Annotated in this window: 43 protein-coding genes (1 of these 43 running past the window's edge); 26 read left to right on the top strand and 17 right to left on the bottom strand. The window is 63.9% G+C overall.

Annotated elements, in window-relative coordinates; all coding sequences use genetic code 11:
* Both K8R92_07870 and K8R92_07865 read left to right on the top strand, forming a co-directional pair.
* A protein-coding gene (locus K8R92_07870; protein MCE9619813.1) for a hypothetical protein crosses the window boundary here: on the top strand, positions 1-1,493 show its 3' portion. 490 nt of this gene lie to the left of the window's left edge; the window shows 1,493 of its 1,983 coding nt (coding positions 491-1,983); its start codon lies off the left edge, out of view; its stop codon occupies positions 1,491-1,493.
* A 72-nt stretch (positions 1,494-1,565) separates the two neighbouring features.
* On the top strand, positions 1,566-3,422 hold the full coding sequence (locus tag K8R92_07865; protein ID MCE9619812.1) for a hypothetical protein: 1,857 nt from the start codon (positions 1,566-1,568) through the stop codon (positions 3,420-3,422).
* 183 nt (positions 3,423-3,605) lie between these two features.
* On the opposite strand, the gene cysS is transcribed toward K8R92_07865, so the two are convergent.
* On the bottom strand, positions 3,606-5,144 hold the full coding sequence (cysS, locus tag K8R92_07860; GenBank protein ID MCE9619811.1) for a cysteine--tRNA ligase: 1,539 nt from the start codon (positions 5,142-5,144) through the stop codon (positions 3,606-3,608).
* Positions 5,145-5,196: 52 nt separating this feature from the next.
* Between cysS and K8R92_07855 the strand changes: the two genes are divergently transcribed.
* Positions 5,197-6,018, top strand: a complete 822-nt coding sequence (locus K8R92_07855) for a glycosyltransferase family 2 protein (protein MCE9619810.1) — start codon at positions 5,197-5,199, stop codon at positions 6,016-6,018.
* A 51-nt stretch (positions 6,019-6,069) separates the two neighbouring features.
* On the opposite strand, the gene K8R92_07850 is transcribed toward K8R92_07855, so the two are convergent.
* The 5 genes from K8R92_07850 to K8R92_07830 all read right to left on the bottom strand — a co-directional run bounded on the left by K8R92_07850 (position 6,070) and on the right by K8R92_07830 (position 14,427).
* Entirely contained in the window at positions 6,070-8,499 is a 2,430-nt protein-coding gene (locus K8R92_07850) for a glycosyltransferase family 4 protein (protein MCE9619809.1), read from the bottom strand.
* A 1-nt stretch (position 8,500) separates the two neighbouring features.
* Positions 8,501-10,126 (bottom strand): heparinase II/III family protein, encoded by a 1,626-nt coding sequence (locus K8R92_07845; protein ID MCE9619808.1) that lies wholly within the window; start codon positions 10,124-10,126, stop codon positions 8,501-8,503.
* Positions 10,127-10,132: 6 nt separating this feature from the next.
* A complete protein-coding gene (gene wecB / locus K8R92_07840) occupies positions 10,133-11,245 on the bottom strand; it encodes a UDP-N-acetylglucosamine 2-epimerase (non-hydrolyzing) (protein MCE9619807.1) in 1,113 nt (370 codons plus the stop codon).
* Entirely contained in the window at positions 11,242-13,350 is a 2,109-nt protein-coding gene (locus K8R92_07835) for a bi-domain-containing oxidoreductase (protein ID MCE9619806.1), read from the bottom strand. Before K8R92_07835 ends, wecB begins: the two co-directional genes overlap by 4 nt.
* Before the next feature lie 123 nt (positions 13,351-13,473).
* On the bottom strand, positions 13,474-14,427 hold the full coding sequence (locus tag K8R92_07830; protein MCE9619805.1) for a GDP-L-fucose synthase: 954 nt from the start codon (positions 14,425-14,427) through the stop codon (positions 13,474-13,476).
* A gap of 101 nt (positions 14,428-14,528) precedes the next feature.
* Between K8R92_07830 and gmd the strand changes: the two genes are divergently transcribed.
* The 6 genes from gmd to K8R92_07800 all read left to right on the top strand — a co-directional run bounded on the left by gmd (position 14,529) and on the right by K8R92_07800 (position 20,023).
* Positions 14,529-15,578 (top strand): GDP-mannose 4,6-dehydratase, encoded by a 1,050-nt coding sequence (gmd, locus tag K8R92_07825; protein MCE9619804.1) that lies wholly within the window; start codon positions 14,529-14,531, stop codon positions 15,576-15,578.
* Positions 15,575-16,687 (top strand): acyltransferase, encoded by a 1,113-nt coding sequence (locus tag K8R92_07820; GenBank protein ID MCE9619803.1) that lies wholly within the window; start codon positions 15,575-15,577, stop codon positions 16,685-16,687. Before gmd ends, K8R92_07820 begins: the two co-directional genes overlap by 4 nt.
* Before the next feature lie 70 nt (positions 16,688-16,757).
* Positions 16,758-17,897 carry an N-acetyl sugar amidotransferase gene (locus K8R92_07815; GenBank protein ID MCE9619802.1) on the top strand — a complete coding sequence of 380 codons (1,140 nt, stop codon included), beginning with the start codon at positions 16,758-16,760 and terminating at the stop codon, positions 17,895-17,897.
* Between the two features lie 13 nt (positions 17,898-17,910).
* Positions 17,911-18,525: an imidazole glycerol phosphate synthase subunit HisH gene (gene hisH / locus K8R92_07810; GenBank protein ID MCE9619801.1), complete on the top strand. Its 615-nt coding sequence runs from the start codon at positions 17,911-17,913 to the stop codon at positions 18,523-18,525.
* Between the two features lie 2 nt (positions 18,526-18,527).
* Entirely contained in the window at positions 18,528-19,307 is a 780-nt protein-coding gene (locus K8R92_07805) for an AglZ/HisF2 family acetamidino modification protein (protein ID MCE9619800.1), read from the top strand.
* The gene (locus K8R92_07800; GenBank protein MCE9619799.1) at positions 19,304-20,023 is read left to right on the top strand and encodes a class I SAM-dependent methyltransferase; all 720 of its coding nucleotides are present in this window, start codon (positions 19,304-19,306) and stop codon (positions 20,021-20,023) included. The genes K8R92_07805 and K8R92_07800 overlap by 4 nt, the downstream gene beginning before the upstream one ends.
* 33 nt (positions 20,024-20,056) lie before the next feature.
* Here K8R92_07800 and K8R92_07795 read toward each other — a convergent pair whose 3' ends face one another.
* Entirely contained in the window at positions 20,057-21,403 is a 1,347-nt protein-coding gene (locus K8R92_07795; GenBank protein ID MCE9619798.1) for a hypothetical protein, read from the bottom strand.
* An 85-nt stretch (positions 21,404-21,488) separates the two neighbouring features.
* Between K8R92_07795 and K8R92_07790 the strand changes: the two genes are divergently transcribed.
* A complete protein-coding gene (locus K8R92_07790) occupies positions 21,489-22,646 on the top strand; it encodes a glycosyltransferase (GenBank protein MCE9619797.1) in 1,158 nt (385 codons plus the stop codon).
* 179 nt (positions 22,647-22,825) lie between these two features.
* Entirely contained in the window at positions 22,826-23,836 is a 1,011-nt protein-coding gene (locus K8R92_07785) for a hypothetical protein (protein ID MCE9619796.1), read from the top strand.
* A 27-nt stretch (positions 23,837-23,863) separates the two neighbouring features.
* Here K8R92_07785 and asnB read toward each other — a convergent pair whose 3' ends face one another.
* Complete coding sequence (gene asnB, locus K8R92_07780) at positions 23,864-25,750, bottom strand: asparagine synthase (glutamine-hydrolyzing) (GenBank protein MCE9619795.1); 1,887 nt, start codon at positions 25,748-25,750, stop codon at positions 23,864-23,866.
* A gap of 144 nt (positions 25,751-25,894) precedes the next feature.
* Here asnB and K8R92_07775 point away from each other — a divergent pair, with 144 nt between their 5' ends.
* Positions 25,895-27,469, top strand: coding sequence for an oligosaccharide flippase family protein (locus tag K8R92_07775; protein MCE9619794.1), 1,575 nt, complete (start codon positions 25,895-25,897; stop codon positions 27,467-27,469).
* 52 nt (positions 27,470-27,521) lie between these two features.
* Here K8R92_07775 and K8R92_07770 read toward each other — a convergent pair whose 3' ends face one another.
* Complete coding sequence (locus K8R92_07770) at positions 27,522-28,700, bottom strand: glycosyltransferase (GenBank protein ID MCE9619793.1); 1,179 nt, start codon at positions 28,698-28,700, stop codon at positions 27,522-27,524.
* 124 nt (positions 28,701-28,824) lie between these two features.
* On the opposite strand from K8R92_07770, the gene K8R92_07765 reads away from it, so the two are divergent.
* The 3 genes from K8R92_07765 to K8R92_07755 all read left to right on the top strand — a co-directional run bounded on the left by K8R92_07765 (position 28,825) and on the right by K8R92_07755 (position 35,961).
* Entirely contained in the window at positions 28,825-29,805 is a 981-nt protein-coding gene (locus K8R92_07765) for an NAD-dependent epimerase/dehydratase family protein (GenBank protein ID MCE9619792.1), read from the top strand.
* A gap of 94 nt (positions 29,806-29,899) precedes the next feature.
* The gene (locus tag K8R92_07760; GenBank protein MCE9619791.1) at positions 29,900-32,626 is read left to right on the top strand and encodes a hypothetical protein; all 2,727 of its coding nucleotides are present in this window, start codon (positions 29,900-29,902) and stop codon (positions 32,624-32,626) included.
* Positions 32,623-35,961: a HEAT repeat domain-containing protein gene (locus K8R92_07755; protein MCE9619790.1), complete on the top strand. Its 3,339-nt coding sequence runs from the start codon at positions 32,623-32,625 to the stop codon at positions 35,959-35,961. Before K8R92_07760 ends, K8R92_07755 begins: the two co-directional genes overlap by 4 nt.
* Before the next feature lie 8 nt (positions 35,962-35,969).
* Here the strand turns inward: K8R92_07755 and K8R92_07750 are convergent, their stop codons facing one another.
* The 3 genes from K8R92_07750 to K8R92_07740 all read right to left on the bottom strand — a co-directional run bounded on the left by K8R92_07750 (position 35,970) and on the right by K8R92_07740 (position 38,688).
* A complete protein-coding gene (locus K8R92_07750; GenBank protein ID MCE9619789.1) occupies positions 35,970-36,674 on the bottom strand; it encodes a hypothetical protein in 705 nt (234 codons plus the stop codon).
* Positions 36,675-36,942: 268 nt separating this feature from the next.
* Positions 36,943-37,665 carry a hypothetical protein gene (locus K8R92_07745; protein MCE9619788.1) on the bottom strand — a complete coding sequence of 241 codons (723 nt, stop codon included), beginning with the start codon at positions 37,663-37,665 and terminating at the stop codon, positions 36,943-36,945.
* Positions 37,666-37,890: 225 nt separating this feature from the next.
* Positions 37,891-38,688, bottom strand: coding sequence for an SDR family oxidoreductase (locus K8R92_07740; protein ID MCE9619787.1), 798 nt, complete (start codon positions 38,686-38,688; stop codon positions 37,891-37,893).
* Positions 38,689-38,726: 38 nt separating this feature from the next.
* Here K8R92_07740 and K8R92_07735 point away from each other — a divergent pair, with 38 nt between their 5' ends.
* Both K8R92_07735 and K8R92_07730 read left to right on the top strand, forming a co-directional pair.
* Positions 38,727-40,538 (top strand): serine/threonine protein kinase, encoded by a 1,812-nt coding sequence (locus K8R92_07735; GenBank protein MCE9619786.1) that lies wholly within the window; start codon positions 38,727-38,729, stop codon positions 40,536-40,538.
* Between the two features lie 81 nt (positions 40,539-40,619).
* Positions 40,620-41,585 carry a sigma-70 family RNA polymerase sigma factor gene (locus tag K8R92_07730; protein MCE9619785.1) on the top strand — a complete coding sequence of 322 codons (966 nt, stop codon included), beginning with the start codon at positions 40,620-40,622 and terminating at the stop codon, positions 41,583-41,585.
* 39 nt (positions 41,586-41,624) lie between these two features.
* Here the strand turns inward: K8R92_07730 and K8R92_07725 are convergent, their stop codons facing one another.
* On the bottom strand, positions 41,625-42,197 hold the full coding sequence (locus K8R92_07725) for a copper resistance protein NlpE (GenBank protein MCE9619784.1): 573 nt from the start codon (positions 42,195-42,197) through the stop codon (positions 41,625-41,627).
* A 121-nt stretch (positions 42,198-42,318) separates the two neighbouring features.
* Between K8R92_07725 and K8R92_07720 the strand changes: the two genes are divergently transcribed.
* Genes K8R92_07720 through K8R92_07705 form a run of 4 tightly spaced genes read left to right on the top strand, consistent with a single transcriptional unit; the run spans position 42,319 to position 47,554 of the window.
* Positions 42,319-44,967 carry a glucosidase gene (locus tag K8R92_07720; GenBank protein MCE9619783.1) on the top strand — a complete coding sequence of 883 codons (2,649 nt, stop codon included), beginning with the start codon at positions 42,319-42,321 and terminating at the stop codon, positions 44,965-44,967.
* Between the two features lie 60 nt (positions 44,968-45,027).
* Positions 45,028-45,843, top strand: a complete 816-nt coding sequence (locus K8R92_07715; protein MCE9619782.1) for a DUF1579 family protein — start codon at positions 45,028-45,030, stop codon at positions 45,841-45,843.
* A gap of 32 nt (positions 45,844-45,875) precedes the next feature.
* Positions 45,876-46,526: a uracil phosphoribosyltransferase gene (gene upp / locus K8R92_07710; protein MCE9619781.1), complete on the top strand. Its 651-nt coding sequence runs from the start codon at positions 45,876-45,878 to the stop codon at positions 46,524-46,526.
* 2 nt (positions 46,527-46,528) lie between these two features.
* Positions 46,529-47,554, top strand: a complete 1,026-nt coding sequence (locus tag K8R92_07705; GenBank protein ID MCE9619780.1) for a hypothetical protein — start codon at positions 46,529-46,531, stop codon at positions 47,552-47,554.
* A 121-nt stretch (positions 47,555-47,675) separates the two neighbouring features.
* Here the strand turns inward: K8R92_07705 and K8R92_07700 are convergent, their stop codons facing one another.
* Complete coding sequence (locus K8R92_07700) at positions 47,676-48,251, bottom strand: cob(I)yrinic acid a,c-diamide adenosyltransferase (protein ID MCE9619779.1); 576 nt, start codon at positions 48,249-48,251, stop codon at positions 47,676-47,678.
* Positions 48,252-48,542: 291 nt separating this feature from the next.
* On the opposite strand from K8R92_07700, the gene K8R92_07695 reads away from it, so the two are divergent.
* From K8R92_07695 to K8R92_07685, 3 genes are all read left to right on the top strand, one after another.
* Complete coding sequence (locus K8R92_07695) at positions 48,543-49,718, top strand: prepilin-type N-terminal cleavage/methylation domain-containing protein (protein MCE9619778.1); 1,176 nt, start codon at positions 48,543-48,545, stop codon at positions 49,716-49,718.
* A 58-nt stretch (positions 49,719-49,776) separates the two neighbouring features.
* A complete protein-coding gene (locus tag K8R92_07690; protein MCE9619777.1) occupies positions 49,777-50,982 on the top strand; it encodes a prepilin-type N-terminal cleavage/methylation domain-containing protein in 1,206 nt (401 codons plus the stop codon).
* Positions 50,983-51,231: 249 nt separating this feature from the next.
* Positions 51,232-52,431, top strand: coding sequence for a prepilin-type N-terminal cleavage/methylation domain-containing protein (locus tag K8R92_07685; GenBank protein ID MCE9619776.1), 1,200 nt, complete (start codon positions 51,232-51,234; stop codon positions 52,429-52,431).
* A gap of 156 nt (positions 52,432-52,587) precedes the next feature.
* On the opposite strand, the gene groL is transcribed toward K8R92_07685, so the two are convergent.
* From groL to K8R92_07670, 3 genes are read right to left on the bottom strand one after another with little or no spacing between them, the layout of a single operon-like run.
* A complete protein-coding gene (gene groL, locus K8R92_07680; GenBank protein ID MCE9619775.1) occupies positions 52,588-54,249 on the bottom strand; it encodes a chaperonin GroEL in 1,662 nt (553 codons plus the stop codon).
* A 57-nt stretch (positions 54,250-54,306) separates the two neighbouring features.
* Complete coding sequence (locus K8R92_07675; GenBank protein MCE9619774.1) at positions 54,307-54,597, bottom strand: co-chaperone GroES; 291 nt, start codon at positions 54,595-54,597, stop codon at positions 54,307-54,309.
* 32 nt (positions 54,598-54,629) lie between these two features.
* Entirely contained in the window at positions 54,630-55,154 is a 525-nt protein-coding gene (locus K8R92_07670; protein ID MCE9619773.1) for a hypothetical protein, read from the bottom strand.
* Positions 55,155-55,369: 215 nt separating this feature from the next.
* On the opposite strand from K8R92_07670, the gene asnS reads away from it, so the two are divergent.
* The gene (gene asnS / locus K8R92_07665) at positions 55,370-56,782 is read left to right on the top strand and encodes an asparagine--tRNA ligase (protein MCE9619772.1); all 1,413 of its coding nucleotides are present in this window, start codon (positions 55,370-55,372) and stop codon (positions 56,780-56,782) included.
* Entirely contained in the window at positions 56,782-57,441 is a 660-nt protein-coding gene (locus K8R92_07660; protein ID MCE9619771.1) for a hypothetical protein, read from the top strand. Before asnS ends, K8R92_07660 begins: the two co-directional genes overlap by 1 nt.
* Positions 57,442-57,671 lie beyond the last annotated feature (230 nt).

Genomic DNA, 57,671 nt, shown 5'->3' with positions numbered 1-57,671 from the left:
ACGGCGACGGCCAGTGCACGGTGCCCGCGACGCTTGGCGCCTGCAAGGCGATCGCGGCGGGATACCTGCATTCCGTCGCACTAAAACTCGACGGCACAGTTGTGGCCTGGGGTCGAAACTTGGAGCTTGAGGCCACGGTGCCCCCGACGCTTGGCGCATGCAAGGCGGTCGCGGCTGGCGCCTATCACACTGTGGCGATCAAGGAAAATGGAACGGTCGCGGCCTGGGGCGACAATCTTTATGGCGAAACCAACGTGCCCGCGGATCTTGGATCGTGCAAATCAATCGTTGCCGGATATGGAAGCACATTTGCCATGAGGGTGAATGGAACCATTGTGGCATGGGGCAACAACGGCAATGGTCAATGCGTGGTGTCCGAGGCTGTCGGCGCATGCACGACCATGTCGGCCGGCGACTACCACACCGTTGCCGTGCAAGAGAATGGAACAATTCTTTCCTGGGGTTCCAACTTCTATGGACAATCCGAAGTGCCAATTTCCCTGCAAGACTGCAGGGCGATTGCGGCTGGCTCCTACCACACCATGGCTCTGCAAAATAATGGCCTTGTAAAGGCGCAAGGTTGGAACAACTACGGCCAATGCGATGTGCCCTTGGATCTTGGAACATGCAAGACAATTGCTGCAGGCGGCTACCACTCAGTGGCAATTCTGGACAATGGCACAGTAGTGGGTTGGGGCTACAACACCAGAGGACAATGCAATACGCCTGCGACCCTTGGACCCTGCAAGGCAATTGCCGCGGGTGTTGAGCACACCGTGGCCCTACGTGAAGATGGCGCTGTAGTGGCGTGGGGATCCAACGGCTCGGGCCAATGCAATGTGCCCGTGACTCTCGGCGCCTGCAAAGCAATTGCTGCATGCGGTCACAGAACTGTTGCCCTCAAGGAAAATGGCACTGTTGTTGCTTGGGGCGATTCCTATCCGGGCGTGCCCGCGACTCTTGGAGCATGCAAAGCGGTCGCCGTGAGTGCCGAACACTACCTGGCCTTGCGTGAAGACGGCACCATTGTTGCATGGGGACGCAATGTTTACTTTCAATGCGGGGATGACAGTGAAAAATCCGGCACTGCATCATTCCCCTATTGGATCAAGACTGGCCTTGGCCCCTGCAAGGCGATTGCCGCGGGCGGATACCACTCCGTTGCGATTCTGGAATCCGGAACGGTGGTTGCCTGGGGCGAAGGAACTTTGAACTCGACGGGTTACTACGACCGAGGGCAATCCATCGTTCCGCCGGATTTGGGGCCTTGCATCGCAATTTCGGCGGGCTACTTGCACACCGTTGCAATCCAGGCTCTTGCGCCCTGCCCCACCGACCTGGACGGCTCCGGCGAAGTGGATGGCGGAGACATCGGCATGATCCTTCTTGACTTTGGTCCCTGCCCCGGGTGCTCCACTGACCTCGACGGCTCCGGCGAAGTGGACGGCGGCGACATCGGGATGGTGCTGCTTGAATTCGGGGCGTGCCCGTAGAAATGTGATCCGCAAATGATTCAACGCAACTTCAAAAACTTTTTCCAATGCCTTGCGATAGCGGCTGTCACCTTGGGATCGATTCCCTCGACTGTTGCGCTGGCCCAGGTCGCCGGCCGGGTCGCGGCCTGGGGCGCCAACGGCTCCGGTCAAACGACGATCCCGATGAATCTTTCCTCAAGCCAAACCGCCGTCGCCGGAGGCGGTTTTCACACACTTCTTCTGAAGGAGGACGGGAAAGTCTCAGCCTGGGGCAGCAATGATTTCGGCCAATCGACCGTCTCCGCAAGTGTCGGCACCTGCACCGCCATTGGCGCGGGCGAATACCACTCGGTGGCGCTGCGGAGCGACGGCATCGTCAAGGCCTGGGGGAACAACGACCATGGGCAGACCGCGGTTCCCGCGACGCTTGGAGCATGCACCGCCATTGCCGCGGGCGGCTATCACACGCTTGCGCTGAAGGTCGATGGAACCGTCGTTGCCTGGGGCTACAACGGCGAAGGGCAATGCAACGTGCCGATCTCGCTCGGCGCCTGCAAGGCGATCGCCGCGGGTTACCTGCACTCGGTGGCCCTCAAGGTCGATGGCACCGTGGTGGCCTGGGGCCGCGACACGGAGTTGCAATGCACCACGCCATTCCTGCTCAGCCCGTGCAAGGCGATCGCGGCCGGCGGCTATCACACGGTGGCGATTCGCGTCGACGGATCCGTCACGGCCTGGGGCTACGACGTCTACGGACAAGTCAGTGTGCCGGGAAATCTGGGCGAGTGCCAATCCATTTCGGCGGGCACCTATCACACCGTGGCGATACGGCTCGATGGATCGATCATGGGCTGGGGCAACAACGGCAACGGGCAGACCAGCGTGTCACTTCCATCCGTGAGCTACAAATCCATCGCCGCGGGCGACTACCACACCATCGCCATCCTGAAGAATGGCACGCTCGCGGCGTGGGGCTCCAACTTCAGCGGCCAATGCAATTTGCCCGTGACCCTGGGTCTGTGCAAGGCGGTGGCGGCGGGTCAAGTTCATACGGTGGTGCTGCAGGACGATGGAATGGTCAAGAGCTGGGGCGGCACCACCTACGGGGTGACCACTGTGCCGGCGGACTTGGGCGCATGCAAGGCGATTGCGTCGGGCAGCTACCACACGATGGTTTTGAAGGAGAGTGGAGTGGTTCAGGCATGGGGCTTGAACACCTCCGGTCAATGCAATGTGCCGGCGAGCCTGGAAGCATGCCAATCGATATCCGCGCGATCGACATTTTCGCTCGCGCTGCAGGACAATGGCCTGGTCAAGGCGTGGGGGCTCAACAGCCAGGGCCAGTGCAATGTGCCCGCGTCCCTGGATGCCTGCAAAGCGGTCGCCGCGGGCGGACAGCATTCGGTCGCGCTTCAGGAAAATGGAACCGTTGTGGCGTGGGGCTACAACTTCTACGGCCAATGCAATGTGCCAGCGGGTCTGGGCTCCTGCAAGGCCATTGCCGCGGGCAGCGCTCACACGGTCGCCTTGCAAGCCGATGGAACCGTCATGGTCTGGGGCAACAACGCGAATGGCCAGGCCAGCGTGCCCGCGGGACTGGGTCCCTGCAAGGCGATTGCGGCGGGCGACAACAACACCCTGGCGCTGACGCTTGATGGAACCGTGGTGGCATGGGGAAACAACGGCTCCGGTGCAAGCACGGTGCCGGCGACGATTGGGCCATGCATCGCCATCGCGGGGGGAACCCTGCATTGCGTGGCGATCAAGGCGCCAGTGGTTTGCCTCGCCGACTTGGACGGCTCCGGCGAAGTGGATGGCGGCGACATCGGCATGATCCTGCTTGACTTTGGCCCCTGCCCCGGCTGTCCCACCGATCTGGATGGTTCCGGCGAAGTCGATGGCGGCGACATCGGGATGGTGCTGCTGGACTTTGGTCCGTGCCCTTAGAAGAGATTGCCACTGGGCGCAGCGAGCAAAGTGCTATCACCAAGCGAGTTTAGCGCAGGGGCGAGTCTGCGAGCCCCGGAGCGTTGTCTGAGCGACTGATAGCACTTTGCTCGCGTAGCCGCGGTTGTCTGAGCCCCTGGGGCACCTCTCTATTTTGCGGCGCTGAATTCTCAGAGAGATTGACTAGCGAACCACGCGCGACCAAGTGGTGCCGCCGGCTCCATCTTTGATCTGCACGCCAAGCGCCTCAAGCTCGTTGCGGGCCTTGTCGCTGGCGGCGAAGTCCTTGTTGCGGCGGGCCGCGGCTCGCGCCTCGATGAGCGCGTTGACCTTGGCCTCGAAGTCCGCGTCGCCGCCTGAGGCCACCGGCTTGTTGCGTTCGAGCACGCCGAGCACCGAATCCATCTTCTGCAGCGCCGCACACTCGCGGTGCGGGCAGGCCGCGGCATCCTCGGCCGCGACCGCCTCATTGAGCGCGGCGATGGCACGGGCCATGTTCAGGTCCTCGCAGAGGGCCTGCGTGAAGCGCGGCATCGCCAGCTCAAAGGGACCCGCAGCCGCCTTGGGGTTGGGGCTTGCAGAATTCGTCTGCGCCATCTTTGCCTTGAGCGCCTCGGCGGCGCGGCTCCACCGGTCGATCATGCGCTGGCAGTCGGCCAGCCCCTGCATGGTGAAGTTGGCATTGGTGCGGTAGTGGGTGCGCGTGATCTCCAGCCGCAGCGCCGCGGGTGTGACGCCCTTCTGGAAAAGGTCGCGGGCGGTGAAGAAATTGCCCTTGCTCTTGGACATCTTCTCCCCCTCCACGATCAGGTGGCGGGTGTGGAACCACATCCGCGCGAAAGCCGGCTTGCCGTGGGCGCAGCGGCTCTGGGCGATCTCGCATTCGTGGTGCGGGAAAATATTGTCCTCGCCGCCGGAGTGCAGGTCGATCTCCGCGCCGAGCAGCCCCGCGGCCATGGCCGAGCACTCGATGTGCCAGCCCGGATAGCCGGCGCCGTAGGGCGAATCCCACTTGAGCACATGTTTCGGGTCGGGTTTCCACAGCATGAAGTCGCCGGGATTCTTCTTCAGGGCCTGGTGCTCGGCGCTGATGCGCCCGCCCTCGCCCTCGCGCAGATTGTCCAGCGTGTTGCCGGAGAGTCGGCCATAGTCGGGGAAGCTTTTCACATCGAAGTAGACGGCGCCATCCGCCGCGACATAGGCGTGGCCGCCATCGACGAGCTTCTTGATCATGTCGAGCATCTGCCCGATCCACTTGGTGGGCCGCGGCATGAGCGTGGGATCCCTTTCCGCCTCGATGGCCACCTTCAGACCCAGCAACCGCGCGTCTTCGAGGAAACGGCCGGCGTAGAAGTCGGCGATGGCCAGCGGATCGTTGGGATCGATGACCACGCCGGCGGGAATCTTGCCGGACTTCTTCGCTTCCGCCAGGCGCCGCCCCGCGACGGCCATCTTGTCCTCGCCGCCGCCATCAGCCAGAGTGTCATCGGTCATGTGCCCGACATCGGTGATGTTCATCACGTGCTTCACCGGCGTGCCGGTGAGCTCGATGGTGCGGCGCAGAATGTCGGCGTTGAGGAAGGATCGGAAGTTGCCGATGTGCGCGTCGTCGTAGACCGTCGGCCCGCAACTGTAGAAAGTGACGGGACCGCGCGACCCGGCGATGGGCTTCAATTCCTCCAGCTTGCCGGTGAGCGTGTTGTGGATCTGGACGACGGGCACGATTTGATCTTATTGCCGATACGATATCCGCGTGCCTTCCGCCGCTGCGAAATTGCCGGTGACCGTCGTCATTCCCGTGAAAAACGAAGAGCGGAACCTGCCCAAGTGCCTGGAGCGGCTGTCGCGGTTCGCCAAGATCGTGGTGGTGGATTCCGGCAGCACCGACCAGACCAAGTCGATCGCGACAAAGCACGGTTGCGACTTCGTGACCTTCCAGTGGGATGGCCACTACCCCAAGAAGCGCAATTGGTACTTGCTCAACCACAAGGTGGAGACGCCCTGGGTGCTCTTTCTGGACGCGGACGAGTATGTGCCCGACGACTTCGTGAACGAGCTGGAGCGCGCCATCGCCGCGGATCGTTACGTTGGCTACTGGATCTACTACTCAAACTATTTTCTCGGCCAGCCGCTTAAGCATGGCATTCCGCAGCGCAAGCTGCCGCTCTTCAAGGTGGGGGCGGGCCTTTACGAGCAGATCGACGAGGACGCGTGGAGCAGCCTCGACATGGAAGTGCACGAGCATCCGGTGCTCACCGGTCCGGTCGGCGAGCTGCGCTGCCAGATCGAGCACAACGACTACAAGGGCCTGCACGCCTACATCGCCAAGCACAATGAGTATTCCTCGTGGGAGGCGCGGCGCTACATGAAGCTGCAGGATTCGGGCAAGGGCACCGCGCATCTCACCCCGACGCAGCAGAGCAAGTACCAGCACATGACCAGCTGGTGGCTGGCCCCCGCCTACTTCGTCTACTCCTACATCTACAAGCGCGGATTCCTCGATGGCTTCGCGGGCATCGCCTACGCGTGGCTGAAGGCGATCTACTTCTTCCAGATCCGGATCAAGATCGCCGAGCTCAAGGAAGCTGTGCGCTGACCGGCCGTTTCGCCGCGCCTTGACGCGCGGGGGGCGCAGCCGCCCTTCAACTCATTTCGGCCGGACGATCTGGTGCAGCACATCCTGCCAGGCCTTGCAGGCATGGGCGGAGGAATACTTGGTCTCGTAGGCGACCTTGCCGCGCTGCCCCATCTCGGAAGCCTCGCCGCGGTGCGAGGCGAGATACTGGATTTCCCTGGCAAGCGTTTCCCCGTCACCCGGCTGGCTCTGATAGCCGCAGTTGTTCTCGTCCAGGATGGAGAAGCACTCGCTCCGCTCCGAGCCCACCCAGAGCACCGGCTTGCCCGCCGCCAGCACGCTGAAGAACTTGCTCGGCAGAATCAGGCCCTCCCAGCCCGGCAGCAGCGTGACCAGGTGCGTGTCGCCCACGTCGAGCACGTTGGCCAGCTGCTCGCGCGTCTGGTAGCCACCTACGAAGATGTTCTTGGCGCCGCAGTCGCTGATGCGCTTCTCCAGGTAGTTCTTGGCCTTGCCATCGCCGATGAAGAGCCAGCGGATGGAGTCGTCGTGCTTGAGCCGGTCCACGGCGCCGGCGATCGCCTCCATGTCGTGGCCGAGTCCGAAGTTGCCGACGTAAAGAACGGTGAAGCGGTCGCCGATGCCCCACTCCTTGCGCAGCGGATTCTCCTCGCGCGGACGCTTGGCGAAATTCTCGGCGCCGCTCCAGACGCAGATCTTGCTGACGCGCCCGGGGTCGGCCCCCTTCTCGATCACCCGCGCCAGCATGAAGTCGCCCAGAGCCACGACCTGGTCGCTCTGCCGCACGCAGAGCCGGTCGACCAGGCGGAGCACTTTCCAGATCAGGCTGCCGCGCTTGAGCACGCCGGCGGCGCCGGCCACCTCGGGATAGAGGTCCATGGTCCAGTAGACCAGGCGCGTGCCCTTAATCCACTTCAGCAGCACGCCGACCAGCGCGATGAAGGGCGGCGTGGTGAAGCAGACCACCACATCGTGCCGCGGCAGGATCAGGCAGCGCCACAGGGCGGCCAGATAGAAGAGCGTGAAGTCGAAGACGCGCGGCGTGATGCCGCGCTTGCCGAAAAGCTGCAGTCCCACGCGGTAGATCTTGATTCCCTCGCGCTCGCCGCGCTTGGGCAGGGTGGCGCCGCGCTCACCGTAGATGGCGCGGCTGGCCACCACCGAAACGTCGTCGCCGTGGGAGCGCAGGTAGCGGGCCAGGTCATCGGCGTGCTGTGCGGTGGCGACCACGTCGGGCCAGAAGGCCTGGTTCAGCAGCAGCACGCGGATCTTCCGCAGCGCCTTGAGCATGGTGAGGGCCAGCATGTTGCGGTCGTACTTCTTGGCCGCCAGCAGGCCGTTCTCGCGGTAGGTGTCGTAGAGCTTCTTGTCGGACTGAAGCTTTCGCATCGAGGCCAGCAGCGCCGCCGCGTCCTCCGGCGGGAAGGGAATGCCGACGCCCTCGCTCTCCACGATCTCGGCGGACTCGCCGGCCACGCCGTGGAGCACCGGAATGCCCATGCCCATGCACTCGAACAACTTGGAGGGAATGACGGTCTCGAAGAGCGGCGAGCGGCGCAGATGGATGATGGCCACATCGAGCAGGGCCCAGTAGCGCGGCACCTCGTCCTTGGCAACCGAGTCGACGAAGTGCACGTTCTTCAATCCCATCTGGGCGGACTTCGCCTTCAACTCGGCCTTCTTGGCGCCGTCGCCCAGCAGCACGAAGGCCAGCGACTGGTCGCCCTCGTCCTGGGCCATCTTGGCCGCATCCAGCACCGTCTCCAGCGCGTGGGCCAGTCCGTGCGTGCCGATGTAGCCGCCGACGAAACGCCCCTCCAAGCCGAGCTGCTTGGCCAATTCCTGGTCGCGCTTCTGCGGCATGAATCGCGAGCTGTCGACGCCGTTGGTGACCACCTTGATCTTGTCGCCGTTGATGCCGCGGCTGATCAGGTTGCGCTTGAAGGCGTGGGTGACCGAGATGATCCGGTCGGCGCGGCGGTAGAGGAAGAGCTCGAGCTTCTCCAGCATGTCCAGCGCGAAGGAATCCTTCATGGCCCCGACCACGCGGATCGACTCGGGCCAGAGGTCGCGAAGCTCGAAGACGAAGGGGCGGAACTTGTAGAGGCTGACCAGCCAGGCGCCGCAGGCCGTGAAGAACTGCGGCGAGGTGCCGATGACCACGTCCACTCTGCGCACGAAGAGCGCCGCCATCACGGCGCTGACCATGAAGCTGACGTAATCCAGGATGCGGCGCAGGAATCCCTCGTTGGCGGCGATGTAGGTCCAAACGCGAATGACCCGGATGCCCTCCATGTGCTCGGTTTGCCAGAGCTTGTTCTTGTAGCCGGCGAAGACCTTGCCCTTGGGGAAATTCGGCGCGGTGGTGATCACCGTCACCTGCTCACCCTGCCTCACCCATTCGCGGCAATGCTCAAAGGTGCGCGACGCCGGTGCGTTGACCTCGGGGGGGAAGTTGTCGGTCAGGAAGAGGATGTGCATGTCATTTCCACTGAAGTTCAAGCACCGATTCCGGCCCGGCGAGCGTGAGGACGAGGCACGCGTTGGCCACGTTCCTGCCGAACTCCGGATGCCACGCTCCGGGCTTCACGGCGACCGCCCCTCCGCGGGCGGAGTAGCGTATCCGCTGGCCTCCGGGCAGGGCGATCACCCCTTTCTCGACCACTTTCGCTTCGGGATGCAGATGAAAATAGGCGGCGGCGGATCGGCAGGATCCGGTGATTCGGTCTGTGACGGTCAGCGTGGAATCCGTGAGCCGCCATTCGCGCCGGTGGATCGGCCTGCCTGCGAGGCGCTTGTAGCCATCGTGCGACGCCGCGACGGTGCTTCCTTCGGCGTCGTCGCAGCAGAGGATGTCGAAGGGCCGCGCCCGCCGCGCCACTCGGAAGCCGCCCCACACTTCGCTGGAGTCGCAGCCATTAATCACCAGCGTGTTGTGCGCCGCGGTGCCGCGCTCAAGAGATCGCTGCGGGCCGGTGGCGTAGGTCGAGGTGCCGCTGTTGACGAAGACCCGCTGGCTGCCCAGGGAAAATTCAAAGGAAAGCGTGTCGGCATGGGCATGGCCGGGCTGCTCGTCGGGGCCGATGCGGGCGGCGTCGGCGATCAGCAGGGCGTTGCCGCGGAGCGCCCGCACGTAGCCCGATTCCCGCAGGTGGTGGACGCCCGCGGCGGTGGATCGCTCCGGCGCGTCCAGCTTGAGGCGCTTCACGTAGTCGCGCAGCTCGCTCTTGAGCGGCGCGATGCCGAAGGCGGCATCATTGAAGAAGGAAATGTCGCCGTCGGGATGGACCATGGACCCGAGCCAGTGCAGCATGCGCATCGCGGCGCGGCGAAGCAGGTCCGACTGACCCGGATCGAGTTTTCCCGGCCAGCGCAGATCCGCGTTGATCACGTCCAGGATGTCCTCGAGAATGAGGGCGTGGTACATGGGGCTCAATTCAAAGTGACCGCCGTCGGCGAGCACCTGCTTGGGAATTTCTCGATCAAGGATCCGCAGCGCCTCGCTGCGCCACGCCACCGCCTCGTCGCCGCGGAAGAAGAGGCCGGCGAAGAGCAGCGCCTTGGCGTTGACGAAGAGATGGTTGGCCAGCAGGTGGTGCTCGATCCGCTTCGACAGCCAGCGCGACTGCACCGCGAGGCTCTGCACCATCGCCGGCGAAAGCGGACTGCCCGCCTGCGCCCACTTGATCCAGTTCACGATCCGCAGCGAGGTCGGATAGGGCTCCCATCCGTTGCCCTCGCCGGGCGGATTGTCGTCGATCCACTTCTCGATCAGAAACTTGTGCCACTTCGCGCGGTCGCGCCATCCCACGGCGCAGAGGTCGTCGAAGTAGTGCAGGTTGTAGAGCCAGAGCTTGGCGCAGCGCGTGTCATTCCACGAGTCCTCGCCCTCGAGCGTGTGCTCGCTGTTGAGGAAGCGAAAAGTCACCGGCCCGAACTGAGATTGCCGCTTGGGCGCAGGCTCGACCCAGGGCCCCAGCCCAGGCCGCCGCGCCTGGGCGGGACTGATGTCAACTTTTGGCGTATGCCAGCGGAACCAGAGCCGCCCGTAGATCTGGACCGGCTTCAGGTGCCGGAGCGTGTGCCAGTATTTGAGGAGGCGTTGCAAGTCGGCTCACTTGGCCAGGATTTTTTCCAGATGCTGCACGATGCGCTCGCCGGTCTTGCCATCCCATTTCTCGGGGATCGAGCCGCGCTTCCACTTGCCGGCGAAAAGTTTGTCAAAGGCCGGCGCCAGCGCCGCCGGATTGGTGCCCAGCAATTCGTTGGTGCCCTGAGTGACCGTCTCCGGCCGCTCGGTCGAGTCGCGCAGCGTCATGCAGGGCACGCCCATCACGGTCGTCTCCTCGGTGATGCCGCCGGAATCCGTGATCACCGCCTTGGCATGCTTGACCAGGTAGTTGAACTCAAGATAGGGCTGCGGATCGACGAACTGCAAATTGCTCGGCAAGCCGGCGATGGCCTTGAGCGTCTTGGCGGTGCGCGGATGCACCGGGAAGATCACCGGAGAATTTTTCGCGCCCTTGCCGACCGCGGTCAGCATGGCGGCCAGCTTGCTCTCGCCGTCGACGTTGTTGGGCCGGTGCAGCGTCAGCACGAAGTACTGCCCCGCCGCCAGGCCGAGTTCCTTCCAGAAAGCCGGCGCCTGCAGGCGATCCATGTTGGCCAGCAGCGTGTCGATCATGGTGTTGCCGACGAAGTAGATGCGGTTGTCGGCCACGCCGGACTTGCGCAGGTTTCCGTTGGCCACCTCGCTGGTGGTGAAGAAGTAGTTGGTGATCGAGTCCGTCACCATGCGGTTGATCTCCTCGGGCATGGTCCAGTCGCCCGAGCGGATGCCGCCCTCGACATGGGCCACCGGCACGCAGAGCTTCTGCGCCGCGATGGCGCAGGCCATGGTCGAGGTCACATCGCCCACCACCAGGCAGAGGTCGCTTCGCGCCTCCAGCAGCAGCTTCTCGTAGCGGGTCATGATGTTGGAGGTCTGCTCGGCCTGCGTGCCGGAACCGACCTCCAGGTTGACGTCCGGCGCGGGAATGCCCAGCTGCGTGAAGAAATCGCCGGACATCTTGGCGTCATAGTGCTGGCCGGTGTGCACCAGCCGGTACTTGAGTTTTCCGCCCTTTGCCTGGCTCGCCTTGATCGCGCGGATGATCGGCGCGATCTTCATGAAGTTCGGTCGGGCGCCGGCGATGATGTCGACCAGCGGATGCGCTGCGCCGCTCATTGAAGGTCCTTCGCGATCTCGATGCTCACCCGCGCGATCTCAAGAATCTCATCAAGCGGAATCGGCGCGGGCCCGCCCTTGCGGACGGATTCCACGAAGGCCGCGGCGCAGGCGTGCTGCCCCTTGTCCTGCTTCCACAGGTTCATTTTGTTGAAGCCCTTCCAGCCGAAGCCGCGCAGCTTGCGGAAATTGTCCAGCTGCAGAACGGCGCCGCCGGAGAAAACCTCGAGGCGCTCCTTGGGGAAAGCCTTGTTGCCGTTGGCGAAGTAGTGCACCGAGCCCAGCGATCCGTCGGCGAATTTCAGGTTGATCGAAACTGTGTCGCCGGTGGCCGACTGCATGGCGGTCGCGCTGTGCGACTCGATCGGCGAGGCGGCGAGGAAGCGGATCAGATCGATGAAGTGGCAGCCCTCGCCGATGATGCGGCCCCCGCCCTGCTCCATGTCCTGCGCCCAGTGGTCGGCGGGAATGGCTCCGGCGTTGACGGTCATCACGAAGGACTTCGGTCCGGTCGCGGCCCGCAGCAATTGCTTCACCTTCTGCACCTGCGGCGAGAAGCGGCGGTTGAAGCCGACCATCAGCAGCTGCTTGCCGCCGGTCACGGCGGTTTCAATTTTCTTCAGCTCGGCCAGCGTCAGACAAAGGGGCTTCTCCACGAAGACATGCTTGCCGCCCGCGAGCGCCTTGAGCGTGAAATTGGCGTGGCTGTCGTGGCGGGTCGAGATGACGACGGCGTTGGTCTGTGCATCGGCAAAGACCGCATCCGCGTCGGTGGTGGTCTCCTCAAAGCCATACTTGCGCCCGGCATGCACGCCGCTGACTCCGGCGCTGGAGGCCACGCTGCGAAGCCGCGCGCCGCTTTCCTTAAAGGCCTTGATGAGCACGCCGGTGGCGTAGTTGCCGGCGCCGATGAAGCTGACCGAGGCGCGACCGTCGCCGGTGGCGGGCTTGGCGAACGCCACGGTGCGCTGCGTCAGGGCGGCGCCCGCGATTTCCGCGTCGGAATATTCCAGGAGAATCGCCAGCGATGGCTCGGAGCCGCCGACCACTTCATAGGCCTTCTCAGCCTCCTCGATCGCGAAGCGATGCGAGATGAGCGGCTTCACGTCGAGACGACCATCGCTCATCATGTCGAGCACCGCCTCTAGATTGCGCTGCTCGGTCCAGCGGACGAATCCCACCGGATAGTCCTGGCCCTTCTCCTCGTAGTTGGGGTCGTAGCGACCCGGCCCATAGGAGCAGGAGACCTGGAAGGTGAGTTCCTTCTTGAAGAAGTCGTCGCGCGAAAGCTCCAGACCCGTCACGCCCACCAGCACGATGCGGCCGCGCTTGCGGCTCATCAGTGCCGCCTGGTGCATGGGCTCGTTGCTCTTGGTGGCGGCGGTCACGATGACAGCATCCACGCCGCGTCCGCGGGAAAATGCCTCGGCGGCGGCGATCGGATCCTGCCCCATCGAGAGGTCCACGGTCTCGGCGCCGAACTCCTTCGCCATCGCCAATTTCTTGGAATCAAAATCGATGCCCAGCACGCGGCACCCATGGGCGCGGAGCAATTGCACCGTGATCAAACCGATCAGGCCCATGCCGGTCACCACCACCACTTCGCCCAGCGTCGGCTGGACCAGGCGCACGCCCTGCAGGGCGATCGCGCCGATCACGGTGAAGGCCGCGGCGTCGTCGGAGACATTGTCGGGGACTTTCGCGGAAAGATTCACCGGCACGCTGACGACTTGGGCGTGCTTGCCATTGCTGGCCACGCGGTCGCCAATGGCGAAACCGGTCACACCCGCGCCGACCTCCGCCACCGTGCCCACGTTGCAGTAGCCCATCGCCAGGGGCTGGTCGAGCTTGTTCATCACCGCCTCGATGGTCGGCATGAGTCCGTCGGTCTTGATCTTGCTCAGCACCTGCTTGACCTTGTCGGGCTGCTGTCGCGCCTTGTCCAGGAAGTTGGCCTTGCCAAAATCCACCATCATGCGCTCGGTGCCCGCGGAGATCAGCGTGCGCGACGAATGGATCAGCAGCGCGCCGCGGCCGACGTGCGGAACCGGGACTTCGGCGACTTCGGTGCGGCCATCTTTGATGTTCTGGAGGATCTGCTTCATGGGGTGCGCGGCGTGAGGAATAGACGGGCCGCTGAAAACGGCCGGGTGGGGAAGATAACGCCTTTCATTCGTCCAAACCCGACGGGGGCTTGAGCGCCGCCGCGAAAATGTCGCCGGAATGCGTCATCGCCCTTTCGAACGGTACCACTCGATGGTTCGCTTCAATCCCTCTTCAAACCCGACTTGCGCCCGCCATCCCAGCATCGAGGCGGCTTTGGAGACATCAAGGCAGCGCCGCGGCTGGCCGTCAGGCTTGGAAGCGTTCCAGCGGATCTCTCCTGCGAAGCCGCTGAGCCGGGCAATCAGCGCCACCAACTCTTTGATGGTGATTTCCTTGCCCGTTCCAAGATTGATGGGCTCCGGCGTGTCCAGCACTTCGGCGGCGCGGATCAATCCCTCGGCGGCGTCGTCGACGTAGAGAAACTCACGGCTGGCAGAGCCCGTGCCCCAGCATTCGATGTGCCCCGACTTCGCGTCGACCGCCTCCACGCATTTGCGGATCAGCGCCGGAATCACATGCGAAGTGTCCAGGTTGAAGTTGTCGCCGGGGCCGTAGAGATTGACCGGCAGGACATAGGTTGACTTCAGGCCGTACTGACGCTGATACGCATCGAGCATGACCATCGCCGCCTTCTTGGCGACGCCGTAGGGCGCGTTGGTTTCCTCGGGATAGCCATTCCAGAGATCGCTCTCCTTGAAGGGCACCGGCGTGAATTTCGGATAGGCGCAGATGGTGCCCACCTGCACGAACTTGCGGAGTTTCCGCTGCCGCGCCTGCTCGATCAGATGCAGCGCCATCGACATGTTGGCGAAGAAGTAGCGCCCCGGGTTCTGCATGTTGGCGCCGATGCCTCCCACCTCGGCGGCCAGGTGGAAAACCACGTCGGGCTTCAGGGCCTCGTACATCCGCTCCACCGAGGCCTCGCGGGTCAGGTCGAAGTCCTTGCGGCGCGGCACCAGGATCTCCGCGGCGCCTCGCGCCTTGAGTTTTTCCACCACCACCCGGCCGAGAAACCCCGCGCCGCCGGTCACCGCGATGCGCTGGCCGCGGAAGGATTGCTCGGTGGATTGCGTCATTTCAACAAAGGTACCCAATCGATCTGAACTCGACGAGTGAAGTGGCCGATACCCTATTCTTGCGACGAGTCCCCCGCGCCACGAGCAAAGGAGTTTACGAGTTGAAGAAGGCAATCATCACCGGCATCACCGGCCAGGACGGCAGCTACCTGACCGAGCTCCTGCTCTCCAAGGGCTACGAGGTTCACGGCATCATCCGGCGCAGCTCCAGCTTCAACACCGAGCGGCTCGACCACATCTACCAGGACCCCCACGAGAAGGGCGCGCGGCTGAAGCTGCACTACGGCGACCTCTCCGACGGCAACGGCCTGCTCGAGGTGCTGCGCAAGGTGCAGCCCGACGAGGTATACAACCTCGGGGCACAGAGCCATGTGCGCGTGAGCTTCGACCAGCCGATCTACACCGCGGACGTGGTGGCCACCGGCACGCTCCGCCTCCTTGAGGCCTGCCACACCTTTCAGGAGATTTCCGGCAAAGGCATCCGCTTCTATCAGGCGAGTTCCTCCGAGATGTTCGGCAAGGTGCAGGAGATCCCGCAGAAGGAGACCACTCCCTTCTATCCGCGCTCGCCCTACGGCTGCGCCAAGGTCTTCGCCCACTGGATCACCGTGAACTACCGCGAGAGCTACAACATGCACGCCAGCTGCGGCATTCTCTTCAACCATGAGAGCCCGCGCCGCGGCGAGACCTTTGTCACCCGCAAGATCACCCGCGCCGTCGGCCGCATCAAGCTGGGCATGCAGAAGAAGCTCTACCTGGGCAACATCGACTCGCTGCGCGACTGGGGCTACGCCGGCGACTACGTGGAGGCGATGTGGCGGATGCTGCAGCAGCCCAAGCCCGACGACTTCGTGATCGCCACCGGCACGATGATCTCGGTGCGGCATTTCTGCGACCTGGCCTTCGGCCACTTCGGCATGGACGCCAAGGACTTCATCGAGATCGATCCGCGCTACTTCCGCCCCGCCGAGGTCGAGCAGCTCAAGGGCGACGCCTCCAAGGCCAAGAAGGTGCTGAACTGGGCGCCCACGGTCGGCGTGGAGGAGCTCGCCAAGATGATGGTCGAGTCCGACTTCGAGCTGGCCCGCCGGGAAAAGACCCTGCGCGACGCCGGCCACGCCCTGCCGGCGAACGTGGGGCATGATCAATGACGGACAAGGAGTTGTTCCGCGTCAACAACTTCGACCTGATCCGACTCCTGGCCGCGCTGGAGGTGGCCATCCATCACGCGCTGCACCACTTCGAGCTGCACGACCACTGGCTCTTTCACAGCACTTCATGGCTGCCGGGCGTGCCGATTTTCTTCTTTGTCAGCGGCTTTCTGATCAGCAAGTCCTACGAGAACAACTCGCGGCTCTCCGAATACGCGCGCAACCGCGCCCTGCGCATCTACCCCGCGCTGATCGTCTGCACGCTGCTCTCGCTGGTCAGCGTCTTCGCCACGGGTTATTTCGCCAGCCACGCATGGTCGCTTCCGCTGATGGCCGCCTGGATCCTCGGGCAGATCACCATCGTCCAGTTCTACAGCCCCGAGTTCATCCGCGGCTTCGGCTCCGGCGCGCTCAATGGCAGCCTCTGGACCGTCACGGTGGAGCTGCAGTTCTATGTGCTGATTCCGATCATCTACTGGGCGCTGGCGCGGACGACGAAAGGCCGCGCCGGACGCAACCGGGCGACCGCACTTCTGATCCTGCTGCTGGTCGTGCCCAATGTCGTGTTCCAGCAGCTGGCCCTGGACGAGCACCGCGCCGAGACGATGATCATGAGGCTGGCCCATGTCTCCTTCCTGCCCTGGCTCTACATGTTCATGCTGGGCATTCTGGCGCAGCAGAATTTCACCTGGATCCACTCGATGGTGCGCGGCCGGGCCCTGCCGATCGTCTGTGTCTATGGCGTGATCGCCTTCGTCACCGTTCACTACTTTGGCTGGCCGACCGGCAACGAGATCCACCCCGCCCTCTTTCCGCTGCTCGCGGTGACGGTGCTCTCGCTGGCCTACACGGCGCCGACGCTCTGCGACAAACTTCTGCACAAGAACGACATTTCCTACGGGGTCTACATCTATCACATGCCGATAATCAACGTGATGCTCTACTACGGACTGGTCTCCAAATTCGGCTACGCGGCGATGGCCGTCGCGCTCACCGCCGCCATAGCGGCTTGCTCCTGGTTCATCGTGGAGCGCCCCGCGATCCGCAGGAAAAAGCGCCCGCTCATCGACCTCGCCAAGGCGGGTTCCGCCCAGGAAGCCCGAACATGATCGACGAAAGAGGGCTTACTATGTTCGATCCCCTCCCGCCGACAGCCCCACCATCGAAGCCATCCCTCCCATGACCAAGCGCCCCTATCAGATCTGCACCAATTGCGTGATGGACACCAGCGACTCGAAGATCGAGTTCGACGCCCGCGGCGTCTGCGACCACTGCATCACCTTCATCAAGGACATCAAGCCCAACTGGCACACCGACGAGCGCGGCCTGAAGGCGCTGCAGCCGATCATCGAGGAGATCAAGAAGGAGGGCGTGGGCAAGGACTTCGACTGCATCATCGGCATGAGCGGAGGCATCGACAGCTCCTACCTGACCTACCTGGCCAAGGAGCAGTTCGGCCTGCGCCCGCTGGTCTTCCACGTCGACGCCGGATGGAACTCGCAGGAGGCGGTCAACAACATCGAGAAGATCGTGGACAAGCTGGGGCTGGACCTCTTCACCGAGGTGATCGACTGGACCGAGATGCGCGACTTGCAGCTGGCCTTCTTCAAGTCCGGCGTCTCGCACATCGACACGCCGCAGGACCATGCCTTCTTCGCCACCATGTACAACTTCGCCGAGAAGTACAAGATCCGCCACATCCTCACCGGCGCCAACTACTCCACCGAGTGCGTGCGCAATCCGCTGGAGTGGATGTACTACCAGTCCGACTCGGTGCAGCTCAAGGACATCCACAGCAAGTTCGGCAGCAAGCCGCTGATCAACTTCCCCATCACCAGCATTCTGCGCCACAAGGTCTACCTGCCCTACATCCGCAAGATCCGCGTGGTGACGCCGCTCAACTACGTCCCCTATCACAAGGAGGATGCGATGAAGCTGCTCGCCGAGAAGTTCGGCTGGCTGCCCTATCCGCAGAAGCACTTCGAGTCGCGCTTCACCAAGTTCTACGAGGGCTACTGGCTGCCGGTGAAGTTCGGCTACGACACGCGGCGGGTGCAGTATTCCAGCCTGATTCTCACCGAGCAGATGACCCGCGCGGAGGCGATCGAGCGCCTGAAGAAACCCCCCTACGACCCCGAGACCGTGCACCAGGACTTCGAGTACATCGCCACCAAGATCGGCATCACGGTTGCGGAGCTCGAGGGCTATCTGAAAGCGCCCAACAAGACCTATCGCGACTACAAGTCGCAGGACAGCGTCTACCGCGTCGGCGCCAAGGTGATGTCGATGCTCGGCATGACGCTAGGCGGCAAGAGATGACGGGCGGCCCGAGATGATCGGCATCATCGACTATGGCCTGGGCAACATCCAGGCCATCGCCAACATCTACAAGAAGCTGAACCTGGACGCGGCGCCGGCCAAAACCCCCGAGGACCTGCGCAGCGCCGACAAATTGATCCTGCCCGGCGTGGGCAGCTTCGACTGGGCCATGAAGCGCCTCAACGAGTCGGGCATGCGCGAGCCGCTGGACGAGCTGGTCAAGACATCCGGCAAGCCGGTCCTGGGCATTTGCGTCGGCCTGCAGATGATGGGCCATCGCAGCGACGAGGGCGAGCTGCCCGGCCTGGGCTGGCTCGACGGAGAAGTGAAGCGATTCGACGACAGCAAACTGCCCGACATGATGCGCCTGCCGCACATGGGATGGAACGACGTGATCCCGAAGCGGGAATCCGGTCTCTTCGCCTCGCTTGAACATCCGATCCGCTACTACTTCCTGCACTCCTACTACTTCGCGGCGAAGAACCCCGACGACGTGCTCGCCCAGGCCGACTACAACGGCCTCTTCGCCTGCAGCGTCGGCCACAAGAACGTCTACGGCGTGCAGTTTCACCCGGAGAAAAGCCACGGGTGGGGCGTGCAGCTGCTGAAGAACTTCGCGGAACTCTGAACATGCTCCGACCCCGCATCACCCCCTGCCTGCTCGTCAAGGACCATGGCCTGGTCAAGACCCGCCAGTTCAAGGAGCCGAAGTACGTCGGCGACCCGATCAACGCGGTGCGCATCTTCAACGAGAAGGAGGTCGACGAGATCATGGTGGTCGACATCGACGCCTCGAGCCGGCAGCGCGAGCCCGACTACACCCTGATCCGCAACCTCGCCGCCGAGTGCCGCATGCCGCTCTGCTATGGCGGCGGCGTCAAGAAGGTGGAGCAGGTCGAGCGCATCATTGCGCTGGGAGTCGAGAAGGTCGCGATCAGCTCGGCCGCTCTGGAGGATCCGGAGCTCATCGCACACTCCGCCAAGGTGGTCGGCAACCAGAGCGTGGTGGTGGTCTTGGATGTGAAGCTCGGCGCCAAGCCGGGCCAGTACGAGCTCTGGACCCGCAACGCCACCAAGCCCGCCAAGCGCGACCCCGTCGAGGCCGCCAGGCAGATGGAGCAGCTGGGCGTGGGCGAGATCATCCTCAACTCCATCGACCGCGACGGCATGATGAAGGGCTACGACCTCGAGCTGGTGCGCCGCGTGCGCGAAGCGGTGGGCGTGCCGATGACGGTGCTGGGCGGCGCCGGATCCCTCAAGGACATCCAGGCGCTCTTCGCGGCCTTCGGCATTCTCGGCGCCGCGGCCGGCAGCCTCTTTGTCTTCAAGGGGGTCTACCGCGCCGTGCTGATCAACTATCCCAGCCGCGCGGAAAAGGACGGCCTGATCCATCCGGGAGTCGCCCGATGAGCAAACTCGTCGCGTGGATGGATCAACATTGGTATCCGCAGTTCGCGCGAAACTGGGACGACAATATTTTCCGCGAGCGGATCCTCAAGCACATCAAGCCCGGCTGCCGCGTGCTGGACTATGGCGCCGGCCGGGGCAAGCTGGCCCAGATGAACTTCCGCGGGATGGCCGGCTTCGTCGCCGGGATCGACGTCGACAAGGCGGTCTTCGAGAATCCCTATCTCGACGAGGCCAAGCTGCTGGATCTTTCGACCAACCGGATTCCCTTCGACGACAACAGCTTCGACCTGGTCTTCGCCGACAACGTGATGGAGCATGTCCCCGATCCCGCCCTCTCCTTCCGCGAGATCCGGCGCGTGCTCAAGCCCGGCGGCGTTTTCCTGGCCAAGACTCCGAACAAGTGGCATTACGTGCCCACGCTCGCCCGCATGACGCCGCACGGGTTCCACCGCTTCTACAACAAGCTGCGCTCCCGCGCCGAGGACGACACCTTTCCCACCCTCTACCGGTGCAACACGCGATCGAGCGTGCGGCGCCTCGCCGCGGAGACGGACTTCGAGATTCTCGAGCTCGGAACCGTCGAGGGGCGGCCCGAATATCTGCGAATTTCCGCGGTCACCTACCCGCTGGGCCTGATCTACGAGCGCGTGGTGAACGGCTTCGGGTTCCTCGCCGGACTGCGCTGCGTGCTGGTGTTCGAATTGCGCCGCAAGTGAATCCGCGCCCGCACGGGCGATCCCGCGAAACGCCTAGGCGTGCGTCGGCATGTGCTCGGATTCGCCATCAAGATCCACGGAGCCGCCCGGGGTGTACGAGATGTGCGGCACCGGCTCCTCCACCCCCGCCGCGGTGATCTTGGCCAGCAGCAGGAAGTAGACCAGCGTGTTCTGCGACGCCCAGAGCTGCCCCTGCTTGTTCATCAGCAGCAGCTGGTAGGCGCAGAGCGCCACCATTACCACCGAGGCCGATCGGCTGTCCGGCAGAAGCAGGTTCTCCCGGATCAGCTGGATGGAGCGGCGCAGGATGCTCCAGAGGCAGGCGATCATGATGACGAAGGCGACCAGCCCCATCTCCGCGAGGACGTCCACGAAGATGGAGTGCGAATAGGGCTCGGTGGATCCGGTCAGCGCGGTGAAGGCGTTCAGTCCCAGGCCCGGCAGCCACATGGCCGGCGCGCGCATGAATCCATCCAGCAAATCCACGATGTTCGCGGAGCGCAGTCCCACGGCGCGGTCGGCTTCCTGCGGATTGAGCCAGCGCATGGCGATTTCCGGATCGCCCACCAGGAAGGCGACCACCAACCCGACCACGCCCAGCAGTCCGACGGCGCCGAAGGAGAGCAGGAAGAACTGCGAGACATTCTTGATCGGCCGCGACAGCGGGAAGAAGACCACCGAGAGAAAGCCGGCGAAGATGAACTGCCCGCGCGAACCCGAATAGATCGAGAGCACGACGCCGGCGAAGAAGGCGAAGAAGCGATAGACCTTGGAGATGAAGGAACTGCCCGGCAGCACCAGCAGTGTGGTCGCGAGCATGAGGAATCCGCCCAGTTCGCCGATCGCCAGCGGGCTGGAGCGCAGCTTGGAGGTGAAGTCCATGCCTAGGCGCCCCTGCTTCAGGGTGAACTCCGGCGAGATCAGCATGGCGACGGCGCTGACGCATCCGAAGACGATGGCCACCACGAGCGTGTTGTGCCAGTCCTTGATCTCGGAGAGAAGGAGCGGCGCAATCAGCATGTACATCACTGTGTAAGGCCATCCGTCGATCACCAGCTGCCAGGCGTTGTCGGTGGCCGGGGTCCAGATGATGGTGATGAAGGAATAGATGTAGGCGACGAAGATCGTCACCCAGACCGGATTGAAATACCCCTCGAAATCGATGAGGCCGCGGATGTAGGCCTGGAAGAGGCAGATGACCACCACGACGCCGACGATGTAGTTGGCCAGCGCCTGCCGCTCAACGAACATCGGAAACCATCCCTGCAAGCCCTGTTCCAGCGGATACATCAAAAGCAGCAGCGCCAGTGCCCAGTGGGGTTTCACCAGGGCGCCGAGGCAGAGCACGACGAAAGCGACGAGGACGACAGGGCCGAACATTTGTTTCTCGCGACCGAGTCTATCACGCGGCGATCCGGCGCCGCTTTGCATGGCTCTGCGCAGCGGCATACTCTTGCCCCGCGACATGGCCAACGAAACCGTCAAGGTGTGCAGCGTGCTTCCGGTTCTCGGCCATCCGCGCGACTCGAAGCGCGTCTCCATGCTCCAGGCCGCCGGATTCCAGGTCGAGGCGGCCGCCTTCGAGCGCGACTACCACACCGGGCGCATGCCCTCCTGCCCGGTGACGAGCCTGGGCCGCATTTCGCATGGCCGCTATCTCGCCCGCGCCTTCAAGATGCTCAGAGCCCTGCCCACGCTGCGCCGGGTGCTGCGCCGCAACCAGGTGGCCTACGCCTCCGGCCCAGACATGGCGCTCTTCGCGATCCTCGCCGGATTCGGCCTCGGCGTGCGGGTGATCGTGGAGGTCGGCGACATCCGCCATGCCCAGGTGGCGCGCGGCTGGAAGGGCCGGCTCTCGCGCGGGATCGACCGCTTCATCGTGAACCATTCGAAGCTGTTGGTGGTGACCGCCCGCGGTTTCGCCGAGGACTATTACCAAGGGCGGCTGAAAAGCCGGACTCCCGTGCTCTTGATGGAAAATAAGCTTGACGAGGAGCCCCTGAAGATGGCGCTCGCCGGGCGGAATCCCAACCCGCCCGAAGCCTTCGATCCCTCCCGACGGCCCCTGCGCATCGGCTACTTCGGCGTGCTGCGCTGCGCCTGGTCGTGGAATCTCCTAATGCACGTCGCCAAGTCGATGCCGGATCGCGTGCGCGTGATCGCGGCGGGATATTGCATGCACCCGGTGGAAGCGCCTGATCCGGGGGCGCTGCCCGCCAACTTCGAGTTTCGCGGCAAGTACAAGTCGCCGGAGGATCTGCCGGCGCTCTACGGGTCGGTGGACATCGTCTGGGCGTGCTATCCGGAGCCGGGAGTGATCGATCCCGATTGGCGCTGGGCGCAGAGCGTCTGCCGGTCGAACCGCTTCTACGAGAGCTGCTTCTTCAAGCGCCCGCTGATCAGCATGCTCGAGAGTGGCGACGGCAGGGAAGTGGAGCGCCTCGGCGTCGGTCTCCTGCTGCGCGAGCAGGGCGACGAGGCGGTGCTCAAGGCCATCGCCGGGATCACCGGCGAGGACATCGCACGCTGGGGCCGCGCCTTGGCGGGCCTGCCCAGGAGCGTCGGGGTCTACACGGAGGAGGCGGGAATGCTCGCCAACGCGATCCGCGCCATGTGCCGGTGAGGTCGCGGCATCGGAGTTTCAACCCGACCAAAATTCGGCCTGCCACCCTATACTTTGCCAAGGAACACATGCCAAAAATCAAATGGTCATCCCTGCTGTTTTGCCTGCTCACCTTGCTCGGCCTTCAACAATGGAATTGCGTGCCGGCTTCCACAGCCTCCGCAACCGCGGCAGCGGCCGTGCCACAACTCCTCCTTCTGTACGACGGGCTGCCGGAAGCCGCAAGCATCGCGCGGGCGATGTCGCTGAAGGCGGAGGTGTGGATGCAGATCAACCAGGACGCGCCCTCCTACAAGAGCGGCATCATCGACATCGCCGCGGTCACCAAGGAAGTGGAGAGCAAGACCGGCGGCCGTCCGCCCACCTGGATGATGCTCGACTTCGAGGAGCCCTTCTTCGCCAATCTGAGCAAGGGTCAAGATTCCCCGGAGTACAAGCTGACCATTCAGACCATGACGGAGTGCATCCGCGCCATGAAGGCGCGATGGCCGGAGTCCAAGTGGACCTTCTATGGAATTCCGAATCTGCCCTACTGGATCGAGGGCAAGGGATGGGCGACCGCCCCCGACGATCAGAAGAAGGTCATGCTGAAGAGCATGTCCGAGGCCGTGATGCCGTTGGTGCGCGAATGCGACTGGGTCTCGGTCAGCATCTATGACTGCTACGACCCGAGCATGGTGGTTGCGGGCAGCCCCAACAGCATCCGCGGAACTCCGGCGAGCGTGCGCGAGGATGGCCGCGCGTGGCGCATGGCGCAGGTCGGCCTCGCCAAATTGCTCGCCCACGGCAAGCCGGTCATCCCCAACGTCTGCAACTTCTGGGTTCCCGGCGGAGTGGCCCCCTACTGCCGCCTGATCCAGCCCCGCGCTTTCATCGAGGACCAGATCGCTCCGGCCGTGCAGGCGGGCGCCAACGGTTTCGCGCTTTGGACCGGCATCAATTACCGCATCTCGATCGTCACCCAGGACGAGGAGAAGGCCGCGACCATCGTCACCGAGAAGAACTTCGGCGTGCAGGATTGGCGAAAGGCCTTCACGGCCGACTACTTCAAGGGCAAGGCGCCGATGGATTGGACCGACCCGCAGGTCAAGCAGACGCTGGTGGCGGAAACCTCGAAGGCGATCATTCAGTGCTTCACCAATATCAGGGCCTGGGAAAAGACCGGCGTGCTGCCTCCGGCCGCCCCGTAATCGCCGACTCGCTTCATTGAATTGGAATCAACCCGCGGCGCGAGTGGCCGACGCCATTTCGCGCGAGACCGGTGCCTTGTCGTGGTAGAAGATCTCCAGCCACAACAGGAGGGAATACATGCGGAACTGGATGTTCTCGGGGAGGCGCTGGAAGACCGCCTTCTCGCGGATGTGCGGCCTGAGGATGCCGTGCTCGATCGCCAGCTCCGTCGCCTCTTCCGGCAATCCACGCTCCTGCACCAGCTCGCGGATCATCCGCGTGGTCGAGTTGCCGAAGCCATCCTTCTTCTGCCGCCAGATGATCTCGTTGGGCAGGCTCTGCTCGACGCACTTGCGCAGGATGTACTTGCCGAAGCCGTCGCGCATCAGCAGGTCGGTCTTGAGCGAGAACCCGAATTCCACCATGCGATAGTCCAGGAAGGGGCAGCGCGTCTCCAGGTTCACCGACATGGACACGGCGTCACCGTACTGCAGCAGGTTGGTCAGGTTGAAGGTGTGCCAGTAGAACAGCGCGTCGCTGAAGTTCGACTTGGAGAGCGTGAGGCTGCGGAACTGCTCGGGCGCCGCGTCCATGGCCTCGTCGCCAAGGATTTGCTGCGCGCTCCAGCGATCGGACTGCCGCCGGTAGACCATGCTGCTGGCGAAGCGCATGACATCCATCGCGACGCCCTTCCAGCCCAGCGAATGCGCGTTGGCCCGCAGGCTGCGCCACGCCTGTCGGAAGCGGCCGCGGAAGAGGAAATCGAGCGCAACAAAGAGGTCGAAGGAGGGATAGCCGCCCAGCAGCTCGTCGGCGCCCTGTCCCTCCAGCATGACCGTCAGCGTTGAGCGGGCGGCGCGGCAGAGGTTGAGGTAGGGAACGATCGCCGGCGAGTTGTGCCCGGCGTCAAGGTGGTAGATGCAGGTCTTCAGGTCCTTCACCAATTGGTCGTGCGATGTCTCCGGCACCGGCGTCGACTGATGGCCGAACATCTTCGCCACGCGCTGCGCCATCGGCAGCTCCGAAAGTTCCTTCGGCTGGTGCCACGCCGTGTAGGACTCCAGGCTGCGCTTGAACTTCTCGCCCACGATCCAGGCGAGTGACCCCGAGTCCATGCCACCCGAAAGGCTCAGCCCCACGGGGACGTCGCTGCGCAGGCGGATCTTGGTGGCGTCGGTGAGCAGCACCTCGAAGCGCTCCTTGGCTTCCTCCATGTTGCCGATGGTGCGCTGGGTCGGGTAGCTCCAGTAGGCGACGGCCGGCGCAACGGCGTCGGACTTCAGGTCGACGCGCTGGAAGCACGCCTGCGGAAAGCGGTGGATGCCCTCGAACCAGGACTCAAGACACTCGCCGCCCATGCCATACTTCAGATAGAGGCCGATGGCGTGGCGGTTGGGCCGCGGCGTGGAGCCGAGCCAGGCCAGGATTCCCTTCGCCTCGGAGCAGAGGATCAGCGATCCCTCATGCTCGCAGGTGAAGAGCGGCTTCACACCCCAGCGATCGCGCGACACGACGAATTGGCCGGTCTGAGTGTCGCCGAAGACGAAGGCCCACATGCCGTTGAGGCGGTTGATGGCCTCGGGTCCCCATCGAATCAGGGCGGCCAGCAGCACCTCGGTGTCGGAATTGGTCCGGAAAACCTCGCCTTTGCGCTCCAGCTCGGTGCGGATCTCCAGGTAGTTGTAGATCTCGCCGTTGTAGGTGACGAAATAGCGCCCGCACTTCGACCAGAAGGGCTGGTTGCTCGACGCCGCGACGTCGATGACCGAGAGGCGCAGGTGGCCGATGGCGAAGCGACCCGCGGGATCGATGTGCGTTCCGCACGCGTCAGGTCCGCGGTGCTTGATGGCATCGAGGGCCCGCTGCATACGCGCGGACGCATCGCCCGGAAGCTTGCCGGATGGCCTGCAAAGGATCGCAAAGATTCCACACACGAATGGGGCTTACGATACCACAGGTTCCAGTTCGTTCCGGAGCGGAGCATTTCCAAATCTTCATCAAACGCCGGAAAAGATGGCCCCCGCGCGGGTCGCGTCGCGGGCGGACGGCCGCGCGGACGCCGCTAGCATTGCCCGACGATGACGGATCCGTCCACAGACACGCAGGCCGCGCAGCCCCAGGGCTTCGGACGCGTGGCGATGCGCGGCTCCATCCTGAATTCGGCGCAGTGGCTGGTGAACAAGGCGCTCACCGCGGGGGCGATGCTGCTGATCGCCTATTTCCTGACGCCGGCGGAGTACGGCGTGGGCGTGCAGTCGCTGGCGATCTGCCAGTTCCTCTGCTTCTTCCTGCCCCTCACGGTGGGCGATGTGCTGATCGCGCATCCGCGGCGCTTCGCCCTGCTGGCCTCCAGCGCCGCGGGGCTGGCGATGATCATCGCCTGCGGCACCGCCGCGGTCACGCTGCTGAGCATTCCGGTGGTGGTGCACTTTTACAGCGACTATCCCGCGGGCTGGCTCATCGGCCTGCTGGCGGTGCTGGCGATCAAGCCCTTCTTCGAGGCGCGGTTGATGCTGCCGCTCTCCGCCATGCGGCTCAAGCTGGCCTATCCGCGGATCGCGATGATCGACGGCGTGGTGCAGATGGGGGCGACTCTCTTGTCCGTGGCGATGGCGGCGCTGGGCGGTCGCGCGGCGTCGCTGGTTGTGCCGCAGATCGCCAACGTCGGCGCGCGGGCCGCCTGGTATTCGCGGGAGGCCGGCGCCGGCGGCGAGGCTCGCTTCCATCCCAAGCTGGCGGCGTTTCTCTTCCGCTCCTTCGCCAAGGCCGCCAGCGCACAGTACATCCACAACGTCATCGTGATGCTGGAGATCCTGGTGCTGGGCTTCGTCTCGGGCAAGTATGAGACGGGTCTCTTCGGTCTCGCCTTCAGCATCGCCGGCCAGGCCAACACGGTCATCGCCTACCAGCTCGGCGTGGTGCTGCAGCCGATCTTCGGCCGTCTGCAGGACGACCCCGAGCGGCAGGTCGCCGGTTTCCTCAAGGCGCAGCGCGTGCTCAGCGCGGTGTGCGTGCCGATCTGCTTCACGCAGGCGATGCTGGCGGAGCCGCTCTTCCGGCTGGTTCTTGATCCGAAGTGGCAGCCCGCGATCCCGACCTTCCAGGTGATCAGCCTGATGCAGGCCTTTTACTTCGCGACCGGGCCTTCGATGTCCTGCTTGCGGGCGCAGCGCCGCTTCGGCACCTTTTTCGCGTGGCAGGGAATTCAGCTCCTTGTGTGCCTGCCGGTCTACTGGTGCGGCGCCGAGCTTCCGAATTGGTTCGGCTCGGATCTGGCCCAGTGGTTCGGCGCGGATCTGCACGGCGCCGGGGCGTGCGGCGTGGCCCTGGCCAGCGGCGCGGTCTGGGCGGTCAGCTCTCCGCTGGTGGTGTGGCTCTGCACACTCGCCTCGCCCCGCAAACACGGGTTGGAGGCGCTCGCGATCTTCGCACGGCCCTGGTGCGTCTGTGCGCCGATCTTCGGTGGTTTCTATCTGCTGGCGCAATGGACCGAGGGATTTGGCCGCACCGGCGACCTGCTCTCGCTCTTCGTGGTGGGTCCGGTGGCGGCGCTGCTGTCCATGTGGATCATGCGCTTCCTGCACCGTGACATCAAGAAGACGATCGACGGATTCGTGGTGGCCGGCCTGGCTCGAGTCCGCCGTTCGCGCTAAGCCTGCGGCGTCATTGCGAAATCGACATCGTCGCGGCGCGCTTGGTCGAACTTCAGGCTCGCGGCGCTTCGCGCAGGTCGAACAAGTCGTCGGCCGGCTCGCCGCACACCGCGCGCTCGATCGAGCGGCGCTGATAGTCGGGATTCCAGAAGCGGCGAATGATGGCGTGGCAGGCCTCGCGGGTCGCGGCGGTTGGAAACGGCGTGGCGATCCATGACTGGATTGCATCCGCCAGCGAAGCGACATCGTTCTTGCGGAAGAGCGAACCGTTCTTGCCCGGAAGGATCGCCTCCCATTCCGGCATCTGGTCGTCGGCGTCGTCGTGCGTCACCACCGGCACCCCGTAGATCATGCTGTGCATGGCGGTCAATCCAACTTTGCCTGGGGCCACGGTCACGTTTGAGGCCATGACCAGCTCTGCAATGCGCTTCTCGTCGTAGCAGGCCCCTTCAAAGTGCACGCGGACTTTGAGCATGTCGGCCTTCGCCGCCAGCTTCTCCCGTTCGGGGCCGTCGCCCACCAGGATCAGGTTCGCCGCCGTGCCACGTTGCTTCAGCAGCGAGAGGGCGTCGATCAGCAGGTCGAGCCGGCGGACAGAGATCAGCCGCGTCGTGCAGACGACCACCGGCGTGCGCTCATCGCCGAAGAGCTCGCGCCGGATCTGCGCCGGTCGCTCCGCGCTGATCGCGTTGCGCGCCGCCGTCTGCTCGGCGATGTCCTGGCTGTTGTAGATCACGTGAAGTCGCTCGGGCGGCCAGCCATTCTCGATCGCGATCTGCTTGGAGCGCCGCCCATAGAACATGTGTTGGTGGGGAATCGCGTAGAAAAGTCTGCGAAAGAGACCCTTCAGTCCGCGCGGCCGCGAAAGATAGCCATGTCCCCAGAAGAAGACCCGCTTGCCGGTCAGGCGCGCGGCCAGTCCGCCGATCCAGGTGCAGGGCCAGTGCGGCACGGCATGAAAGATCACCGTGTCGAAGTCCGGGCTCATGCCGGCGCGGACCGCGCCCCACTGCCACATGAAAGGTCCCCCGATCCGATGCGTGGGAGCCAATCGAAATTTCACGGCCCCACTCAACTCAGCGGGCTTGATGCTGCGCATGTACTCGTGGTCGTCGCCGATGAAGGTGAAGTCCGCCCGCGCGCTGCGGGCCAGTTCCTCCACAATCGCCTTGCGATAATGCGGAAAGAAGTGGTAGACCACGGCGACCCTGGGTCGGTCATCGGCGATCACGCTTGGGTTCTCCGGCGCTGTCGCCTCATGTTCGCTTCCCTACGCACGGCACCGATCGTAACTCATCCCTGAAGATCGGCGATCCGCGCGTCGCGCCTGCATCGGCGGCTTATGCTCACGATGCGTGACGTCCGACCCCTCCACCACTCCCGCCTCCATGGAGCGCTTCCGCGGCGCCTCCGCCCTGGTCACCGGCGGCGCGGGCTTCATCGGCTCGCACATCGTCGACGCCCTGCTCGCCGCCGGCGCCCGAGTGCGCGTGCTCGACGACTTGAGCACCGGCGATCGGCGCAACGTGCCCGCCGGCGCGGAGCTCATGGTGGGCTCGGTCAGCGACGTGGCGGCGGTCGGCCGCGCCGTGACGGGCTGCACGCATGTCTTCCACCTGGCCGCCATGGTCGGCATCGCCCAGAGCGTGCACGAGCCCGAGAGGCATTTTGAAACCAACATCGCCGGCACCGAGCGGGTGCTGCAAGCCTGCGCCGCCGCGAAGGTTTCCAGCGTGGTCTTCGCATCCAGCTCCGCCGTGTACGGCCTTGGGGCCGCGATCCCCTCGCGCGAAAGCGACCCCGTGGTCGCGGCCAGCCCCTACGCAGGCGGCAAGGCGGCCGGCGAGCTGCTGGTCGAGAGCCACGCCCGCACCCACGACACGCACGCGGCGAGCCTGCGGCTCTTCAATGTCTTCGGGCCGCGGCAAAATCCAACCGGCGCCTACGCCGCGGCGATCGCCGCGTTTCTGTCCGCCGCCAAGCTGAAGAAGCCGGCGCAACTTTTCGGCAGCGGCGCGCAGACCCGCGACTTCGTTCCGGTGGCGAATGTGGCGCGGGCTTTCCTGCTGGCCTCGGATGAGCGACTCGCGCTGCGCGGCGAGCGTTTCAACATTGGCCTGGGCCGGGAGACTTCACTGAAGGAACTTCTCTCGATGATCGCCGAGATCGCCTCGGTCAAGGTCGCGCCGCTTGTCCTTCCGCCGCGCGAGGCCGACAGCCCACGCTCCTGCTCCGACATCAGCAAGGCCCGGGCAAAGCTTGGCTATGAGCCGCGGGTCTCGATGGACGAAGGCCTCCGGGAAACCTGGCGCTGGATGCTTTCGAACGCGGCGTGAGCCGTCGAAACCAGCGATTTTGTGGTGCTATTTCGCCAAATTTTGAAAAAATCAAGTGCCAAGCGCGCCGCGTGGGCTAGTTTGTCATTCCCCCATGTTTCAACCAATCCTCATCGCCCTCATCCTCGCCGCCGCTCCACATTCGGCGGCATCGGTCGCTGCCGGAACCGACCGCTCGATCATTGCGACCCGAAGCCTGGACAACACGCTCGTGCCCGAGCTGCTCGGCCTCTCCCAGGACGATCCCGCCCCCGCCGACCTGCGTCCCTCGGGTTGCGAGCGGCTGGTCCTGGACTCGGCAAAGAGCGATGAGCTCGGCTGGCGCACGCTGATCTTCAAGAGCGGCATCGATGCATCGGAGGGCGGCACCGGCGGCGGCGTGATGGTCATCCGCGGCGACGAGGTCTCCGGATTCCTGCGCGGCGACGATGGTCGGCGCTGGCGCATCCTCGCGAGCGACGGCGGCACCTCCAGTCTGGAGTGGATTGACGATGCGCGCATGCCGACCTGCGCTGGCATCCCGCAGCATGCGGCGCCCGCGGAGCACCGTGCGGTTCCCATCAGCAGCCTGAACGATTGCGACACCGGCAAGCCCGTCGACGTGCTGGTGCTCTACACCACCGCCGCCAAGAGCGCCGCGGGCGGAAAGGCCGCCGTCGAGGGGCAGATCGCCGCCGCCTTCTCCAGCGCCAACCTGGCCTACCAGCGCAGCGCCATCGCCACCCGCATCAACCCGGTGATGGTGCTCGAGACCGACTACGTCAGCAGCGACTTCAACACGGACCTGGTGCGCCTTTCCAACGCCGCCGACGGCCAGCTGGACTTCGCCCATTCGCTGCGCGACGTGGTGGGCGCCGACATGATCGCGCTGATCCGCGCCGACGGCGAGTACTGTGGCATCGCCTGGCTGATGTACGACAACAGCGCCTCGGCCGCCAACGAAATTCCCTTCAGCGTGACCGCGTGGAGCTGCCTCGCCAACCAGACCTTCGCCCACGAGCTCGGCCACAACATGGGCTGCTGCCATGCCAATGGTGACGGCGGCGGATGCACGGTCGGCGGCCTCTACTCCTTCAGCGTGGGATGGCGCTTCAATGGACAGGGCGGCGGCCTCTACCGCACGGTGATGGCCTACGACCCGGGCAGCCGCATCGACAATTTCTCCAACCCGAACATTCTGTTCGACAACCGGCCCACCGGCGTGCCCATCGGCCAGGCCAACGAGGCGGACAACGCGACCACGATCGGCCTGACCGACCACACCGTGGTGAACTTCCGCTGCTCGCATGGCTCGACCCCCTTCGCCGATTGCGACCACAACGGCGTGCTTGATCCGGTCGACATCGCCTTCGGCGTCGGCAGCGACTGCGACAACAACGGCGCTCTCGATTCCTGCGCGCTCACCGGCGCCTCGCCCTGCACGCTGCCCGCGGCGCTGGCTTTCTGTCCCAGCGGACTCGCGGCGCCGGTGCACCCCTCCTCACCCGTGGCCAATGACTACTTCGGCAAGAGCGGCGCCATCAGCGCGACCACTGCCGTGATCGGCATTCCCGGTGACGACGCCATCGCCAGCTTCTCGGGCAGGGCGCTGGTCTACCGGCGCAGCGGCGAGAACTGGATCGTCAGCGCCTCGCTGAAGGCACCGGACGCCGAGATGAACGCCCAGTTCGGCAACGCAACCGAGACCGCGCCGGGCGTGGTGGTGGTCGGCGCTCCGACGGCGCGCTCGTCGGGCGTGCAGACCGGCCGCGTCTACGTCTACGCCCCCAGCGGCGCCACCTGGGCGCTGAGCCAGGTCATCAACTGCCCCGAGCCGACGGTGGGCGACCTCTTCGGCGAGCAGGTCGCACTTGACGGCAACACGCTGGTGATCGGGGCCCGCGGACATCAGACCGGCGGACTCGGATCCGCGGGCGCCGCCTTTGTCTTTCAACGGCCGGACTCGGACTCGCCCTTCGACTACGCAACCAAGCTGGTCGCGACCACACCGATGGTGGGCGCGGCCTTCGGCTCCAGCGTCTCGATTCACGGCGACAAGATCGCGGTCGGTGCACCCTTTGAAACCGTCTCGGGCTCGACGCCCGGCGCCGCCTATGTCTTCGTGAAATCCGGAGGCGCCTGGCTCTTCGAGAAGCGCTTCCAGGGCACGACCAATGCGGCCCGCTTCGGCCAGGCCATCGCCATCGAGTCGGACCGCCTGGCGGTCGGCGCACCCAGCGATGCGCAGGATGGATACGAATCCGGCGCCGTCTTCATGTACCGCTTCGCCGGAACCTGGCTGGCCGACACCACGCTGCGGCCCGGATATGGCGCGGCCCGCAACCGGATCGGCACCACGCTCTCGCTCAGCGGCGAGCGCCTGGTGGTGGGCGTGCGGCCCGAGCAGAACGCGACCGGCGCCGTCTCGCTCTACTTCGACACGACCGGCGGGTGGCAGCGACAGGGCATCACCTACGCCGGCAACAACGGCTACGTCCATGGCGACGCGGGTGTCATCGGCGGTCCCTTCATCAACAGTGGCGCGGCCAATTCCGGCGGCGCCGAATTCCTGCTCTGGTCCAGCGACTGCAATGGCGACGGACTTCCCGATCGCTGCAACATCGATCTCGGCTCGGAGACGGATTGCAACGGCGACGGCATTCCCGACAGCTGCCAGCCGCCTTCCGCAGACATCAACGGCGACGGCGTGGTGGATGGCGCCGATGTCGGCCTGGTCCTTCTGTCATTCGGCGACTGCCCCTGCTGCCCGGAGGATCTCTCCCGCGACGGCGTGGTGGATGGCGCCGATGTCGGCCTGGTCTTGCTTAGTATGGGCGAGTGATCCCAGGGCTTCTGCCATTCCTTGCCGGAATTTTTCTGATTGCCGCGGGCGACGCGATCGCGCCGTCGAGTCAGGCCACGACCGCGCCACAAGCGGAATCCGCAACTGCGAAGCAGGACACAGCGAAGTCGGACCAGGTTGACAAAGAGGCGAAACCCGAAGCGCCGGCGGAGCCCCCGCACGATCCCGAGGGGGTGAAGCCGCCCGAAGGTTTCGAATGGAAACTCTGGGCCAAGGAGCCGCTGGTCGCTGATCCGGTCGCCTTCGCGGTGCTCAACGACAACTCGCTCATGGTCGTCGAGAGTTCGCGGCAGGATCGCGGCGTGGAGGACAATCGCTACTCCTCGTGGTGGCTGCTGGATGATCTTCGCGCCAAGACCGTCGAGGAGCGCCTTGCCTACTACAAAAAGTGGGAAGGCAAGCGCAAGAACGGAATGGAGTGGTACACGGAGTACGCCGACCGCGTGAAGCATGTCACCGACGCCGCGGGCAAGGGCGAGGCCGACACCGCCGTGAATTTCTCCGGCGAGCTGAACGAGCCCCTCGATGGAACCGCGGCCGGTGCCCTGCAGGTGGGCGATTCAATTTTCGTGACCTGCATTCCGAATCTCTGGCGATTCCAGGACAAGGATGGTGACGGCGTTGCCGAGGTCCGCGAGAAGATGTTCACCGGCTTTGGCGTGAAGACCAGCCTGCGCGGCCACGACATGCATGGGCTGGCGCTGGGAATGGACGGGCGCCTCTACTGGAGCATCGGCGACCGCGGCTACAGCGTCCGCAGCAAGGAAGGCGAACTGTTCGAAGATGCGGGGCGCGGCGCCGTTTTCCGCTGCGAACTCGACGGTTCCAACCTTGAAGTCTTTTTCCGCGGGCTGCGCAATCCGCAGGAGCTCGCCTTCAATGACCTCGGCGATCTCTTCACCGGCGACAACAATTCCGACGCGGGGGACAAGGCGCGCATCCAGTACCTGCCCGACGGCGGCGACGCGGGGTGGGAGATGCACTACCAGACGCTCGAGGGCGCCAACCAGCGCGGCCCGTGGTCGCAGGAGCATGTCTGGTACACGTTCGATCCGACCGATCTCGTGCAGCCCGCGTGGAACACGCCGCCCATCGCCCACCTCACCTCGGGTCCCTCGGGGCTCGTGGCCTATCCCGGCGTCGGCTTTCCGGAAAAGTACGCGGGCGAGATGTTCCTCTGCGACTTCCTCGGCGGCGATGCCTACAGCCAGATCTGGTCCTTCAAGCTCGAGCCCAAGGGCGCGGGCTACGAGATGAAAGACGAGGAAATCTTTTTGAAGGAGGTGCTGCCGACGGATGTCGACTTCGGCACCGACGGCTCCATGTGGGTGACAGACTGGTTCGACGGCTGGACCAGCGACGGCACCGGGCGCCTCTATCGCGTCTGGCAGCCCGAGGAACTGGCGAAGGCAGCGGCCGCAGGCGGCGCTGAAATCCTGAAGAACGGATTCCGCAAGGCCAACACTGGCGATCTGCTTGGCTGGCTCGACCATCCCGATCGCCGGGTGCGCCATGGCGCCCATTTGGAACTGGCGGCGCGCGGCAGCGCCTCGATTGATTCGCTGGCGGCGCTGGCCCACAGCTTCGACACGCCGGCACGGGCGCGGCTGCACGCGCTCTGGTCGCTGGGTGTGATGGCCCGGCGCCTTGGCGGAACACCGGCGGGCAACAAGGCCTGCGATGAATTGATCGAACTCGCCGCTGATCCTGACCCCGAGTTGAAGGCGCAGGCCGCCCGCGCGCTGGGCGACTCGCACTGCGGCAAGGCAGTCGATGTCGTGCGGGCTCTCACGCTGGATGAAAATCCCCGTGCCCGCGCCTATGCCTGCGCCGCGCTCGGCCGGCTCAAGGACAAGGAAGGCGTGGCCAACCTCAACGCCGTGCTCTGGGAAAATGACAATCAGGATCCCTGGCTGAGGCAGGCGGCCGCAACGGCGCTCGCCCGCATTGGCGACCGGGCGAAGCTGGAGGTCATGGCCGCGGATCAATTCGCGCAGGTGCGCCTGGGCGCGCTCTTGGCCCTGCGGCAAATGCGCGATCCCGCCATCAGCCGACTGCTCTTCGATGCCGACGCCACCATCGCGCTCGAGGCGGCCCGCGCGATCTACGACCTGAAGATCGACTCGCAAATGACGATCCTTGCGGGTCTGGGCGATCGCTTCTGCGATCGCGCGGGCGGATCGCAATCCGGCGTCGGCGTCTTCACGCAACAGGATCCGCGCACGCTGCCGCTGCTGCGACGCATCATCGCCGCAAACCGGCTGCTGACGGATCCCGAGGCGGTCAACCGTCTCGCGGAACTTTCGCAGAGCTCGCTGATCTCGCCCGAGGCGCGGATGCTGGCCTTCGAGTCGCTGGCGGAATGGGCCGAGCCCGGGCCGCGCGAACCTGTGCATGGACGCGTGATCGACCTTGCCGTCGAGGCACGCGATCGCGAAGCGTGGAAGCGGGCGCTGGCCCTGGCCTTGCCGAACCTCGCCTCAAATTCTCCCGACGAGGCGCTGCGCGGGAAGGCGCGGGAGCTTGCAGGAAAGTCCGGCGTCGCACTTGATTCGGCGGCAACATTGCGCACCGCGCTGGACGCCAACGCGAATCCGCGTGAGCGCGCCGGATGTTTGCGCCAACTGGCCCAGGATCACGACCCGGAGCTGGCCGGCGCAATCGACGCGGCACTCGCTTCGAACAGCCCTTTGCTTCGCTCCGCGGCACGAAGCGTTCTGGCCAAGGAAGCTCCATCAAAGGCAATCCCGCTTCTGCAAAAGGCCGCGGCGGCGGGCGAAATCCAGGAGCAGCAGGCCGCCATCGTGGCACTGGCGAGTCTCACAGACGAAGCCGCGGCGAATGCGCTGAAGCCGCTCGCCAAGCAACTGGCGCTGGGAACGCTGCCCCCTTCCATCCAACTTGAAATGATCGAAGCCTGCTCGGCGCGCCCAGAGCCGGAGTTCGCCCAGTCGCTCTCCGAATGGAAATCAAAATTCGCCGCACCCGACCCATTTCCGATCTTCAGCGCCTGCGTCGAAGGCGGCAGCGCCGAGATTGGACAGCGCATCGTCTCGTCAAATTCCGCCTCGCAATGCCTGCGCTGCCACTCGATCGCCGGAGGCGGCGGACACGCGGGACCATCGCTTGAGGGAGTCGCTGCCCGCTACGACAGACGCGGACTTCTGGAAAGTCTGGTCACCCCCAACGCCAAGCTCGCGCCGGGCTTCGGCCCGATCAGCGCCATGCCGACCATGACCACGCTGCTTTCACCGCGCGAGATGCGTGATGTGGTCGCGTACTTGGCCACGCTCAAGCCTGCCGCCGTACCGTGAACACCGCGTCAGTTGCACGGGGCAGTGCGTTGATTTTCCTCGAGCAGTGTCCTCACGCCGCGCCGAAGCCGCCACATGTTCAACGCACCGACCAGCACGAGCACGATCGTGGCCAGGTACCAAAGCGAATAGGCGAAGAGACGCACGTTTTCTTCGACGACCGATCGAGGCTTCACACCGGGTTCCATCCGAATGGCCAACACCGCAACGGTCGTGAGGACGATGGCGCCGACGATGCTCGGCGCGGCGACGAGCAGAAAGATCCGTCGAAATGAAACTCGTTTCTGCATGCACCTGAAGTAGGACTGGGCAACGATGATGCAGCCGGCGCCGCACAGCGCCCACCCCACGATTTCGGCGAGCTCCCCGAACGTTCGAATAAATTCATTCAGCGCACTGAATTGTGGAATGAAGGTTTGATTGCCGAGAAAGACCACGGCGGTGATGGCCAAGACGTAGGCATTCCGAATTCCCGCAAGGATCGCGCCCGTCGCGATGACCCCGCCTCCGGCAATCAACGATCGCCGGATCGACTTCGGGCGGTTCCGCAATGCGGCGAGCAGACATGGCACGGCTGCCAGAATCAATACGATGATTCCCATTTCCACCGCCGCGCTCAGAAGCGTCGCCTGCACAACGGGCGGCGCAATACCGTTGACAGCCGCGAGATTCAAGAAGAAATGAACGAGGAGCGTCGTCCATCCCAACACCATGCACCCGGCTCCGCGCCGGATGGATCGAAGAACCCGCTCAGATTCATTCTGCAAGGAATTCTCGTCCCGCAACCATGGGGATGATGCGCCGCATTCGGAGCAGGACTCCGTCGCGGAATCCTGCGGGGACAGATAGCCGCACTGCCGGCACCGTTTCGGATGCGCAACAGAGCCTCCGCTCTCGGTGGAAAGCGCAACGGGCTCAGAATCCGGAATCACCGGAAAATTCTACTGCGCCGTTCCATCAATCAGGTTGGGACTCGCTCGCTTACTGCCCGCGCATGAAGGTCATCGTGATCGTGTTCGCCGCCGTCTGGTTCTGGTTCGCCGGGGTGAAGTTCAACTGGAACTGCTCGGGGTTGGTGAAGAAGGCCTTGCCCACCATCAACCATGCGGGTCGACCGTCGGACCAGGTCACCGTCGCCGTGGTCGCGCCGTTGGGCGCTACGTTGCCGGCGATCGTCGCGGAAACCGCCTGGTTCCACGCGGTGGTGTTGAATCCGTCGTCGGCCAACGAACCGCTCAGGACCCCGGCCGCCGTCACTCTCACCAATCCAGTTCCCCAATCCGCGCCGCCGTCGTACCAGTTCACCGTCCACGTGCCGGTCCACTGCCTCTGAAAATCCGGCATGACCGATTGCTGGGCCACGCCGTAGGGCGGCGCGCCGGACATCCCCTGCTCATGCAGCGTCAGAGCGACCTGGTCGACGCGGCTCTGGCCGTTGGCGGAGTTCGCCTTCAAGTTCGCACCGAACGATCCCGGCGATGGATTCGACCACGTGCCGGAATAGGAATCGCTCGCGCCGCCGGTCCAGGCCACGGTCAATGCCAGATCCTGGCCGGGTCCGAGCGTTCCGCTCACCGAGCCCATGCGCGGCGGCGAAGTCGGGTTCGCGTGCGACCACACCGAGTCGGTCATGCTGCCGCGCACCCGGCCGGATTGGTCGACCACCATTCGCATGGGTCCGCCCGAGGTTCCGCTGGAGTCCATGAACGATCCCGCCCATCGCAGCGCGGCCGCGGTCGCACCGGTTTTTGAACTTGTGTCTGACGATTGAGGGTGGAGGTCTGTACGACACCCAATCAGAAGACAAGCACAGAGGACGAATCCGAAAAATGGAAAGGTGTTTTTCACGCGGTCATGGTAGCGATCGCATGTGAAATGCGACCGCTCTTGCGCGGCGATCGCTCCACTGCAACTGCGACGGATCTTCGATCACGTCTGCGTGCAGAGCAATCCGCCGTCGACCGGTATCAAAGCGCCATTCACATAGCCCGCCGCCGGCGAGGCTAGAAAGGCGATTACCGCGGAGACTTCCTCCGGAGATCCGAATCTTCCCGCTGGAATCTTTTGAATCATCTGCTCCTCGACCTCCTGCGGAGTGTTTCCAGAGCGCTGCGCCCGCCCCTGAATCAGGGACTCCATCCGCTGCGTCCGCGTGGAGCCCGGCATCACGAGATTCACCGTGATGCCGAAACCACCCAGCTCGCCGGCGAGCGTGCGCGTCCAGTTCGCCATCGCCGCGCGGACCACGTTGCCCACGCCGAGCCCGCGGATCGGCCGCTCAACGCTGGTACTGCCCACCACCACGATCCGTCCGTACTTCGCGCTGCGCATGCCCGGCGCCGCCACCTGCGCCAGCTTCTGCGCCGTCGACAGCAGCTGCGTCATGCACTTCTCGATCTCCTGCGTCGAGGCGTCGATCAGGTATCCCGCCGCCGGACCGCCGGTGTTCACCACCAGAATGTGCAGCGCGCCGATTCTCGCCACCAGCTGATCCGCGGCTTTCTCCATGGCCGCCGGGTCCGCGTGATCCATCAGCAGGGATTCGTGCCTCGCTCCGCCCGGCGCCGGCAGCTCCGCCAGTGCCTTGGCAAGCCCCTCGTCGTTGCGCCCTGAGAGCACAACCCGCGCACCCGCGGCGGCCAGCGCCATGGCGGCGGCGCGGCCGATTCCCTGCGTGGCTCCGCACACCAGCGCCGTCCTTCCGGTCAATGAAAAGTCCGCGGGCATCCGTCCAAGGTAGCCGCCCCCGCGCTTACCATGCACGCATGGCGATGAAGGTTCCCACAGCCGAGGAAGCGGTGCGCCGGGTTGCGTCGCTTCCCCCATCGCGCCGCGTCGCCGCGCTTCAGGAATTGCTGCACCAGGATCGATCCGCCCTGTCCAAGGCCCTGGAAATGCTTCCCACATCCGGCAGCGCGGCGGTCAGCATGCTCAGCCGCGATGAAGCCGCGACGGAGGTCCGGATCGGCCCCTACCTTCTGCGCAGCGTGCTCGGCGAGGGCGGCTTCGGGATCGTCTGGCTCGCGGAGCAGGATGAGCCGCTGCGCCGCTCCGTGGCCCTGAAGATTCTCCGGCCCGATCGCCTGGATTCGGCGAGCCGCGCCCGCTTCGAAACCGAGCGGCGCATGGTGGCGCTGCTGGACCATCCCGGCCTGGTCAAGGTTTTCGATGCAGGCGAATCCGCCGACGGCCGCCCCTGGTTTGCGATGGAGCTGGCCGCCGGCTCGCCCGTCACGCAGGCGTGCGACGTGGCGGGGATTTCACTTGGCGAACGGATCGACCTGATGGCGCTGATCTGCCGCGCCGTGCACCACGCGCATCAGCGCGGCGTGATTCACCGCGACCTGAAGCCCTCCAACATCCTGGTCTCGCTTGATGCCGGCGAGCCGGTGGTGAAGGTGATCGATTTCGGCGTGGCCCGCGCCGTGTTCGATCCGGTGAATCCCGACGAGCGCAGCGGAGCCTTCGTGGGCACGCCCAGCTTCATGGCGCCTGAGGCCCGCGACCTTCGCGCCGTCGAGGCCGACCCGCGCATGGACATCTACGCTCTGGGGGCCGTGATGCTGCGCCTGCTGGCTGATGCCGCGCCGGACGACTCCGCTCCGCGCCCGGCGCACCTCATGTTCGCGCGACTGCCGCGCCAGGAGGCGAGGCTCGCGGCAAAAAATCGATCCGCTTCACCCGCCGAGATCGTCTCGATCTTGCGCGGCGACCTGGACGCCATCATCGCGCGCTGCCTCAGCCGCGATCCGCGCGGCCGCTATGACTCGGCGCTGGCCCTCGCCCAGGACCTGGAACGCTTCCGCCGCGGCGAATCCGTGCAGGCGCGCCCCGATTCTCCCTTGCGCCGACTGGATCGACTGCTGCGCCACAATTTCGTCGCCGTGATCCTGACCACTGTCGCCCTTGCCGCCATCGCGGCCAGCGTGGTGACCGCCTTCTCGGAGCGCGCCCGCGCGCTGGCCGCCAAGGATCGGTCGGAGATCTCCGCCCGCAATGCCGAAGACGCCTTTCTTTTTGTCACTGAGTTGCTCACCGAGATCGTGGCCACGCCCGGCGCCCCACCGCGCACCACCCAGGAGATCCTGACCGAAGCCAGCCGCCTTGTCGGCATCCGACTCAGCAACAACCCGGTCATGGAAGCGCGGGCCCGCGTTGCCGTGGGTCGCCTCTGGACTTCGCTCAAACACGACGAACTGGCCACGCAGGAATTCACCCGCGCCATCGACCTGCTGCAATCGAGGGGCCAGCCGCGTCTGCTCGCGGAGGCCGAGCTTCTCCTGGCGGAGTCCTACCGTGCCACCGGTCGCTTCGCCGACGCGCACTCCATCACCATGACCGCCGAGAAGCAGTTCGAAGCGGAGCAGCCCTCCGATGCAGACGATGTGGCCCGGTCGCTGCTTGAACTCGCCCGCATCGAAATCGACGAGGGTCGCACCGCCGAGGCCGCCGACCTGCTGATGCGGGCGCAGAATTGGCTGCTCCAGGCGCAAGAACCGCAGGAAGATCTTGCAAAGCAGATTCAATCGCTCGCCGATTCGATCCCGAAACCCCCCGCCGCCGCTCCCGGTCGGTGAACATCGCGGCGGCCCATCCAACGGCCTCATGAATTCGCCGCTTGCATCGCCGCGCCGTTGCGTGCAAGATTCCACGCATCCATGAGCGTCGCGCGGAAGAAAACCGGGTTTGTCTCGCTCATCCGCGCCCAGGGGCCGCCCTCTCCCGGCGTGCACCTGGACGGCTCCGCCACCTGCATCATCGGCCGGGCGAACGACTCCGGGCTTGTGCTCGACGATGAATCCGTCTCGCGCCGCCACGCGGTGCTTCGCAACGACCGCGCCGGCGCCACCATCGAGGACGCGACCAGCTCGCTGGGCACGCTGCTCAACGGTGTCCGCCTTGAGGCCAACGAGAAGGTCCTGCTGCACGATCGCGATGTGCTCTCCATCGGCCCGTGGACCTTTGTGGTCCGCACCACCGGCGAAGGCGACGGCGATCATCACATTCCCGAAGTCCCTCCGCCGCCGGCCGAATCAACGGACCCCTACCAGACCAGCGCCACCATGCTGCTTCGCCTGCGCGCCGACGGCACGCTGGACCGCCAGCTCGGCTGGAGTGACTTCTCCGCGATGTATGGCCCCGTGATCGCCGGCTTCGCCCGCAATGCCGGCGCCAAGCCGCAGGAAGTGGATGACATTCTCCAGGATGTCATGCTCGGCTTCTTCCGCCAGTCGCGCGTCTTCGAGTATGACCCGGCGAAGGGGCGCTTTCGCGGCTACCTGAAGCGCATCACCCTCAACGCGATCCGCGACCGACATCGGCGCAAGCGCCCCGGCGTGGGCCTGCCCGAGGATTTCGATCCGCCCGAGCGAGAGAGCCACCTGAGCGCGGCGTGGGATCGCGAGTGGACCGAGCACCTGGTCCGCCGCGCGCTGGAGAAGGTGAAGACCAACATCCAGCCCAAGACGCTCGAGGCCTTCGACCGCTACGGCGTGCGCGGCGAGCCAATCGCCAGCGTCGCCAGTGATCTGGGCATGAGCGAGGCGGCCATCCGCCACGCCAAGATGCGCGTACTCGACCAGATGCGCGACGAGATCGTTCGCATGCGCGCCGACGAAGGTTGACTTGCCGGTTCGAGTCCGCGCGGCGCCGATGAAATCAATTCACTGCGTCCGCACCCAGGACTCGCCGTTCATCATGATCAGCCGCCTGTCGCCAAGCCACACCAGCTGCACCACGACCGGGCTGCCGTCGCTCGGCGTCAGGCGCAATTCGCCGGATTTCGCCGACCATCGCCCCTTGGCCTGCACCATCAATCCCTCGAACGCCGGCTTTTCGCCGCTGAGCCCATCCGACTTCGCCGTGAACGATCCATCCGCCTTGAGCTCCAGACTCCTGCGGCGCGTTCCATTCTCGTCGAGCAGGACCCAGGTCCCGCCGGAGAGGTACTCGGTCATCTGCTGCGCGCTCGGGGTGGCGAGCGCCGACTTCGGGGAATTTCCCGCATGCGCGTCCCACGGCTTCGTCGATGTCGCATCCGTTGTGGTGGCCGCCGTCGCGGGCACCGGCGCGGCCGGAGGTGATTCCGCCTGAACCGCAGGCGCAGGATCGGTCCGCTTGGGCAACCACTTCGACTCGTCGACGGGCGTCGACGTGGTCTCGCATGAGGCGAGCGCGCCCAGCGCCGCTCCAGCGATCGCAACAATCAAAAGTGTTTTTGGCGCCGGCGCGAACATGGCCACAGCGTAACCAATTTGCTTGTGGGGTTGCGGAAAACATGCTCTCATACGCCGCATGAGCGTTTCGCCAAGCCCCGGCGCCGGCAATCCCAAGGCAGGAAATCCGCTGTCCGCGCCTCTGGATCCCGAGCGGCAGCGCCTGGCCGAGGACAAGAGCGACCATCGCTGGCGCAAGTGGGGCCCGTGGGTCAGCGACCGCCAGTGGGGCACGGTCCGCGAGGATTATTCCGCGGATGGAAACGCCTGGGATTATTTCCCGCACGACCACGCCCGCAGCCGCGCCTATCGCTGGGGCGAGGATGGACTCGCGGGCTTCTGCGACGACAAGCAGCGCCTCTGCCTGGGCATCGGACTCTGGAACGGCAAGGATCCCATCCTGAAGGAGCGACTCTTCGGCCTTACCAACGCGCAGGGAAACCACGGCGAGGATGTGAAGGAGCTCTACTGGCACCAGGACGCCACGCCCACCGCCAGCTACTTGCGGATGCTCTACAAGTATCCGCAGCGCGCCTATCCCTACGAGGATCTCATCGTGCAGAATCGCGAGCGCGGCCTGCACGCCCGGGAGTACGAGTTGCTGGACACCGAGGCCTTCTCGGATCTGCGCCACTTCGACGTGACCGTCGAGTACGCCAAGGCGGATCCCAACGACATTCTCTGGCGCGTGTCCGTGAAGAACCACGGTCCCGAGGCCGCCACCCTGCATGTGCTGTTGCAAGCCTGGTTCCGCAATCACTGGAGCTGGGACCACGACTCCACCAAGCCCTCGATGCGATTGCAGGAGCGCGGCGCGATCCGCCTTTGCCCCCACTTGCTGGACGAGCTCACGCTTACCTGCGATCAATCCGACGAATGCCTCTTCTGCGACAACGAGACCAACACGCTCAAATGCTTCGAGGTTCCGCTGGCCGCCGGCCTTCACCCCAAGGATGCGATCAATGATTGCGTGGTGAATGGAAATCGCGCCGCGGTCAATCCCCTCAAGGAGGGAACCAAGGCCGCTTTCGTCCGCAAGATGAGCGTGCCCGCGGGCAAGTCCGTGACCATGCGCGCCCGTCTTCGCCCAGCCGCTGCCAAGGGCGACGCCTTTGCGGATTTCGATTCCATCTTCGCCCAGCGCCAGGCGGAGGCCGACGCCTTCTACAAGCCGCTCGACGGCCATCCCGACAAGCCCGAGTATGGTTCGATCCAGCGCCAGGCCTTCGCCGGACTTCTCTGGAATTTCCAGTGGTACAAGTTCAACATCTATGACTGGCTCCGCGGCGATCCCACTTCGCCGCCGCCTCCCGCCGAGCGCTTCCAGGGCCGCAACTCCCAGTGGGAGAACATCGACGCCGAGTGCATTCTCTCCATGCCCGACAAATGGGAGTACCCCTGGTTCGCCAGTTGGGATCTGGCCTTCCAGGCCGTCACGCTCGCGCTCATCGATCCCGAGCGCGCCAAGCGCCAGCTCTGGCAGATCGTGCAGCCCTGGATGCAGCATCCCGACGGTCAGGTGCCCTCCTATGAGTGGGCTCTGGGCGATGTGAGTCCGCCCGTCCTGGCGTGGGCTGCCTACCGCATCTACCAGATCGAGCAGAACATGGGCGGCGCGCCGGACCATGAGTTCCTCTCGGAGATCTGCCACAAGCTGCTGCTGGACTTCACCTGGTGGGTCAACCGCAAGGACCGCGACGGCCACAACATCTTCGAGGGTGGATTCCTCGGCCTGGACAACGTCGGGGTCTTTGATCGCAGCAAGCCGCTGCCCACCGGCGGCATCATCCTTCAGAGCGACGGCACCGCATGGGTGGCCAAGTACTGCACCTCCATGGTGCGCATCGCGCTGGAACTCTCCAACGCCGGCCGCCCCTACCAGAGCATCGCCGAAAAATTCTTCGAGCAATTCCTGCTCATCGCCGAGGCCGCCACCAACCTCGGCGGGCTGGGCATCGACCTCTGGGACGAGGAAGACCAGTTCTTCCACGACATCGTGAAACTGCCCGACGGGCGCACCATTCCCATCAAGGTCAAGAGCATCGTGGGGCTGGTCCCCCTCTTCGCGGTCATCGTCATCGATCCGAACGATCTCCAGAAATATCCCAAGCTTGATCAGCGCTTCAAGTGGTTCCTGGAGCGCCGCCCCGACCTGGCCAGCTTGATCTCGCGATGGAACTCCCCGGGCAGCGGGCAGACGCGCCTGCTCAGCCTGCTGCGCGGCCACCGCATGAAAGCGCTGCTCCTGCGCGCGCTGGATGAAAAGCAATTCCTCTCCCCCTACGGCATCCGCAGCGTCAGCCTGGAGCACAAGGATCATCCCTATGTGCTGGAGATCGACGGCTGCAAATGGGAGCTGCAGTACCAGCCGGCGGAGAGCGACACCCGCGCCTTCGGCGGCAACTCCAATTGGCGCGGCCCGGTCTGGTTCCCGATGAACTTCCTGGTCGTCGAGAGCCTGCTGCGCTACTACTACTATTACGGCCCGGACTTCAAGGTGGAATGCCCCTCCGGAAGCGGCGTCATGATGAACCTGAAGGAGATCGCCCTCTTCCTGGCCAAGCGGATGATCAATCTCTTTCTGCCCGGCCCCGATGGCGTCCGCCCCGTCCACCGCGACTATCCGATCCTCGATCAATCGCCGGCCTACAAGGGCAATGTGCATTTCTACGAGTACTTCGATGGGGACAACGGCCGCGGCGTCGGCGCCTCGCACCAAACGGGCTGGACTTCGGTGATCGCATTCCTGCTGGCCCCCCACGAAGATCAGCGCATCTCGAAATTCAAGTAGGGCTGGACGCAGCGAATTTCCCCGGGTTTCCCCTCGGTTGGATCGCATATCTTTGGCGGAATGAAGCAGATCAACTCCGCCCGCGCCGCCTTCGTGCTTGCCCTTTCCTTCGCAGTGTTCGCCATCGCGTTCCTTCAGGAGCGATCCACGGCCGTCGCCTCGGCCCCGAATGCCCAGACCGACGAGGCGCCAAAACTTTCCCCTGAGCAGGCGCATGAGCTGCTCGGGCGCCTCATTGGCGCCTGGAATGTCGCGGGCGAGGCTGTCTCCCCCGCGGGCCAGGTCGAGAAACGATTGCAGGGCCGCGCCGTCTGGCAATGGGCCTTGAGCGGTGTCTTCCTCTTCGGCGACACGGTCCTGAACAATGGCGCCGCCGCCATCCAGGAAGTGGACACGATCGGCTTCAATTCCGGTGGCCAGTTCTTTCAGCGCAACCTGCTCACAGACCAAGACCCGAGCATGATCTGGCAGAAGGGCTCCTTCAATCCCGGCTTCTCGCAGCTCACCCTCCAAACAGTCAGCGCCATCCCCACGCAGACCGACGCCTCGCGCACCATCACCACGCTGATCGATTTTTCGCAGACAGACCAGATCGGCTGGACCATGCTCTACACCCAGAGTGGCGCGACCGTGGGCACGGTGCGCCTGGTCCTCACTCGCGCGCCGGCGGAACAGCTGGTCGGTGGCGGCGCCACGGGCGGATCTCCAGCCATGGTCCCGGTTGGCGCGCAGCCCTCGCCCGCCGATGCCGCCGCGATGCAGGCCCAGCTGAACCAGATGGTGGCCAACAAGCAGCAGATGCAAAAGCAGATCGAGGCCTACAAGGCCCAGGTCACCGCGGCCCAGGCAAGCTTCCGTCAGTTGAACCAGCAGTGACTTGAATCGATCGCCGCGCGTACACTCCGCGCGTGCTCACTCCATCGAAGCAATTCACCAATCTGCGCGTCTTTGAACACCCGCTGATTCAGCACAAGCTTTCCCTTGCCCGAAACCACATCACGCCCCCCGAGCACTTTCGCCGACTTCTCAATGAAATCGCCGGGTTGATGGTTTATGAGGTTTCGCGACAATTCCTCACCACCACCTACACGGTGCAGACTCCGCTGGAGCCGGCCCAAGGCAAACGGCTCCTGCAGCCGGTCACGCTGGTCCCGATCCTGCGCGCCGGCCTGGGCATGACCGACGGCATCCTGCGGCTTTTCCCCGAGGCGCGCGTCGGGCACATCGGCATTCAACGCGACGAAAACACCAAGCTGCCGATCCACTACTACTCGCACTTTCCCCAGGACATCTCCGCGGGTCCCGTCATTATTGTCGACCCCATGCTCGCCACCGGCGGCAGCGCGGTTCATGCCGCGGACCATCTTCGCAAGCTGGGCTGCGACAACATTCAGATGATCTGCCTGGTCGCGGCGCCGATCGGCGTTGAAAAAATGCTTTCGACGCATCCCAACATTCCCATCTTCACCGCGGCGCTCGATCGAGAGCTGGATCAAAGTGCATTCATTCGCCCGGGCCTTGGCGATGCCGGCGACCGTGTCTTCGGGACCCCGGCGTAAACATGGCTGAAAAGAAGCGCATTCGAGGCTTTGCGCGCTCCGGCGGCTACGCGCTTCCCAAGGGCGCCACCATTGTCATGCGCAATGCCTCCGCCGAGATGGCCAAGGCCGACATCCGCCTCTTCGGTGATCAGTGCCCCGCGCACACCGTGAAGTCCAAAGCCGCGGCGAAGCCCTCCTTCGCCACCACCGATCCCGACACGCGGCTCTATGTCGGTGACTGCCGCGATGTGCTGCCCTGCCTTCCCGATCGGGAATCCGTCGACCTGGTCTTCGCCGATCCGCCCTTCAACTGGGAAGTCCCTTACGAAGGCTGGAAGGATGGCATGCCGCGCGACGCCTATGAGCGATTCACCTTCGACTGGCTCGACGGCTGCATCAACATGCTTTCGGAGCGCGGAAGCCTGTGGGTGAACATCCCCGACGACACCGCAGCCGAGGTGGTGCTGCACCTCAAGCGCCGAGGCCTGGTGATGATGAACTGGTGCGTCTGGCATTTTCGATTCGGCCAGAACCGCCAGACCAGCTTCATCATGAGCAAGGTCCATGCGCTCTACTTTGTGAAGAACCCCGACAAGCGAATCTGGAATCCCGATCCAATTCTTGAGCCTTCGGATCGGGCCTCGATCTACGGCGACAAGCGCACCATGGCCAAGGAATCCCAGAAGGGTCTGCGCCTGCCGATGGATGTCTGGTATGGCCCCTACTTTGGAAGAGTGCAGGGCAACAACAATGAGCGCCGCCAGCAGCACCACAACCAACTCCCCGAGGCCTACCTGGAGCGAATCATTCTGGCCTGCAGCGACGAGGAGAGCCTGGTGCTCGACCCATTTTCAGGCAGCGGCACCACCCAAACTGTCGCCCGGGCTTATGGCCGTCGATCCATCTCCATCGAACAATCCTTGAAGAACGCCAAGTTCGCCTGGGAACGAATCTCCAAGATCGGCATGATTCACAAGGGTAAATCCCTTGGATTGGCCTCCCCTATTTACCCAAACAGGGTCAAAAAGGCAGCAAAATCAGTCTAATTTCGGCATATTGATCAATTACGCACCAAAGTGATGGCTTCTGTGGCGAATTTGCTATTATTTATCTCGAAATGCCGATGGTGCTCATGATGCAATTATTCGATTGCATACATTATGACGACTACTTACGCGATCTTGATGACATCCATGGCACATCTTGAACTCCGGCTTGCTTGTTAGCCAACCTGGCTGCCGCGAACAGAAAATCGCTGACCCGATTCACGTAAATCACCAGGTTGCTTCCCAGCGATTCACCATGACTCAGCCTGATCATTTCGCGCTCGGCTCTGCGGCAGATGGTTCTTGCCAGGTGAATCCTGGAAGCCAGCTCGGTTCCGCCTGGCATCACAAAGGCTTTCAACGGCGTGTTTTGTGCGTCGACTTCGTCGATCCACCCTTCAATCTCCGCCACATCTTCAGAACTGATGCGCTTGATCTTGCCCTCGTTGTTCGCACCTTCCGGAGTCGCCAGATCGGCGCCGATGTCAAACATCCGACTTTGAAGGATCGCAAAGATCTCCAGAAGCCTCTTGTGCAACGCATTGTGCTTGTCGCATGCCGAACAGCACATACCTAGCGATGCGTTGAACTCGTCAATAGTCCCATAAGACTCGATGCGTTGATGATCTTTGCTCACCCGTGCGCCGGAAAAAAGGCCCGTTGTTCCATCATCTCCGGACTTGGTGTAAAGCTTCATGTGGATTCCTTTGGCATCGTCGCGCCGAGGGAGCGACTCGCTCTTCAACTTCCAAAACCAGCAAAATTCTCCGAAGCAGGCATTCTTTTCACGTTCACCCCAATAAACGCCGAAGGTATGATAATCGTCCGTTACTTTCGCTATTCACGGAACACATCGTTCAAGACCCCCGAATTGTTGACACGACTCTATCTCTATTGAATGATGCCCCGAAGGTTTTTTCGACCAAACATGCTGATCCATTCCACTTACGGCATTGCGCCGACCACTCAAACAAGGAGTACCCCTTTCATGCGCAAGGGTTTCACCATCATCGAGCTTCTCGTTGTCGTTTCCATCATCGGCCTTCTGGTCGCAATTCTCCTTCCGGCCATCGGCAAGGCGCGTGATTCCGCCCTGCTGACCCAAAGTCAATCCAATCTTCGCGCCATCGCGCAGGCAGCCGGAATCTATGGTGCAGACTTCCAGGATCGTCAGTGGACTGCCGTCGCCGACGACCTCGGCCTGCCTGCCTACGCCGGAGATTGCACCAAGTTTTCGCTGAAGCGCTGCTCGGCTCAGCTCGTTCTGGGCTTCACCACCGATGGCACCTCGATTGGCTTTTTCATTCCCCAGGCACCGACCTGCGGCGTTCAGGCTCCGAATGCAAATTGCAATGTCGCCAAGGCCTACTGGCCCTGCGACTTCAACCTGAGCGGCACCGGCAACTTCGGCTCATGGAGGCTCGTCAACGCCAAGAGCTTCAACAAGTACATGGGCAGTCGCTTCTACGATCCGATCTTCTACGCCCCCAAGGACAAGGTCACTCTTGAGAAGGCTTCTACAATGCTGGAAGCCGGTGGCGACTGGGTCGGCTTGGCCGGCGTCCCCGACATTCAAAGTACGGTTCTGAGCACCTATTGCTGGAGCCCCGCCGCCATGTGGGGACCTGATGTTCTCTCCAAGAAGAAGGGCTTCCAGGATCCAACCAAGTCACCCGCAGGCTTCCGTTCACCGGCCGCCAGCCAGGCTGCCTTCCCCGATCTCAAGACTCGCTGCATGGAGCACTCGTGGCTTCAGAACAAGCCTAACCTTGACACAATGGACGGCTCCAAGTGGGGCTCCGGCGGCGCCAATCCCGACTCCTTCAGCCCAGCCGTTCGCGGCACCGGCGGCATGCCTTGGTTCTTCAACCAGGGCTATCAGTCGACCCCGGGCACCGTGTTCTTTGACGGTCACATCGCCCAACTCGGAGTTCCCGAAGCGGTTGATTGTTACAACCGAACCGTGAAAGCTGATTCGCTTGTGACTGGCGTGGTTCCCAAGATCAAGGGATCCTTCGCATCGGGATCGGACATTACCGGCATGACCAACGGTTACTCCTTCGGCGCGTTCGACAACGGAGCCTACTTCGATGGAAAATATGTTTCCTACCACGTCCTCACTGCGGACGGCATTCTTGGCCGCGACACCATCGGCCAGAAATGATTGCTGACATTTGTCTCAGAAAGTGTTTTTTGACCGCTTCTTCAACATTGGAACCACTATGAAATCAAACTCTCGCCAGACGGGGTTCACCATCATCGAACTTCTTGTCGTCGTTTCGATCATCGGCCTCCTTCTCTCGTTGCTTATTCCCGCTGTTGGCAAGGCCCGTGACTCTGCGTTGACCACGCAAAGCCTGGCAAACCTGCGCAACATGTCCGCCGCCTGCGGCAGCTACGGCGCCGATTGGAGCGATCGTCAGGTGACCTTCATCTACGACGATTTCGGCCAGCACATTACTAGCGTCAGCAACGCCTCCGAGGGCCAGTACAAGACGGCCACCGGTTCCTGCCCACCTTCGATGATTTTGGGCTACGGCGGCTACATCGGCAAGTGTGGAAATGGCGGCCCTGACGGCATTTGGGGGTTCTGGACTACCTGCGAGGCACAAAGCGTGGGTAGCTCCAGCAATGTTGCCTATTCGCTTCCGATGATTCTGGCCGCAAGTTGGACTGCTGACGCCGGCGTCGAAGGCACTGGCGCCTGGAGAATGCCCAATGTGCGCAACTTCAGCCAGTACATCAACAGCAAGTTTTATGACAAAGTCTTTTACGCCCCCAAGGACAAATACTCCATGGAGCGTGTTCAACCTGCTTTGGAACAAGGAAAAGACTTTTCCTTGATCTGCGAAGATCCCGATGGTTGGGTTCAAAGCACCTACTGCTTCAGCCCTGCGGCGATGTTCGGGCCCGACGCGTATGGCTCCAAGAAGGGTTGCGTTTCCTTCTCCGGAACCGGGCTTCCCCCGTCGATCTTCCGATCGCCCAGCGTCGGCCAAGCCGCATTCCCCGACCTCAAGACCCGCATGCTCGAGCACCAGTGGCTGCAGAACAAGGAAGGCCCAGACTTCAATCCGAAGTTCGCCGGCGACATTCCCTACTTCTTCAATCATTGCGTGAATTCCGCTCCAGCCACGCTCTTCTTCGACGGACACGTTTCCCTGAGCGGTTGCAATGACAGCATGAGCGCCAACGCCCAGCTGCGCGATTCAAACCAAGCATCGGGGTCGACCATCAAGGAAAAGGGCCTCTTCGCATCAGACACCATTTCGAACCTGCCCGGCCCATGGGGCAACTATGGCGGGTACTTCACGGGTGCGGATGGCAAGCAAGGCGCGGATTTCAACTACGACACCCAGGTAAACACTTCGTTCCATGTGTTCACCACCGATGGAATCCTGGGCCGAGACTTCCTGACCGCGAAGTGATGGATCTGAGACACTGGTTTGCGTGACTTGGGTCACCAAATACGGATGAGAACTCCAGAAGCCGCATCGAAAGATGCGGCTTCTTTCATTTTGCCGTGCGGAACCCGGACATTCCCCATCCATGCGCGCCAGGGAATGGGAAAACCCGGGTTATTTTCCCAAATTGACCGCGACGCAGGTCTATAGATATTCGGTGCCCGGAAGTAGAATGGCCGCAGGTTCTCTCACTTCCTCAAACGGGACACCATCATGAAAACACATTTCCGCCGGACCGGGTTCACCATCATCGAGCTTCTTGTCGTCGTGTCGATCATCGGCCTGCTGCTCTCGCTGCTCATTCCAGCGGTCGGCAAGGCCCGCGATTCGGCATTGACCACACAAAGCCTGGCAAACCTGCGGAACATGTCTGCGGCCTGCGGCAGCTATGGCGCCGATTGGTCCGACCGCCAGGTGACCTTCATCTTTGACGATCTGGCACAGCCCCTGACGAGCATCACCACTTCTGCTGAGGCGCAATACCGGGCGGCCACAGGTGCTTGCCCACCATCCTTGATCCTGGGCTACGGCGGCTACATCGGCAAATGCAACACAGGCGGAGGCATCTGGGCCTGGTGGACGTGTTGCGAGGCCCCAAGCGCGTGCGAAGCCCCTTCGCTTTCCTATTCGCTGCCCATCATCCTCTCCTCGACTTGGAACAGTTCCCCCGGCACCGACGGCGCGGGCGCCTGGAGGACTCCAAACGCCAGGTCCTTCAGCCAGTACATCAACAGCAAGTTTTACGACAAGGTCTTTTACGCCCCCAAGGACAAGTACACCATGGAGCGTGCCCAGCCTGCATTTGAGAAGGGCGACGACTTTGCCATGCTCTGCGAGGATCCCGACGGCTGGATTGAAAGCACCTACTGCTTCAGCCCGGCCGCCATGTTTGGGCCGGATGCGTTCGGATCGCGCAAGGGCTGCATTTCCTTTACCGGAGCCGGCCTCCCCCCCGCGATCTTCCGTTCTCCCAGCGTCGGCCAAGCCGCATTCCCCGACCTGAAGACCCGAATGCTCGAGCATCAGTGGCTGCAGAACAAGGAGGGACCGGACTTCAATCCCAAGTTCTCCAACGACACTCCCTACTTCTTCAATCAGTGCGTCAATTCCGCGCCGGCCACTCTTTTCTATGACGGACATGTGTCGCTCAGCGGTTGCAACGACAGCATGAGCGCCAACGCCCAGGTGCGTGATTCGAACGGCCTCTCGAATTCGACCTCGAAGGAGAAGGGCCTGTACGCCAATGACACCATTTCAACCTTGCCCGGTCCGTGGGGCAACTACGGCGGCTACTTCACCGGCCCCGAGGGCAAGGAAGGCGCCAACTTCAACTACGACACGCAGGTGAATACTTCGTTCCATGTGTTCACCATCGATGGAATCCTGGGCCGCGACTTCCTGACCGCGAAGTAAATCGGCTTCGCACTTTGAGAGGACAGATTGGCGCCTGAATCGAATCGGGCTTAAAAATGAAATGGGGTCTTGAAGCGCCCGTGCGCCTCAAGACCCCATTTGTCTTTGACATCAAACAAACCCGTGCGATGCCTCGCGCGGGCGGGGGTGCCGGACTTAGAAATCCATTCCGTCCATGCCGCCCATTCCACCCATGCCGCCGCCACCCGGCATCTCCGGCTTGGCCTTCTTCTCCTTGATCTCGGTGATCGCACAATCCGTGGTCAGCAGCAGCCCGGCAATGCTCGCGGCATTCTGCAGAGCGACTCGCTCAACCTTGGTTGGAACGATCACGCCCGACTTCACCAGGTCCTCGTAGACGCCGGTCAGGGCGTTGAAGCCGAAGTTGGTGTCGCTTGACTCCTCGACCTTCTGCACCACGATCGAGCCGTCCAAGCCGCCGTTGGTGGCGATCTGCTTCAGCGGAGCCGAGAGGGCGCGGCGAACGATCTCCACGCCGACCTTCTCGTCGTCGATCTCGAGCGACTTGATCAGTCGATCAAGAGCCTTGCGGGTGCGGAGCACAGCCACGCCGCCGCCGGGAAGGATGCCTTCCTCGACCGCCGCGCGACATGCGTGAAGGGCGTCCTCGACGCGGGCCTTCTTCTCCTTCATCTCGACTTCGGTGGCCGCTCCGACATTGATCTGAGCCACGCCGCCGGCGAGCTTGGCGAGACGCTCCTGGAGCTTCTCGCGGTCGTAGTCGCTGGTGGTGTTCTCCATCTGCCCCTTGATCTGCTCGATGCGACCCTGGATGTCCTTGGTCTTGCCCGTGCCCTCGACGAGGGTGCAGGTTTCCTTGGCCACGGTGATCTTCTTGGCGCGGCCAAGCTGGTTCAGCGTGAGGTTCTCCAGCGTCACTCCGAGCTCTTCCATCACGGCCTCGCCGCCGACGAGCGTGGCGATATCGCCCAGCATCTCCTTGCGGCGGTCGCCAAAGCCCGGCGCCTTGACGGCGCAGACCTTGAGCACGCCGCGGAGCTTGTTCACCACCAGGGTGGCCAGGGCTTCGCCGTCGATGTCCTCGGCCACGATCAGAAGGGCCTTTCCGCTCTCGGCGATCTTGCCCAGGATGGGCAGAAGGTCCTTGGCGGCGCTGATCTTCTTCTCGTTCACGAGCACGTAGGCGTCCTCAAGGACGCACTCCATGGTCGCGGGGTTGGTGACGAAGTGCGGGCTGAGCCAGCCCTTGTCGAACTGCATGCCTTCGAGCAGCTCGACCTCGGTCTCCAGGCTCTTGCCTTCCTCGACGGTGATGACGCCGTCCTTGCCGACCTTGTCCATGGCGTTGGCGATGATCTTGCCCACGGCCATGTCCTGGTTGGCGGAGCAGCAGCCGACCTGGGCAATCTCCTTGGAGTCCTTCACAGGCTTGCTCATTTTCTTGAGCTCGTCGGTGATGGTGCGGACCGCGGCGTCGATGCCGCGCTTGACCGCGTTCACATTGGCGCCGGCGGTGACATTCTTCAGGCCTTCCTGGAAGATCGCTTCGGCGTAGATGGTGGCGGTGGTGGTGCCGTCGCCCGCGTCCTTGCTGGACTTGCTGGCGACTTCCTTGACCATCTGGGCGCCCATGTTCTCGTAGGCGTCCTCCAGCTCGATCTCCTTGGCGACGGTGACGCCGTCCTTGGTGACGGTCGGGGCGCCGAAGCTCTTCTCGAGCACCACGACACGGCCGGCTGGGCCGAGGGTGACCTTGACGGCCTTGGCGAGTTTCTGGACTCCGCGGAGGATCCGTTCGCGGGCGTCGTTCTCATACGTGATTTGTTTTGCAGCCATTGTGTGTCCTTTGAAGTTGAAGTGTTGAAATTGAAAGCGGTGTGCGGGGCGAGTGAATTACTCGACGACCCCGAGGATGTCCTCTTCGGTCACGATCAGGTAGGTCTCGTCGTTGATCTTGACCTCGGTGCCCGAGTAGCTGGAGAAGATGACGGTGTCGCCCTTCTTCACGCTGAACGGCAAACGCGCGCCGGTGTCCTTGTTGAGTGGGCCGGTGCCCAGGGCGATGACCTTGCCCTGCTTCGGCTTGTCCTTCGCGCTCTCCGGCAGGAAGATTCCGCTGTCGGTCTTCGTCGCGGCTTCGTCGCGCTTCACAAGAATTTTGTCGCCAAGTGGTCGAACCTTCATGAAAGTGTCTCCTTCAAAACGGGGTGAATGAATCAAAGGCCGGGCCGCATTGGCCAGACATTTGCGTAATGTCGATGCAGGATTCTGCGGAGCAGCTCCAGCATGGACTCGACTGGGAACGGACGGTCAATGACGGCGAAGGCGCCCTCCTGCAGCATGCTTTGCAGGCTGCGGACAGCCTCGCGGGCGCTGGGTTGCGGCGGGCGGACCACCACGGTGGGCGGGGGCTGCTCGAGCCGGCGGAGAATTTGCAGGATGCGCGGGCCCGCCGGGTCCACGCCCAGCACGCCATCTTCCATCGGCAGGCTGACATCGACCACAGCAACGTGGATGCGCTGCGTCTCAAGCACGCGGCTCGCCTCGCTGGCGGAGCGGGCCTGCACGCAATGCACCCCCATGGGGCGAAGCAGCGGAGGAAGTTGTTCAGCGAAGGTGTCGTCGCGCCAGCAGCCGTGACTGAGCAACAGGTTCAGCCTGGGCCCGCCCACGGAATTGCACTGCGAACCCACCCTGGATTGGGGGTTCGGAGTGCCGGGAGTTGGCGAAACGTTACGCATTGCGGTTTTCAAAGCAATTGCCGTACCAATTGGGCCACTTTGTATGTCTGTATTTGAACCTGTTATAAGACTAAATCAATGATTTGACGAGTCAGTACATGGTTTTATAGGACTTATATTGGGTTGGTCGATTCCCGCTTCCCATCTACTGCCAATTCGACCGGGTTGCCCTGACGCGGGCTTCGACTCAAGATGCACCATTCCCCGGAGCAACCATGCAGTCGACCGCCATCACGGACATCCTTCATTCCCAAGCCGCCCATCTGGACAAGAGTGTCTGCGTGAAAGGCTGGGTGCGGACCCGGCGCGACTCCAAGGCGGGGATCAGCTTCATCAATGTCTCCGATGGAAGTTGCCAGGGAGTGCTGCAGGTCGTGGCCCCAGCGGCGCTGGCCAATTACGCGAATGAAATCATGAAGCTGTCGGCGGGCTGCTCGATCGAGGCCGACGGCAAGCTGGTCATGGGCCAGGGCAAGGTGCCCACGCTTGAGCTGCAGGCGGAGGCCATCCGCGTCTGCGGCTTCGTGGACGACCCCGACACCTATCCAATCCAGCCCAAGGCGCATTCCTACGAGTATCTGCGCGAGGTGGCGCATCTGCGGCCGCGCACCAACACCTTCGGCGCGGTGGGGCGGATCCGCCACACCATGGCGATGGCCATCCACCGCTACTTCCACGACAATGGATTTTTCTGGATCCACACGCCCATCATCACCGCCAATGATTGTGAGGGAGCCGGGCAGATGTTCCGCGTCAGCACGCTCGACGCGGTCAATCCGCCGCGCTCGCCCGACGGCACGATCGACTGGCACAAGGATTTCTTCGGCAAGGAGGCGCACCTCACGGTGAGCGGCCAGCTGAATGTGGAGTGCTGGTGCCTGGCCCTCTCCAAGGTCTACACCTTCGGGCCGACCTTTCGCGCCGAGAACTCCAACACATCGCGGCACCTGTCGGAATTCTGGATGATCGAGCCGGAAATCGCCTTCGCCGACCTGGCCGCCGACGCCACGCTCGCCGAGGGTTTGCTCAAGTCCATCTTCACGGCCACGCTGAACGAGCGCGCCGACGACATGGCGTTTCTTGTGGAGCGCGTCGACAAGACCTGCGTGCAGCGGCTCGAGACTTTCGTGAAGAGCCCCTTCGAGCGCATGGACTACACCGAGGCGATCAAGCGGCTCGAAGCGGCGATCGCCAAGGGCAAGAAGTTCGAGTACCCCGTCTCGTGGGGCATGGACATGCAGAGTGAACACGAGCGCTACCTCACCGAGGAGCTGGTGGGCCGCCCCGTGGTGGTGATGAACTATCCAAAGGGGATCAAGGCTTTCTACATGCGGCTCAACGATGACAACAAGACCGTGGCGGCAATGGATGTTTTGGCGCCGGGCATCGGCGAGATCATCGGCGGCAGCCAGCGCGAGGAGCGCCTCGATGTGCTCGACGCGCGCCTCGACGAGATGAAGCTGCCCAAGCACGACTACAACTGGTACCGCGACCTGCGCCGCTACGGCACCGTGCCCCACGCCGGCTTCGGCCTCGGCTTCGAGCGCGCGATCCTCTACGCCACCGGCATCGAGAACATCCGCGACGTGATCCCGTTCCCGCGCGCGCCGCGCCAGGCCGATTTCTGATGGGCCGCGGCGACACCACCGAGGGCGTGGGCGGCGGCGACGCCGGGCCCGGCGACGACGACGACACCGAGGACACGATCGATCGTCCGCGGCCGCGCAAGGAGTTCGATCGCGAGGCGGTGATCGCCGGCCTGACGCCGCAGCTCGCGGTCGCCGCGGTCGAGCGCGCGCTCGTCGATCACGCCCACGGCCGCAAGGGCCTGATGATCGCCTACGCCAGCGGCGGCGGCCTGTCGGCGCTCGCCGGCGCGTGCCTCGCGGCGCTGGCCTCGCGCTTCCTCGCGGTCGGCACGCCGCGCACGATCGGCGTGATCGGCGATGGCGAGCGCTGCCTCGCGACCCACGCGCTGTGGTTTCAGCCGCGCGAGATCCGCCGCGGCGAGCCGCGCGCCGCGTGCGCCGCCGACATCGTCTGCGCCACCGATCCCGCGGTGACGATCGATCCGGCGTGGCTGCGCTCGGGCACGCACGTCAACTTGCTGGCCGGCAAGCTCGACACCGCGGCGCTGCCGCACGCGGTCGTCGTCGATGTCGCCGCGCTCGCGACGATCGTCGCCGGCCAGCGCGACGGCCGCCAGCTCGACGAGCTCACGATCTTCGTCGCCGACGATCTCGCGATCGCCGAGCGCGCGCTGGTCCGCGCCGCCGCCGGCGCGTAGCCCGAAACGCGAACGACGCCGCCCGAAACGCGAACGACGCCGCCCGAGAGCCCGGCCGAGCTCTCCGACGGCGTCACGCCGCGATCGCGGCTAGGAGCCTGGCCCCGTAAGCGGTCCGTCGGCCTGCCCCAGGTCGGCGATCGGCCGCGCATTCTCCGGATCGACACGGGAGCTGCGTTGTGATCGAGTACGGCCATGGCGAAGACCTTCCGGCCGTGGGACGTCGAGCA

The organism is Planctomycetota bacterium (genome assembly GCA_021414025.1).
In the GTDB taxonomy this organism is placed as follows: Bacteria; Planctomycetota; Phycisphaerae; order Phycisphaerales; family SM1A02; genus SYAC01.
The sequence above is the reverse complement of the archived record's forward strand: the minus strand, read 5'-3'. Positions and strand labels throughout refer to the sequence as shown.

Bases quoted from the DNA above. Each gene is read 5' to 3' on its own strand.
- K8R92_07850 (MCE9619809.1), bottom strand. From the start codon at position 8,499: ATGCACATCCTCTTCCTGACCGACAACTTCCCCCCCGAGGTCAACGCA.
- wecB (MCE9619807.1), bottom strand. From the start codon at position 11,245: ATGAGCGGCGCAGCGCATCCGCTGGTCGACATCATCGCCGGCGCCCGA.
- K8R92_07835 (MCE9619806.1), bottom strand. From the start codon at position 13,350: ATGAAGCAGATCCTCCAGAACATCAAAGATGGCCGCACCGAAGTCGCC.
- K8R92_07830 (MCE9619805.1), bottom strand. From the start codon at position 14,427: ATGACGCAATCCACCGAGCAATCCTTCCGCGGCCAGCGCATCGCGGTG.
- K8R92_07820 (MCE9619803.1), top strand. From the start codon at position 15,575: ATGACGGACAAGGAGTTGTTCCGCGTCAACAACTTCGACCTGATCCGA.
- K8R92_07815 (MCE9619802.1), top strand. From the start codon at position 16,758: ATGACCAAGCGCCCCTATCAGATCTGCACCAATTGCGTGATGGACACC.
- hisH (MCE9619801.1), top strand. From the start codon at position 17,911: ATGATCGGCATCATCGACTATGGCCTGGGCAACATCCAGGCCATCGCC.
- K8R92_07805 (MCE9619800.1), top strand. From the start codon at position 18,528: ATGCTCCGACCCCGCATCACCCCCTGCCTGCTCGTCAAGGACCATGGC.
- K8R92_07800 (MCE9619799.1), top strand. From the start codon at position 19,304: ATGAGCAAACTCGTCGCGTGGATGGATCAACATTGGTATCCGCAGTTC.
- K8R92_07795 (MCE9619798.1), bottom strand. From the start codon at position 21,403: ATGTTCGGCCCTGTCGTCCTCGTCGCTTTCGTCGTGCTCTGCCTCGGC.
- K8R92_07790 (MCE9619797.1), top strand. From the start codon at position 21,489: ATGGCCAACGAAACCGTCAAGGTGTGCAGCGTGCTTCCGGTTCTCGGC.
- K8R92_07775 (MCE9619794.1), top strand. From the start codon at position 25,895: ATGACGGATCCGTCCACAGACACGCAGGCCGCGCAGCCCCAGGGCTTC.
- K8R92_07760 (MCE9619791.1), top strand. From the start codon at position 29,900: ATGTTTCAACCAATCCTCATCGCCCTCATCCTCGCCGCCGCTCCACAT.
- K8R92_07750 (MCE9619789.1), bottom strand. From the start codon at position 36,674: ATGGTGTTGGGATGGACGACGCTCCTCGTTCATTTCTTCTTGAATCTC.
- K8R92_07745 (MCE9619788.1), bottom strand. From the start codon at position 37,665: ATGGACTCCAGCGGAACCTCGGGCGGACCCATGCGAATGGTGGTCGAC.
- K8R92_07740 (MCE9619787.1), bottom strand. From the start codon at position 38,688: ATGCCCGCGGACTTTTCATTGACCGGAAGGACGGCGCTGGTGTGCGGA.
- K8R92_07735 (MCE9619786.1), top strand. From the start codon at position 38,727: ATGGCGATGAAGGTTCCCACAGCCGAGGAAGCGGTGCGCCGGGTTGCG.
- K8R92_07730 (MCE9619785.1), top strand. From the start codon at position 40,620: ATGAGCGTCGCGCGGAAGAAAACCGGGTTTGTCTCGCTCATCCGCGCC.
- K8R92_07725 (MCE9619784.1), bottom strand. From the start codon at position 42,197: ATGTTCGCGCCGGCGCCAAAAACACTTTTGATTGTTGCGATCGCTGGA.
- K8R92_07715 (MCE9619782.1), top strand. From the start codon at position 45,028: ATGAAGCAGATCAACTCCGCCCGCGCCGCCTTCGTGCTTGCCCTTTCC.
- K8R92_07705 (MCE9619780.1), top strand. From the start codon at position 46,529: ATGGCTGAAAAGAAGCGCATTCGAGGCTTTGCGCGCTCCGGCGGCTAC.
- K8R92_07700 (MCE9619779.1), bottom strand. From the start codon at position 48,251: ATGAAGCTTTACACCAAGTCCGGAGATGATGGAACAACGGGCCTTTTT.
- K8R92_07695 (MCE9619778.1), top strand. From the start codon at position 48,543: ATGCGCAAGGGTTTCACCATCATCGAGCTTCTCGTTGTCGTTTCCATC.
- K8R92_07690 (MCE9619777.1), top strand. From the start codon at position 49,777: ATGAAATCAAACTCTCGCCAGACGGGGTTCACCATCATCGAACTTCTT.
- K8R92_07685 (MCE9619776.1), top strand. From the start codon at position 51,232: ATGAAAACACATTTCCGCCGGACCGGGTTCACCATCATCGAGCTTCTT.
- groL (MCE9619775.1), bottom strand. From the start codon at position 54,249: ATGGCTGCAAAACAAATCACGTATGAGAACGACGCCCGCGAACGGATC.
- K8R92_07675 (MCE9619774.1), bottom strand. From the start codon at position 54,597: ATGAAGGTTCGACCACTTGGCGACAAAATTCTTGTGAAGCGCGACGAA.
- K8R92_07670 (MCE9619773.1), bottom strand. From the start codon at position 55,154: ATGCGTAACGTTTCGCCAACTCCCGGCACTCCGAACCCCCAATCCAGG.
- asnS (MCE9619772.1), top strand. From the start codon at position 55,370: ATGCAGTCGACCGCCATCACGGACATCCTTCATTCCCAAGCCGCCCAT.
- K8R92_07660 (MCE9619771.1), top strand. From the start codon at position 56,782: ATGGGCCGCGGCGACACCACCGAGGGCGTGGGCGGCGGCGACGCCGGG.